Here is a 56,217-nt window from a genome sequence, read left to right as displayed (position 1 = left end):
CCGGCAGCTCCAGGACCTTGTCGACGATGGCCTGCGGCGACTGGCGCGTGATGGGCCGGCCGCACTCGGGACAGTGCGGCTTGCCGATGCGCGCGAAGAGCAGGCGCAGGTAGTCGTAGACCTCGGTGATGGTGCCGACCGTCGAGCGCGGGTTGCGCGAGGTCGACTTCTGGTCGATGGAAACCGCTGGGGAGAGGCCTTCGATGAAGTCCACATCCGGCTTGTCCATCTGCCCGAGGAACTGCCGGGCGTACGAGGACAGCGACTCGACGTACCGGCGCTGCCCCTCGGCGAAGATCGTGTCGAAGGCGAGGGAGGACTTGCCCGACCCCGACAGGCCCGTGAAGACGATGAGCGAGTCGCGCGGGAGGTCGAGCGAGACATTCTTCAGGTTGTGCTCGCGCGCTCCACGGACGATGAGACGGTCGGCCACGCCGGTCCGCACCTTTCTTGAGAGAAGTGACAGGGGCGGGGCCCCCGTCATTTTCAGACTAGGGGGAGCCACTGACAACGCCGGGTCGGTTTCCCTGGTTCACAACAATCCCGGGTCATCCAGCATGCCCGACGCCGCGCCCGAGCCTATAGCACGTGCATTCGATTTGAGGTGCTGGTCAACGGCCTTCACCCGAACGTGTGGCGGAGCTATCGTCGAGCCCATGAACGATCATGTGCGTGACCTGGCGTCTGTACGTGACGCAACCGAACGGCTGCTCACCGCAGCAGCCAAACTGGACAACGCTTCTGTGGCCGAGCCGACACGGCTTCCCGGCTGGACCCTCGGACATCTGCTCGCCCATGTCGCCCGCAACGCGGACGCGCTCGTGAACGTCCTCGCCGGACGTCCCATGTACGTCTCAGGGGAGGCCCGGGACGCCGATATCGAGCGAGACGCCCCGCGCCCGCTGAATGTGCAGCTCACAGACGTGCGGGAGAGCGCGGCGCGCTTTCAGAAGGTCGGGGCCACGCCCGCGGACTGGTCCCGCACGGTGGAGCTGCGCAACGGGGTCACGGACTCCGCGTCCCGGGTGCCGTTCCGGCGGTGGACCGAGGTCGAGCTGCACCACGTGGATCTGGGGATCGGATATGAGCTGGAGGACCTCTCCGAGGAGTTCACCCAGCGCGAGATCGACTTCCTTGCGGAACGTTTCCGGGGCCACCCCGACGTACCCGCTTTCCTGCTCAACCAGGACGACGGCCGCTTGATTCCTTCCGGCCGCCGCGAGGGGGAGCCGATCACCGTCACCGGCCGCCAGGCGGACCTGCTCGGCTGGCTCGCCGGGCGCCGGAACGGTGCGGCGCTGACCACCGACGGCGGCCCGCTCCCCGTCCTCCCGCCGCTATAGGCTGCCGCCATGACGTACAGCGGAGCGGTGAAGGTCGGCGGCCCTGCCGATGTGCACGAGTTGCAGGACCTGATGATCTCCAAGGTCGCGGTGGGCCCGTTCGACAACAACGCCTATCTGCTGCGCTGTCGGGCCACCGGCGAGCAGCTCCTGATCGACGCGGCCAGCGACGCCTCGACCCTGCTCACGCTGATCGGTGACGACGGCATCGCGTCCGTCGTCACCACTCATCAGCACGGCGACCACTGGCAGGCACTCGCGGAGGTCGTGGCGGCGACGGGCGCCCGCACGTACGCCGGCCGGGACGACGCCGACGGCATCCCGGTGCCGACCGATGTCCCGGTCCAGGACGGCGACACGATCCGGGTGGGGCGCGTGGAACTCACCGCGCGCCACCTCGTGGGGCACACGCCGGGCTCGATCGCGCTCGTCTACGACGATCCGCACGGGCATCCGCATGTGTTCACGGGGGACTGTCTCTTCCCGGGCGGTGTGGGCAACACACGTAAGGATCCAGTGGCGTTCGCCAGCCTTCTCCACGATGTCGAGACGAAGATCTTCGACGTGCTGCCGGACGAGACCTGGGTCTACCCGGGCCACGGCAACGACACGACGCTGGGCGCGGAACGGCCGCACCTGCCGGAGTGGCGCGCGCGGGGGTGGTAAACCCCGGTTCGGGGGGGAAGCGAAACGCTGAAGGGCGAAGTGCTTCCCCCTGCGCGCCCCGTGTGAACCAAGCGCACACGCCGGTGCCACGCGCGCGCTCCCGGCGCGCGCCCCGGCGCGGTCCACTGGAAGCAGCCCCGCGCAGGATGACGGCTCCTGCACGGATGGGCCGCCGGCCTATCGTTCCCCGCCCTCGGCCGGCGGCCCCGGCGAAGCGTCTCAACGGGATGCTCGACGGAGCCTTTGAGCATGTGTTCACAGGAATGCAACACCCGTTCCCAATATGCGGACAGTTGTCCTTGTGACCTGGACAAACAGGACGTCGCACTGTCACTCTCCCGCCATGCATCTCGTCCAGCGCGCCCTGCGCCGCACCGCGCCCGCCACCACCGTCGCCCTGCTCGCCGTCGTCGCCGTGGGCTGTGCCCCGCAGCCTGAGGACAACGCGGACGCCTCGCCCTCCGCGAACGCCTGCGACAAGGGCAAGTTGGCCACCCAGACGTCCGGCAAGCTGACGATCGCGACCGACGAGCCCGCGTACGAACCGTGGTTCAAGGACGACAAGCCCGCCAACGGCGAGGGCTACGAGTCGGCGGTCGCGTACGCCGTGGCGAAGCAGCTGGGCTACGCGACGAGTGACGTCGTCTGGCAGAGCGTCCCCTTCAACAAGGCCTTCGCGCCCGGTGAGAAGACCTTCGACTTCGACATCAACCAGGTGTCGATCAGCACCGAGCGCAAGAAGGCCGTGGACTTCTCGTCCGGCTACTACGACGTACGCCAGGCCGTCATCGCGCTGAAGGACTCCAAGGCGGCGAAGGCGACGAGCATCGCCGACCTCAAGAACGTGAAGCTGGGCGCCCAGGTCGGCACCACCAGCCTCGACTACATCAACGACGTCGTGAAGCCGACCGAGGCCCCGGCCGCGTACGCGAAGAACGACCAGGCCAAGTCCGCGCTGAAGAACGGCCAGGTCGACGCCATCGTGGTCGACCTGCCGACCGCCTTCTACATCACCGCGGCCGAGGTGACGGACGCGAAGATCGTCGGGCAGTTCGAGAACAGCGGTGGCACGCCCGAGCAGTTCGGGCTCGTCCTCGACAAGGGCAGCGCGCTGACCTCGTGCGTGACCGACGCGGTGGACACCCTGCGCGAGGACGGCACGCTGGCCTCGATCGAGAAACAGTGGCTCTCCGACGCCGTCGACGCTCCGGTACTCAAGTGACGGTCGTGAAGGACGCGCCCGGCAGTGACTCCGGCGAAGGAGACGTGCGTGAGGCGTACGTCCCGTCGCAGCGGCGGATCGAGCGGGAGCGCTACAAGCGCACCCGCTCCCGCCGTGCGACGGCGATCGCCGCGCTCTCCACCCTGATCACCGGCGTCGTCCTCTACTTCGTCGTCGCCAGCGCACCGGGCTGGCCGCGCACCAAGGAGACGTTCTTCAACGGGCAGTACGCGCGCGAGGCGTTCCCCAAAGTCCTCGAAGGGCTGTGGCTCAACGTCCGGCTGCTCCTGATCTGCGGCGTAGCGGTACTCGTCCTCGGCATGCTGATCGCCATCGCCCGCACCCTGCGCGGCCCGGTCTTCTTCCCGCTGCGAGCGCTGGCCGCCGCGTACACCGACTTCTTCCGCGGCCTCCCGCTGATCATCAACCTGATGATCGTGGTGCTGGGCGTCCCCGCGCTGCGGCTCCAGGGCGTCACGGTGGACCCGATTCTGCTGGGCGGCACCGCGCTGACGCTCACGTACTCGGCGTACGTCGCCGAGGTGTTCCGTGCCGGCATCGAGTCCGTCCACCCCTCGCAACGCGCCGCGGCCCGCTCGCTCGGCCTCACCAACCGGCAGTCCCTGCGGTACGTCGTACTCCCCCAGGCCGTACGCCGCCAGGTGCCGCCCCTCCTCAACGACCTGGTGTCCCTCCAGAAGGACACCGGGCTCGTCTCGATCGGCGGCGCGGTCGACGCGGTGCGCGCCGCTGACATCATTGTGGGCCGCAGCCTCAACTACACGCCGTACATCGTCGCGGGACTGGTCTTCGTCGCCCTGACCATCCCGATGACCCGCTTCACGGACTGGGTCACTGCCCGGATGGACCGTCAGCGGGCACAGGGAGGGACCATATGACCGCCACTCCGGTACTGCGCATGGAGTCCGTCCGCAAGGCCTTCGGCGAGTCCGTCGTGCTCCGGGACGTCGACCTGGATGTCGCCCCGCACACGGTGACCGCGCTGATCGGCGCCTCCGGTTCCGGCAAGTCCACCCTGCTGCGCTGCGCCAACCTCCTTGAGGACATCGACGACGGCGCCATCTGGCTGGACGACGAGGAGATCACCCACCCGCGGGCCGACCAGGACGCGGTACGCCGCCGGATCGGCGTGGTGTTCCAGGCGTACAACCTCTTTCCGCACATGACCGTCCTGGAGAACATCACCCTCGCTCCGCGTCGCGTGCACGGCGTGAACCGCGCGGAGGCGGAGGCGCACGCCCGTGAGCTGCTCGACCGGCTCGGGCTCGGCGCCAAGGCGGGCGAGTACCCGGACCGGCTGAGCGGTGGCCAGCAGCAACGGGCGGCGATCGTCCGCGCTTTGGCCGTACGTCCCCGGCTGCTGCTCCTGGACGAGATCACCGCCGCCCTCGACCCCGAGCTCGTGGGCGAAGTCCTCAGCGTCGTCCGGGACCTGAAGGACGACGGTATGACCATGGTCCTGGCCACACACGAGATGGGCTTCGCCCGCGAGGTCGCGGACCAGGTCTGTTTTCTGGACGGCGGCGTGGTCCTTGAACGCGGCACGGCCGAGGAGATCTTCGGGAACCCGCGAGAAGAGCGGACGCAGCGCTTTCTGCGGCGCATCGTGGAGGCGGGACGGCTCTGACACCGGCGACGGGGCCGCCGCGACCCGGCGCCTCACCAACCCGCGCGCGTCAGTTCGGCATCCCGGCCCCGCACCGTCAGGCCTCCGCGTGCCCCGTCCTCGCGAGGGCCGCGACCCGCTCCACCGCGAACGCGTACCCCTGCACCCCGCACCCCGCGATCACTCCGTCGGCGCGGAGGGAGACGTACGAGTGGTGCCGGAACTCCTCACGCTGGTGGATGTTGGAGATGTGGACCTCCACCACTGGAAGGCCGTCACAGGTGTTGAGCGCATCCAGGATCGCGACGGAGGTGTGCGAGTAGGCAGCCGGGTTGATCACGATCCCGGCGTGGTTCAGGCGCGCCTCGTGGATCCAGTCCACCAACTCACCCTCGTGGTTGGACTGACGGAAGTCGACCGCGCCGCCGTGCGCGGCCGCCGCCTTGGCGCACAGGGCCTCGACGTCGGCGAGCGTGTCCGAGCCGTAGATCTCCGGCTGACGCTGCCCGAGAAGGTTCAGATTGGGCCCGTTGAGGATCATGATCGGGGCGTTGGCGAGTGTGCGGGGCACAGTTCCTCCGGTCCTTCCAGGTACGCCGGCCCGTTGAGGACCGCTGCTCAGACCCGGTTTATCACGGTGCGCTCGGGCGGCACCGCCCCATAACCTCCCGTCATGACGACGCCCTCGTACCCTCCCAAGCTCTCACCGGGCGACCGGGTGGCGGTCCTCTCGCCCTCCTCCGGACTCCCCGGGCTCCTCCCGCTCCCGTACGAGCTGGGTCTGGAGAGGTTGCGCAAGGAGTACGGCCTCGAACCGGTCGAGTATCCGGCGACCCGGAAGATGGGCTCGACGCCGCAGGAACGGGCCGACGGCCTCCACGCGGCGTTCGCCGATCCGACGGTCAAGGCCGTCATCTCCTCCATCGGCGGCGACGACCAGATCACCGTGCTGCCGCTCCTTGACCGGGAGTTGATCCGCGCCAACCCGAAGCCGTTCTTCGGGTACAGCGACAACACGTGCTTCCTCGCGTACCTGTGGAACGCCGGAATCGTCGGCTACCACGGCGGATCGGTGATGTGCGAACTCGGCCGCCCCGGTGCCATGGACCCGCTGACCGCCGAGTCGCTGCGGGCCGCGCTGTTCACCTCCGGGCCGTACGATCTGCGCCCCGCCGACCGCTTCGGCGAGGTGAACAGCCCCTGGGACGACCCGGCGACCTTCGATTCCGAGCCGCCGACCGAACCGGGCGACGGCTGGACCTGGCACCGCCCGGACCGCGTGGTCGAGGGCCGCTCCTGGGGCGGCAATGTCGAGATCCTCGCCTGGCTGCTGATGGCCGACCGCGAGATCGCCCGCGATCCCTCCGTGTACGACGGCCATGTGCTGTTCCTGGAGACCTCGGAGGAGATGCCGAAGGCGAACGACGTCTTCTGGATTCTGCGCAGCATGGGCGAGCGCGGCCTGCTGCAACGTTTCCCCGCACTCCTGATGGCCCGCCCCAAGGCATGGTCCTTCGAGCAGCCCAACGATGCCGCTGCCAGAGCCCGTTATGTACGAGAGCAGCACGAAGCCGTTCTCCGAGCGGTCGACATGTATGCCCCGAACACATTGGTCGTCCTCGATGTGGACTTCGGTCACACCGATCCGCAGATCGTCATCCCCTATGGGGGCACGATCCGCGTGGACGGCCCCGCCCGGCGCATCACGGTCACCTACTGACGCCGGACAAGCCCCCGCACGCCCCCGTAACCGCCGATCACCGTGGGTAGTTGACGCGGCATGCACGACGTACAGACAGTTAAGAAGCCCTCCATGTTCCGGCTCGCGGCCGCTTCGCTCGCAGGGACAGCCATCGAGTTCTACGACTTCTTCGTCTACGGGACCGCGGCCGCGCTGGTTCTCGGGCCGCTGTTCTTCCCGACGTTCTCACCATTGGCGGGAACGCTGGCGGCCTTCGCGACGTTCGGCGTCGGCTTCGTCGCCCGCCCGCTCGGCTCGGTGCTCTTCGGGCACATCGGGGACCGGCGCGGGCGGCGGCCGGTGCTCGTCGCCTCACTGCTGCTGACCGGCGCCGCGACCGTGGCCGTCGGCTGCGTACCGACGTACGGCACGATCGGTGTGGCCGCCCCCGTGCTCCTTCTGGTGCTGCGTTTTCTGCAGGGGCTCGGGCTCGGCGGGGAGTGGGGCGGGGCGGTGCTGTTGACCGCCGAGCACGCGCCTGCCGAGCGGCGCGGGCTGTGGGCGAGTTTCCCGCAGATCGGCCCCTCTCTGGGGTTCGTGCTGGCCAACGGCGTGATGCTGGTGCTGTCGGCGACGCTGTCCGACGCTCAGTTCGCGGCATGGGGGTGGCGGGTGCCGTTCTGGGCGGCGGGGGTGCTCGCGGCGGCCGGGCTGTGGCTGCGCAGTTCGCTCGTGGAGAGCCCGCAGTTCCTGGAAATGGGGGACCACGCGCGCGTGCCGCTCGCCGAAGTGGTGCGCGACCACTGGCGGCTGGTGCTGCTGACAGCCGGCGGCCTCGCGGTCGGGTACGCGGTGTTCTACGCGGTGACGACCTGGGCGCTCGCCTACGGCGTCGAACGGCTCGGTGTGAGTCGTACCGTCATGCTGGCCTGCATCATGGCCGCCGTGGTGGTGAAGGGATCTCTGACGCCCCTGATGGCGCTGCTCGGCGACCGTTACGGGCGCCGGCCCCTGTGCCTGGTGGGCTGCGCGGTCGCCGCGCTGTGGATGTTCCCGATGATCGCGCTGCTGTCGACCGGCGAACCCCTGCTGATGTTCCTCGGCTTCCTGGTGGCGCTGATCGCGTTCATCACGATGTTCGCCGTGATCGCCGCGTATCTGCCGGAGCTGTACGAACCCCGGGTGCGCTGCACCGGCGCGGCGGTGGGCTACAACCTCGGCGGGGTCCTAGGCGGCGCGCTCACCCCGATCGTCGCGACGGCGGTGGCCCAGGGAGAAGGGGTCCCCTGGGGTGTGGCCACCTATCTGACGGCGATCGCACTGCTCAGCCTGGGCTGCTTCGCGCTGCTGCCCGAGACACGGCCGGTGCCGCGGCCGGCGGTCGTAGCCACCGCGGAGTGACCGCGCACTGGGGCACGCGATACCGAGCGACGCGCCCTAGGGATTGATCGCCAGCTCCAAGTAGGCGGCGAACAGCACCAGATGGACGCCTCCCTGCAGCGGCGTGGCGCGTCCGGGAACCACCGTCAGGGAGCTGACCACCACGGTCAGCGCGAGCAGCACCATGTGAGTGGATCCGAGGCCCAGCACGAGCGGTCCGGAGAGCCAGACGGACGCGAGCGCGACGGCGGGGATCGTGAGGCCGATGCTGGCCATCGCCGAGCCGAGAGCCAGGTTCAGACTCGTCTGCACGCGGTCGCGGCGGGCCGCCCGCAGTGCGGCGATGGTCTCGGGGAGCAGCACGAGCAGCGCGATGATCACACCGACCACGGCAGCCGGCATACCGGCCGCTTCGACCCCGGACTCGATGGTCGGTGACACACCCTTGGCCAGACCGACCACACCGACGAGGGCCACGGCGAGCAGGCCCAGGCTGATTCTGGTCGTACGGGCGGACGGGGCGTCGGCGTGGTCGTCCACGTCGATGACCTTGCCCTGCCGGGTGATCGGCAGGAAGTAATCGCGGTGGCGCACGGTCTGGGTCGTCACGAACAGGCCGTACAGGACCAGCGAGGCCAGCGCGGCGAAGGTGAGCTGGGCCGTGGAGAACTCCGGGCCCGGCTTGCTGGTGGTGAACGTCGGGAACACCAGGCTGAGCGTGGCCAGCGTCGCGACGGTCGCGAGGGCGGCCCCGGTACCCTCCGCGTTGAAGACCGCCAGTCCGTGGCGCAGTGAGGCGACGAGCAGGCACACGCCGACTATGCCGTTGACGGTGATCATCACAGCCGCGAACACGGTGTCACGGGCCAGCGTCGAGCTCTTGTCGCCGCCGTCCGCCATCAAGGTGACGATCAGGGCGACCTCGATGATCGTGACGGCGACGGCGAGGACGAGTGAGCCGAAGGGTTCGCCGACCCGGTGCGCGATCACTTCGGCATGGTGCACGGCGGCGAGCACGGCTCCGGCAAGAACCACCGTGACCAGCGCGACGACCGCGCCGGGCAGATCTCGCCCCCAGGTGAAGGCCAGTAGGACCAGCGCGATCACGGGCACGACGGACGTCCATTGCGTCACGAGTGACCGGAATCGAACGAGCATGCAGTGATCCTTTCAGGCGGATTGGGGCCCCGCATTCCGGTGACGCGGGGCCCGGGATCGAGCCACGACTTCAGCTCGGTCATTTCCCGTACGTCGCAGTCGGTGAGGGAGGGCGGCCTGGTACACAGCTCGGCCAGTTCCCGCGTCTCCTCGATGTGCTCGGTCACGAAGTCGATGATCTGCACGAACTTCATGGGCGCCTGTACCCGGCCGGGGCGTCTCCCTCCCGGCCGGGGAGCGCTCAGGACCCGAGCAAGCGTCTGGAGCGGCGCCCGGCGATTCGCCGCGCACCGCTCCAGGACTGCCTGTTCCTACGGCCGACGCGGTCAGACGTCGATGCTGTCCTTCGGCGCGCTCTCGACCGCTTCCCGCGCCGCCTGCTTCTTGGAGGCGATGAGGCTGGTGATCGTCGTGATGACCAGGACCCCACAGATCACGCCGAGGGAGACCGGAATGGAGATCTCGGGGACATGGACGCCCGACTCGTGCAGCGCGTGCAGCACCAGCTTGACGCCGATGAAGCCGAGGATGACCGACAGGCCGTAGCTGAGGTGGACCAGCTTCCTGAGCAGGCCGCCGATGAGGAAGTACAGCTGTCGTAGACCCATCAGCGCGAACGCGTTGGCCGTGAAGACGATGTACGGGTCCTGGGTCAGGCCGAAGATCGCCGGGATCGAGTCGAGCGCGAAGAGCACGTCGGTGGTGCCGATCGCGAGCATCACGACCAGCATCGGCGTCATGACGCGCTTGCCGTTCTGCTGGATCCACAGCTTGGTGCCGTGGTAGCGGTCGGCCACGCCGAAGCGTCGCTCGGCGGCCTTGAGCAGCCGGTTCTCCTCGAACTCGTCGTCCTCGTCGTCCGCCCGGGCCTCCTGGATCAGCTTCCAGGCGGTGTAGATGAGGAACGCGCCGAAGATGTAGAAGACCCACGCGAAGTTCGCGAGGACGGCGGCACCGGCGGCGATGAATATCGCGCGCAGCACGAGGGCTATGAGCACACCGACGAGGAGCACTCGCTGCTGGTACTGCGTGGGCACCGCGAACTTCGCCATGATCAGGACGAAGACGAAGAGGTTGTCGACGCTCAGCGACTTCTCGGTGATGAAGCCGGCGAAGAACTCTCCGGCGGGCTGGCCACCGGAGAAGACGAGCAGCCCGAGTCCGAACAGTCCGGCCAGAGCGATCCAGACGACCGTCCAGATTCCGGCTTCCTTGATCGATACGTCGTGCGGCTTGCGTCCGATGAAAAAGTCGACGGCGATGAGGGCGGCAAGGCCCGCGATCGTCAGGACCCATAGGGCCAGGGAAACATCCACTGCGCCTCCGGCAGTTCGTAACGGCAAATTTCAGCGTCGTCGCTGCTGGAGGTCTCTTCCACCCGAGGCGGCCGGGACGCGCGGTGCGTCCTGGTGCCTGCGGGCCGACGCCCCGGGATCTGGCCTGATCCGTATTGACGGGTACGCCGCAGTTGGTAGGGAGTACTCCCCTCCGTACGGAAAACAGTACCTGAATCACCAAGGAAAGGTAAAGCGATTGGCAAAAGAAGGTCCAAATTCGCTGGTCAGGAGACTTTACCTACACTTGATACAACCGCTGGAGGCGTCAGCGGTTCCAGGGACGGCGGGCCGCCGCAACCTGCGTGAGCACCTGCTGGAGCACCTGACTGCCCGGCGGGACAAGCCCCGGCTCGTAGGTCCAGGCATGCCCGACCCAGGGGTCGGCGAGGTGGTCGTCGGGCACCGGGGTGAGTCGCAGTAGCGATCGCCAGAGCGGGTCGAGCAACGGCCCGTACGCCTCGGCGTCCTCCCGGTCGGCCACCATCATCAGATGGACGCCGACGGCCGGCCCCTCGTCGGCGAGATAGCGCAGCTGGGTCACGGCGCGGTCGTCGAAGCCGTGCGGGAAGTCGTTGACGATCAACAGCTGTTCAGCGGTGTCGAGGTCCGGGGGCAGCGAGTCGGCCACTCCACCGCGCACCGCCATCTGCACCAGGTCGACGCGCTGAGTGAGGCGGGCCAGGACGTCGGCCACCCCCGCGGCGCCGACGGCGGGCGCGCCTTCGAGCACCCCCGACCGCACCAGCGGCGCGAGGGACGAGGCACCCGAACCGGCCGGATCTATGACGTGCACGGTGAACTCACCCGCCGGATAGACGGCGAGCAGGCGCCCGGCATGCGACACGGCCGTGTCCACGGCGAGGCGACGCAGTTCGTCGGAGTCGGCGAGTGAATCGCTGAGGCCGGCGCGCCCGCTGTCGATCCACAGACCGCGCTCCAGCGGCAGCCGGACCAGCATCGGAATGCTCAGCCTCTCGCTCTCGGGCAGCCGGAGATCGCCCAGACGCACGGCCATCGGGACCTCCATGGGCACCCGGTAGCCGTGCCAGACCGGATTGTCCCAGCCCGCGAACGCCGCGGGCAGCGCGGGCTCGACGACATCGGCCTCGGCACCGAGCTGCGCCAGGTCCCGGTCAAGGGCCGCCCGTGCCCGGTCGACCAGCTGGGCGTGCTTGGCGTGAGCCGCCTCGCGCGCGGCGTCGCCCTGCCCGCCGATCCGGCTGCGCGGGTCGGACAGGACCTTGTCGAGCTCCTGCTCCATGCGCGAGTCGGCGAAGTCGACGGCGCTGCGATAGGCGGCGGTGGTGCGGGCCAGGTCCTCGAACATGCCCCACACCTGGTTGTAGAGCCGCTCCTCCATGGACCAGCCGGTCGCGTCGCCCGCGACGGGCTGTGCGGGCTGTCCGGGCGGAGCCGGGGGTGAGGTCGGCGGGGGCGGGGGCGGGGCCGCGTTCTGCCGACCGGGGTGGCTGTAGTCGACCGGACCGCCGGCGACAGCCGCGGACGCCGGCGTGGCGGCGGAAGGGTCGGCCTGCGTGGGTCCCGCGGGGTAGTCCGCCTGCGCTGCTGTGGAGCCCTGTGTGCCGGACGCGTCGTACGGGGACTGCGGCGGCGATACGTTCCCGGAAGCTCCCTGGGGCGGAGCCGTGTACGGCTGGTCCCCTCCCGTCGCCGAGGTGGCCGCCTGTCGTGAGCGGTCCGCGTCGGGCGTACGGGACGGGGGTGCCGCGACCGAGCGGGCCAGGCCCTGGGCCACCGCCTCGTTGATGCTGCTCGCGAGCTGCTGTGCCTCGGGCAGGCCCTGGTCGGTGAGGAGTTCGGCGAGACCGCCCGCGTATCCCTGACCGACCGCGCGGACCTTCCACGCGTCCTGTCGGCGGTAGAGCTCCAGGGCGACGACGGCCGACTCCGCGTCCAGGCCGGTGACGGTGTAGCTGGCGACCTCGGAGCCGTCGAGACCGGTGACAGCGACGAAGGGGGCGGCGACGGCTCCGAACCGGACCGGGCCGCCGACCCCGGACGGCAGCGCGAGCAGCACACTCACCCGGTGCACGGACTTCGACAGGGCGTCCAGGTCGAACGCGAGGCGATGGTCGGCCGCGGCCTGCCTGGAGACCTCGAGTCCGGGCAGGGTGGGCGCGCCCGGGTGGGCCACCCACTCGACACCGCGGACCCTGCCCTGCTCGTCGCTGAGCGTGGCCCCGGCCACGATCGGCTTGCCGGCCGAAACGCGGACCTCAAGACGGACCTGGGAGAGCGGGTGGTTCTGCCCCCGGACCAGCTCGGCCGTCATCGCCTTGTCCCCCCTATGTCTGTCCCTGTGTCGCTTCGTGTGCCGCCCGCCGGACCGCCTACAGCTGCGGCAGGATCGCGGGCATCAGGTCCTGGAAGGTGCGCCCGTTGGCCGGCGTGCCGATGGCCGTCATCTGCCAGCCCGCGCCCGCCCGGTGCACCTTCGCCATGATCTGGGCCGTGTACTGCCCACCGCCTGCCAGTGTGTAGCGGGCGAGCTCCTGTCCGTTGGTCTCGTCGACCAGACGGCAGAACGCGTTCTGCACCTCCTGGAACGTCTGGCCCGTGAAAGAGTTCACGGTGAAGACGATCTGGTCGATGTGGACCGGGATGCGCTGCAGGTCGACAAGGATCGACTCGTCGTCGCCGCCCTGGCCCGCACCGCCGACGAGGTTGTCACCGGTGTGCCGCACGGAGCCGTCGTCGCTGACGAGGTGGCGGAAGAACACGACGTCGACAGGCTGCTTGTCGGCGAACAGCACGGCGGAGGCGTCGAGGTCGATCTCCCGGGTGCGCGAGCCGAACAGGCCGCGCCGGGGGGCCGCCTGCCAGCCGAGCCCCATCCGCACCGCGGTGAGGGTTCCCCCGTCCTTCTTCTGCAGACTGATGGCCTGACCCTTGGTCAGATTGACGCCAGGCCCACCGGGCGTACTGCCCTTGGATACGTCGACCACGCGCTGATCCCCTCTCAAAGTCCCCTGTTTCCGCGGTGTCCGCGGATGACCAGAACCCTACGCAGCAGCACTGACAGTGCCGAACCCTGGGGCGCACTTTGTGTCGGTCTTGCAACACAGTGCGTATAGGAGGAGATCGGCACCGGCAGAAGGGTGTCAGGCGAGTCCCCCCTCCTTCATCTGCCGCAGCTCCTTCTTCATCTCGGAGACCTCGTCCCGCAGCCGGGCCGCGATCTCGAACTGGAGGTCGGCAGCGGCGGCGCGCATCCGCGCCGTCATGTCCTCGATCTGCCCGGCGAGTTCGGCCGCGGGGCGGTCGGTCGGAACCGTCTCCTTGCTCTTGCCCTTGGCGGACCTGGCCGCCTTGCCGCCGAGCGCGGGCACCGGGGTCTTGCCGCCCTTGCCGTCGTTCCCCTTGCGGTAGCCCGAGCCGAGCAGCTGCTCCGTGTCGACGTCCTCGCGGGCGATCTGGGCCACGATGTCGTTGATCTTCTTGCGGAGAGGCTGCGGGTCGATGCCCCTCTCCTTGTTGTAGGCGACCTGCTTCTCCCGGCGGCGGTTGGTCTCGTCGATGGCTTTCTCCATCGCCGGGGTGATCTTGTCGGCGTACATATGGACCTGTCCGGACACGTTGCGCGCCGCGCGGCCGATGGTCTGGATGAGGGAGGTGCCCGATCGCAGGAACCCCTCCTTGTCGGCGTCGAGGATCGCCACCAGTGAGACCTCGGGCAGGTCGAGGCCCTCGCGGAGGAGGTTGATGCCGACCAGGACGTCGTACTCTCCCGCGCGCAGTTCCCGCAGCAGTTCGACGCGGCGCAGGGTGTCGACGTCGCTGTGCAGATAGCGCACCTGGATGCCGAGCTCCAAGAAGTAGTCGGTGAGGTCCTCGGCCATCTTCTTGGTGAGCGTGGTGACCAGGACGCGCTCGTCCTTCTCGGTGCGCTTGCGGATCTCATGCACCAGGTCGTCGATCTGGCCCTCGGTGGGCTTGACGACGACCTCGGGGTCGATGAGGCCGGTGGGGCGGATGATCTGCTCGACGAAGCCGTCACCCCGTGAGAGTTCGTACTTCCCCGGGGTCGCCGACAGATAGACGGTCTGCCCGATGCGCTGCTGGAACTCCTCCCACTTCAGGGGACGGTTGTCCAGCGCGGACGGCAGCCGGAAGCCGTGGTCCACCAGGGTGCGCTTGCGGGAGGCGTCTCCCTCGTACATGGCGCCGATCTGCGGGACCGTGACGTGCGACTCGTCGAGGACGAGCAGGAAGTCGTCCGGGAAGTAGTCGATCAGTGTGTTCGGTGCGGAGCCGGGCTCGCGGCCGTCGAAGTGCATCGAGTAGTTCTCGACGCCTGAGCAGGAGCCGATCTGGCGGAGCATCTCCAGGTCGTACGTCGTACGCATGCGCAGGCGCTGGGCCTCCAGGAGCTTGCTCTGTTTCTCCAGCTCGGCGAGGCGCTCCCCCAGCTCCTTCTCGATGTCGTTGGCGGCGCGCTCCAGGCGCTCGGGGCCGGCGATGTAGTGGGACGCCGGGAAGATGTGCAGCGAGGTGTCGTCGCTGATGACCTCGCCGGTGAGCGGGTGGAGCGTGGAGAGGGCCTCGATCTCGTCACCGAACATCTCGATGCGGACGGCCAGCTCCTCGTACACCGGGAAGATCTCGATGGTGTCGCCGCGGACCCGGAAGGTGCCGCGCGCGAAGGCCACGTCGTTGCGCGTGTACTGGATGTCCACGAAGCGGCGCAGCAGGTCGTCGCGGTCGATCTCGTCGCCGACCTTGAGCTGGACCATCCGGTCCACGTACTCCTGCGGAGTACCGAGGCCGTAGATGCAGGAGACCGAGGCGACCACGATGACGTCACGGCGGGTGAGCAGCGAGTTGGTCGCGGAGTGGCGCAGGCGCTCCACCTCCTCGTTGATCGAGGAGTCCTTCTCGATGTAGGTGTCCGACTGCGGGACGTAGGCCTCGGGCTGGTAGTAGTCGTAGTACGAGACGAAGTACTCGACGGCGTTGTTCGGCAGCAGCTCGCGGAACTCGTTGGCCAGCTGGGCGGCCAGGGTCTTGTTCGGCGCCATGACGAGCGTGGGGCGCTGGAGCTTCTCGATCATCCACGCGGTGGTGGCGGACTTGCCGGTGCCGGTCGCGCCCAGCAGGACAACATCCTTCTCACCTGCGAGGATGCGCTTTTCCAGCTCGGCGATGGCCGCAGGTTGGTCACCGCTCGGCTGGTAGGAGCTGACGACCTCGAAGGGCGCCACCGAACGTTCAATCTTGGATACGGGCCGCATGGAATCAACCGTACGACCCCGCACTGACAACGGGGCCGGATCACCAGCTCTGACGGGTGCGGGACCTACGCCTTCCCCGGTCGTGGCGGGGGCGCAGCGGCGGACGGCGTCCGGAAGGCGGGAGGGCCGGGTGGGCGGGGACTCCCGGCCTGTTCTCCGCGGGTGTCCAGTCCGGCTTCCCCATGACCATCAGCGGGTCGAACATCACGACGACACCCGCCAGACAGAGGAAGACCAGCGGGCCGATCATCATCGGCGCGAGCAGGGCGGCGGGCGAGTCCCCGCCGGGGGTGCCGGACGCGTTGTGCAGATGCACGCTGAGGGCAGCCATGCCCGTGTAGTGCATACCCGTGACAGCGAGCCCCATGACGAGGCTGGCGCCCACACTCCAGAGGAATCCGCGGACCTGTCCCGCGGCCCACAGGGCGGTGGTGGTGGCGGCGACGGCTATGACGACCGAAGCGGAGACGGTGAAGGTGTTGTACTCGAGCTTCCCGTTGAGCCGCATGCCGGCCATGCCCAGGTAGTGCATCGAGGCGACTCCCAGGCCGGTGATGGTGCCCCCGGTGAAGAGCGCCGTTCCGGTGGCTCCCCTGTAGCCGACGATGAAGATCCCGATGCCGACCATCACGATGCCCGCGCCCAGGCTCGCGAACGTCAGCGGCTTGTCGTAGCGGACCGGGGTCTCCTCGACCGTGAACCCCATCATCGCGATGAAGTGCATGGTCCATATGCCCGAGGCGATCGCGGCCGAGCCGAGTGCGAGCCAGCCCGCGCGCCAGGAGTGGGTGACAAGCATCGATCTGGTGGTGCAGCGCAGACCCAGCGCTCCGCCCAGGCAGGCCATGAGATATGCCACTACCGGTGTGACGAGTCCGTAGCTGAAGTCGTCGACCGTGCCCTGCATACGTGGCTGCCCTTCCCTCCCTGTTGCGCCCGGAAATCCTCGAATTGCCCCCCACCCTCGGGACCGCGAGAACGGTCAGGGTTGAGGCAGAGAGTATGACTCCCACCAGAACGGTCGAACGATTTTCCGGCAAAGAATTACGGCCTCGCCCCACTTGTGGGGCGCCGGTGTGCGGACTTGGGCAACTCCGCTCATTGTGTGGTCATCCCGTACCCCTTCGGGCCGCGGGCGTTGTCAGTGGCGCGCCGTACGGTGGATCGCATGAACAGCCACGGGCAGTACGAGCAGCAGGTCGTGTGGGCGGTCGTCGGCACGGACATCGGTCCGCTGCTGCTGGCGGCGACGCAAGACGGCCTGGTGAACGTGGTGTTCCACGCCACGGACGCGGTGCGCGACAAGGCGCTCGACCGGCTCGCGTCACGTCTGGGCAGCGAGCCCGTCGAGGCACCCGACTCCCCGCTCCTGGCCGAGCCGATACGTCAGATGACGGCGTACTTCGCCGGCGAGCGACGCGCCTTCGAGCTGCCGCTGGACTGGTCGCTGATCTCCGGGTTCAACCGCCAGGTGCTGCGTGAGCTGGCGTCCGGCGTTCCGTACGGCGCGGTCGTGGGCTACGGCGACCTGGCCGGGCGGGTCGGCCAGCCGCGCGCGGCACAGGCCGTGGGTGTGGCCATGGGCTCGAACCCGCTGCCGGTGGTCGTGCCGTGCCACCGGGTCGTCGAGAGCGACGGCGGCATAGGGGGCTTCGGCGGCGGGCTGGAGACCAAGCGGAAGCTTCTCGCGCTGGAAGGCGTGCTTCCGGAGCCGCTGTTCTGACCGGCCGCGTGGTGAGCCGCCGCGTGGCTCACCGTTGAGGCCCGCCCCAGTTCCCCGGTGAGTCGCCGGCAAATCGCAGCAGGCCGGGCCGGGCGTTCCTTCTGGCCGGCGTTCCGCTCGGCGCTCCTCACGGAATCTCCGTGCCCTGGGGCGAGGTCGCTGCGGGCCGCCGAGCAGGCCGTCAGAGGGCGATCTGGTACGCCTTGCGGAGCGTCTCGTGGACCGTCCAGGTCGTGCGGTCGCCCTCGCGCAGGATCGCCGCGTCGCCCGGACCCACGTCGATGACGTCGCCGCCCTCGACCTCGATCGTGGCGCGGCCGCTGACGACGACGAAGAGCTCGTTCGCCTCGGTGTCCGTCACGACTCCGGGCGTGATCTGCCAGATGCCACGCAACTGCTTGCCGTCCGCCGACTCCCACAGGACCTTGCCCGTCACGACCGGGGCGCCGGAGACGATCTGGCCCGGGTCCAGCGGCTCCGGTTCGAGCTCCACGTCGGGGATGTGCACGACGAAGGAGGGCGTGGCCTGGGAGTTCGTGGTCATGAGCGGTCACCTTAAGGGCATCCGGGCGCCCAGGGCGATGAGGGGGCACCTCTCCTCGAAAAGGCCCTGGCGCGGAGGGTGGCCGGAAGGCACGGCTGGTAGCAGACTCGGATGTGCGCACAGCCGCTGGCGTCCGAAGCAACGGGGCTGAAAGGACGGCGATCAGGCATGAGCGGAAACAGGGCAGTCGCGTATCTCAAGCCGGGTGCGGTGGAGGTCAGGACCATCGACCACCCGACGCTTGAACTGCAGGACGGGCCAGGAGTGGCACCCGACAACATCGGTCGCAAATGCCGGCACGGGGTCATCCTGAAGGTGCTCGCCAGCAACATCTGCGGAAGTGACCAGCACATGGTGCGGGGCCGCACGACCGCGCCCGAGGGGCTGGTCCTCGGACACGAAATCACCGGAGAGGTACTGGAACGCGGCCCGGACGTCGAGTTCATCGAGGTCGGGGACATCGTGTCGGTGCCGTTCAACATCGCCTGCGGGCGGTGTCGCAACTGCAAGGAGCAGAAAACCGGCATCTGTCTGAACGTCAACCCGGCCCGGCCGGGGGCCGCTTATGGGTATGTCGACATGGGCGGCTGGGTCGGCGGACAGGCCGAGTACGCCATGGTCCCGTACGCGGACTTCAACCTGCTGCGGTTCCCCGACCGTGACCAGGCACGGGAGAAGCTTCTCGATCTCACCATGCTGTCGGACATCTTCCCGACCGGCTTCCACGGCGCGGTCACCGCGGGCGCCGGGGTCGGTTCGACGGTGTACGTCGCCGGGGCGGGCCCGGTCGGTCTCGCCGCCGCGGCTTCGGCGCAGCTCCTTGGTGCCGCGGTCGTCATCGTCGGGGACCTCAACACCGAACGCCTCGCCCAGGCGCGGAGTTTCGGCTGCGAGACCATCGATGTGTCACGTGGCAGCGTGGAGGACCAGATCGCGCAGATCCTCGGAGAGCCCGAGGTCGACGCGGCCGTCGACGCGGTCGGCTTCGAGGCCAGGGCCCACGGCCCGAACGCCCAGGAGGCTCCCGCGACCGTCCTCAACTCGCTGATGGGCATCACGCGCGCGGGCGGCGCCCTCGGCATACCCGGGCTGTACGTCACGGACGACCCCGGAGGGATCGACCAGGACGCCCGGACAGGGACGCTGAAGGTACGGCTCGGCCTGGGTTGGGCGAAGAGTCACCAGTTCACCACGGGCCAGTGCCCGGTGATGCGGTACAACCGGGGGCTCATGCAGGCGATCCTGCACGAGCGGGTGCACATCGCCAAGGCGGTCAACGCCACGGTGATCAGCATGGAGGACGCGCCGCGCGGCTACGCCGAGTTCGACCAGGGTGCCAGCCGCAAGTACGTGATCAATCCACATGGGGCCCTGGACGGCGTACGACCCGTCTGAGGTACTGAAAGGCATACGCCCAGCCGGCTGACAGGGGTGCCCACGCGCGTGGGCACCCCATGTGCGCTACTTGTAGTGCCGTGCCTCGAAGACGTTTCCGTCCGGGTCACGGAAGTAGAAGCTGCGCCTGGCCATTCCGCGGGCGCCGAAGGAGTCGTACGAGAAGTCCGAGACGGGGACGGACCGCTCCACCAGACGTGCTCGCAGCGCCGCGAAATCGTCCTCCTGGAGAGACAGGCATACGTGGTTGACCGGGTGACCGGCGCTGTCGGCGCCTCCAGGGACCATGTTCATGTGCGGCGCCATGGGGAGCGGCGCAAGGTCGAAAATGGTCTCTTCATTGAGGCGTACGGAGGGGAACGACGCCTTACCCGCGGCGAATTCGGTGACCCTCAGGGGTTCCAGGCCGACCGCCTTCTCGTAGAAGTCGGCCGAGGCGACCGGATCGCGCACCCAGAGGACGACATGGTCGAGACGTGCCGAGTTGTCCGTCATGCCCCCAGGCTGAGGGCGCGTGACAGCGGTCGCAAGGGTTTGACCTGGTGTGCCGCTCGCCAGAGATGAGGAAAGACGACCGACAGGAGGCAGGCGCGTGATCGTGGTGTCCGAAGAGGTGCGAGAGGCGCTCGACGCGCGCCGGCCGGTGGTGGCCCTGGAGTCGACGATCATCGCGCACGGGCTGCCGCGCCCGCGCAATCTACAGGTCGCCCTGGAGCTGGAGGATGTCGTACGGCAGGAAGGCGCCGTGCCCGCGACGATCGCCGTGCTCGACGGGCAGCCCCTTGTCGGACTGGACAAGGACCAGCTGGAGCGGGTCGCGAACGAGGACGGGATCCGCAAGCTGGGGCACCGTGATCTGCCCCTCGCGGTGGCGTCGGGGGCGAGCGGGGCGACGACCGTGTCCGCGACGGCGCTGTTGGCCGCCCGCGCGGGCGTACGGGTCTTCGCGACGGGCGGGCTCGGTGGGGTGCACCGGGAGTGGACGGTGACCCAGGACGAGTCCGCCGATCTGGGTCTGCTGGCGCGTACCCGGATCACGGTGGTGTGCGCGGGCGTCAAGTCGATCCTGGACGTCCCCGCGACGCTGCAGCGCCTGGAGACGCTGGGCGTGGCGGTGGCCGGGTACGGCACGGAACAGTTTCCCGGCTTCTACCTGTCCGACTCGGGGCACCCGGTGGAGTGGACGCTGCGGTCGCCCGGGCAGGTGGCGGATGTCATGCGCGCGCAGGACACGCTGGACGGTCCGGAGTCGGCGCTCATCGTCGCGAATCCCGTCCCTGTAGAGGAGCAGCTCGATCCCGTACTCCACGCGCGCGTGCTCGCCGACGCGCTGCACGCGTGCGAGGCGGAGGGTGTGACCGGGCAGGCCGTGACTCCGTTCCTGCTCGACTTTCTGGTGCGGCACACGGACGGCGCCTCGCTGAGCGCCAACCTCGCGGCGGTACGCGGCAACGTACGTCTCGCGGGGCGGATCGCGGCCGCCTGGGCCGGGGCGGCGTGAGCGGGACGGATCACGCGGCTGCCGGGCGTAACGGAAGCTCGGCCACGGGGGCGCTGCTCGTCATCGGCGACGTGGTCACGGACGTCGTCGCCCAGCATCGGGGGCCGTTGGCGGCGGGTACCGACACGGCCGCCACGATCCGGACCCTGCCTGGTGGAGCAGGCGCCAACGTCGCCTGTTGGGCGGCGCACGGGGGCTGTAAAGACGTGCGGTTGCTCGGCCGGGTGGGTGCGGACGCGGCCGCGTGGCACGAGCGTGAGCTGATGGCATCCGGCGTACGCCCTCTGCTCGTCGTCGATCCGGAGGCCCCCACGGGGACGGTCATCTGCCTGGTGGACACCGGCGCTTCGGCCGAGCGCACCTTCCTCACGGACCTCGGGTCCTCCCCACAGCTCGAACCCGGCAACTGGTCTCCCGCGCTGCTCGACGGGGTCACGCGGCTACACCTGTCGGGTTATCTGTTCTTCTCCGAGTCGGGCCGGGCTCTCGTGTCGGTGGTACTGCGGTCGGCACGCGCACGTGGCGTACCGGTGAGCCTGGACCCGGCGTCGGCGGGATTCCTCACGCAACTGGGTGTGGACCGCTTCCTCGCACTCGCGGAGGGCGTCGACATCCTGCTGCCCAGCCGCGACGAGGCCTTCCTGCTGACGGGACTGCCCGATCCGTCGGACGCGGCGGCCAAGTTGAGCCGCCTCGTCCCTCTGGTCGTCGCCAAGCAGGGCGGCGATGGAGCCCTGGTGGCCCGTTCGGGCGCCGTCCAAGCCCGTGTTCCGGCGTCGCCCGCCACACCCCGCGACACCACGGGCGCTGGTGATGCCTTCACCGGAGCCTTTCTCGCCGCCCTGCTCGCAGGCGCGGAGCCCGAGGAGGCCGCGGTGAAGGGGTGCGGGGCGGGGGCGATGGCGGTGGAGCGGGTCGGGGGGAGGCCGCCGACGGGCACGTGACCCTGCTCGGAGGGTGCCTGCCGGCACCCGAGAAGGCACCCGAACTGGACGCGTCAACCCCCCTCCCGCGCCTACCCCTTGCGCCCCCAGGCCGAGATCATCGGCGCTGTCGCCAGGTCCATCGAACCGGAGGCGACATTGGCCAGGTGGCGGTCGATGTCCTGGTGGGTGGCGAGGCCCGCGGTGACGAGCTGTTCTCTGATCTGACGGATCGTCGCGGATTCGAGGGCGGCGCAGGCGGGCGAGGTGACGGGGAAGTACGCGTCGGCCTCCACACCGCGCAGCCCTGCCTCGCGGAGCAGACGCGGGAGTTTGCGGCCGTATCCGAGGTCGGCGCCGCGCTCCCCGAGCAGGCTGCGCAGACCTTGGCGCAGCCGGTTCGCGAGTTGTTGCTCGGGGCCGTACTCGTCGAGGCAGAGCAGGGGCTGCAAGGCGGGATCGGCGTCCTCGACGAGGAGCCGGCCGCCGGGCCGCAGGGCCTTGATCATCGACCGCAACGCCTGCTCCCGGTCCGACACATGGACCAGCACGAGCCTGGCGTGCACGAGGTCGAAGCCGTCCCCCGGCGGCTGCTCGACACCCACGTCGTGGACGCGCACCTGGATCGGCGGGCGGGCGGCGGAGGCCACCCACGACGTGTCGATGTCGGTCGCGATGACCCGTCCGGTGGGGCCGACCTTCTTGGCGAGCCAGGAGACCACAGACGTGCCACCCGCGCCGACCTCCCAGCAGCGCCAGCCGGAGCCGATACCGAAGCGTTCGAGGTGCCGGAACGTCGTGGGGTCGAAGAGAGTGGCGGAGGCGTCGAAACGCTGCTCCACCCCGGCCTGCCGGTTGTCGAGGAGATACCCGTCGGTTCGCATCATAGCGAGATCATCCCATTTGACCGCCTTGTCACGAATCGTCGACGCTCCCGTTGTCGGCACTCACCGCAGCCGACATACCGGAACTCAGCGCAGCCGACGTACCGGAGCGGAATGTTCCGTTCCCACAGGCTTGTCCGGCGGTCGAACCGGCCTGGCAAACTGGCACGCCAAGGCGCAAAGTGCGGCGCGAGGGGATCCACGCAAGGAGTCCAGATGTCCATGGCAGGGAATCTGCGGAAGGTCACGGGCCTCGACAAGGTCAGCGGCCTCCGCAAGGTGGCGCGGCTGGCACGGCGACGCACCCGGGTCGACCTGAGCCACCCCGCCCGGTCCCCGCTGGGTTCGGCGGTAGTGAACTGCGTGGCTTACCAGGACGGCGCCAGAGTCCCCGGCGGCCGCGATCTGGTCGACACCGTGGAGCGGGTCCGCAAGAAGGACAACGGGTTCGTCTGGCTCGGTCTGCACGAGCCGACGGACCAGGAGTTCGCGGGCATCGCCGATCTCTTCGACCTGCACCCCCTGGCCGTCGAGGACGCGGTGGAAGCCCATCAGCGCCCGAAGCTCGAGCGGTACGACGAGACGCTGTTCGCCGTGTTCAAGACGGTCTGCTACGTCGAGCACAAGGAACTGACGGCGACCAGCGAGGTGGTGAACACCGGCGAGATCATGGTCTTCGTCGGGACCGACTTCGTCATCACGGTGCGACACGGAAGGCACGGGTCGCTGGGCCCGCTGCGCGAGGAGCTGGAGGCCGATCCCCAGCAGCTCTCCAAGGGCCCGGCCGCGGTACTGCACGCGATCGCGGACCATGTGGTCGACGACTACGTGAGTGTCACGGACTCGGTCCAGGCGGATATCGACCAGGTCGAGGCCGACGTCTTCGCCGAGAACGGCGCTCGGGCGGACGCGGGCCGCATCTACCAGCTCAAGCGTGAACTCCTCGAACTGAAGCGGGCCGCGGTTCCGCTCGCCCGCCCGGTCCAGGAGCTCGCCACCCGCCCGATACGGGTGATCGACCCGGAGATACAGGCCTATTTCCGCGACGTCTCCGACCATCTGCTGCGGGCCACCGAGCAGATCGCCGCCTTCGACGAGCTGCTCAACTCCATCCTGCAGGCACACCTGGCGCAGGTCACGGTGTCGCAGAACGAGGACATGCGGAAGATCACGGCGTGGGCGGCCCTCATCGCCGTACCGACGATGGTCTGCGGGGTGTACGGCATGAACTTCGAGCACATGCCGGAACTGCGCTGGACGTTCGGCTACCCACTCGTCCTCGGCGTGATCGCCACGATCTGCCTCGTCCTGTATCGGGGGTTCCGGCGCAGCGGCTGGCTGTGAGACCTCAGGCGCCTCTCGCCCGGCGCGGCCGACCGGACGAGAGTGCGCACTGGGAAACGAACGAGCCCGCGGGAACGGGCAGATCGCTTGGAGGAGGACCGGCGCGGCGGAAACCTCGCCGGGACTTGTCGGATCGGGAGGATCGACGAGGTCAGCTCGTCGCGCTCCTCGCATAGACGCTCTCGACCCAGGCGGCGAGTTGTTCGTCCGTCAGGTGCTGGGCCAGGTCGGCCTCGCTGATCATGCCGACCAGGCGCTTGTTCTCGATCACGGGAAGCCGGCGGATCTGGTGCCCCTTCATCTCCTGGAGCACCTCGCCGACATCGGCGTTCGAGTCGATCCAGCGCGGGGTGCCGTGGGCCATCTCGGCCGCGGTGACCCGTGCCGGGTCGTGGCCCATGGCCACGCAGCCGACGACGATGTCGCGGTCCGTGAGGATGCCGCAGAGCCGTTCGTTCTGGTCGCTGATGGGCAGGGCTCCCACGTTGAGCTCGCGCATCAGCTGGGCGGCGCGGTCCAGGGTCTCGTGGGCGGGAATCCACTGGGCACCACGGTGCATGATGTCTCCGGCGGTGGTCATGAAGTACCTCCCGGTGCCGGGCGGCCGGCGCGGCGCGGAAAGCACCGCTAGTCCCGGCGCCCTACATTCTCGCCGCGCCCCCGGAGAAACGCACCCGGAAGTTCCCGTTTCGGGTCAGCGTTCCCGTTTTCGCATCAGAGCTCCCTGTTCCGGGTCGCAGTTCCCGGTTTCGGGTCGCAGTTCCCGGTTTCAGGTCAGGCGGAGAATCCGACGATCTTCTGGGGGACGACACGGATGATCACGCGGACCTCGTCGTCCTTCTCCGCCGGAGGGTCGATGCCGAGGTACTTGTGGGAGAGCTCGTACGGGAGGCGCTTGGCGTCGTCGGGGAGGATCTCGGCGGTGCCTCGGATCTCCACCGAGGTGTAGGGGTTGGCGAGGTCGAAGACCGAGAGGCTGATGCGGGGGTCCCGCTGGAGGTTGCGCACCTTCTGGCGTCCGGCGGTGGAGGAGAACAGCACGGTGTCGCCCTCACGTTTGATCCAGACCACCGAGTTCTGGGGAGCACCGCCGGGGCCGAGGGTGGCGACGCTGGCGAAGTTCTTGGCGTCGAGGAGGGTGCGGACCGATTCACCGAAGGAGAGCGTCATGACCATCAGCATAACTACATGCACGTGCATACAGAAGGGTTTTGGGTGACTGGTCGCGCTCAGCCGTTCCACGCGGGATGACGTGGATCGTCGGCGCGTACCAGGACGTCAGCCGCGGCGCCCGGGTCCGTCTCGGTCTCGTAGCGCGCGAAGGCGGGGAGGGTCCAGTGCTCGGCCTCGGGGGTGCGGCGACGGAGTGCGCCCGGAGAGAGGAGCACGTGGACGCTGAGGTCGAAGGGGAACCAGTGGCGAAGGAGAAAGGGGCCGTGCAGCAACAGAGGGCTGTTGGGCGGGAGTTGGACGTACGGGCTGCGGGTGGCCCGGTCGGTCGCCGGATCCCAGAGGTCGGGCAGGACGCGGCCGTCGCCGCCGGGTTCGAGGGGGCCGAAGACCTCACGCCACAGCGCACCGGTGTCGAACCAGCCGTCGTAATACGACTCCGCGTCCTCGCGGCCGTATTCGAGCCGCACCGACGACGGACGCAGGAAGCCCTCCGTACCGACTACGAGCGAGGACCGGCCCCGTATGCGGAGCGCCTCGGAGACGCGGTGCGCGAGTTCGCCGGGGCGGGCGGCCGGGGCTCCGTCGAAGGCGATGCGCGGCCAGGGGCTGCCGTCGTCCGGTTTCAGGTCGAGCAGCCGCTCGGCGAGGAGGTCGCCGAGCCGTTCCCAGGTGATCGCTTGGAGTCGCACATGCCCCATGATGCCGCGATCAGGAGGCGTTCTCGTGAGCGTCGCGGGCTGCGAGGAGTTGCGGGAGGTGCGTGGCACTCCAGGTGCGGGCGGCGTCGAGGAGGGGGATGAGGGTGCGGCCGAGGGAAGTGAGGGCGTATTCGACGCGGGGCGGGTTCTCGTCGTACGCGGTGCGGGTGACCAGTCCGTCGCGTTCCATGGCGCGGAGAGTCTGGCTGAGGACCTTGGGGGTGACAGCGCGGAGGGGTACGCGCAGTGCGGTGAAGCGGCGCGGGCCGCCTTCGAGGCAGCGGATCACCATGCCTGTCCACTTGTCCCCGATCCGGAAGGGCATCGCTCCGGACGGGCACACGGGGTCGAACAAATCGGAGGGGAGGCTCTCGGCAGGTACCAGTCGCTGCTCGGTTCGTGACGGCTCGGTCATCGTTCGAGGCTAGCGCCGATTTCGTTGAAGTAACCGGTATCCCGTGCATACCGTCCAGGTCAGGCAGTGAAATGCGCCGCCTGGCAAGGGGGTTGGGCATGGCTGGGATCGTCGTGTTCGGAGCGGGTGGGCGCGCGGGGCGGGCGGTGACGGACGAGGCGCGGCGGCGGGGGCACCGGGTGACGGCCGTGGTGCGGGAGCCGGGCCGGTATCCGGAGCTCGGGGCGGACGGTGTCTCGGTCGTACGGGGTGACGTCATCGATCCGGTGTCGGTTGCCGGGGTGGTCGGCGGGCATGCCGCGGCCGTGCACGCCGTATCGCCGTTCAGTGGTCCGGAGCGGGGATTCGACTCGCTCGACCCGGAGTTCTTCGTCAAGGCCGCGGACGCGCTGCTCGGCGGGCTCGCCGGGGCGGGAGTGCACCGGCTCGTCGCCGTCGGACTGTTCGCGAACCTCGTCGGGGCGGACGGGCGGGCGGTGATGGACGATTCGGAGGCCTTCCCGGCGGAGATCCGGCCGTTCGCGCTGGCGCACGCGGAGGGGCTGCGGCGACTGCGGGACGCCGCAGTCGAGGAGGCGGCGGACCGGGAGCAGGCGGAGAGGGAGGGAGGGTGCAAGGAGGGAGTGGGCAGGGAGAGGGCGGGCAGGGAGGGTGCGGCCGGCGTCGACTGGGTGATGCTCACGCCGCCCGCCCGGCTGGAGTACGGCGCCCCGCGCACCGGACGGTACCGGTTCGGGGGCGAGACCGCGCCGGACGGTACCGCGCACCTGTCGTACGCGGACCTCGCGGTGGCGGTGCTCGACGAGATCGAGGCGCCGACGCTGCACCGTACGCGGGTGTCGGTCTTCAACGAGGGCTCACCCCCGAGGTGACTCCGATGCCCCCTCGCAGGCGTCGGCTTGGGGATAGCCCGTCGGTGACGTAGGTCCCGGGCGGACGGGGGGAATGAACCGCGTATGACGCTGACCGCAACTCCCCCGCACCGCGCCGGACTTCTCGTCGTCCAGCCGCTCAAGAAGCGGCAGTGCGCCGAGTGCCGGACCGGGCCGCTCGCGTTGCTGGTGCTGGAGGAGGGGGCGCCGCGGTGTCTGGACTGCGCGGATCTCGGGCATCTGGTGTTCCTGCCGCGGGGCGACACCGCGCTGACACGGAGGTCGCGGGAGGAGAGTGCGTTGTCGGCGGTGGTGGTGAGGTTCAACCGGCGCAGAAGCCGGTACGAGCGGCAGGGAGTGCTCGTCGAGGAGGCGGCGCTGGCCCGGGCGGAGGAGCGGTGCCTGGCGGATGCGGAGGCGCGGCGGCGGCGCCGGGCTCGGGACGCGCGGCGGCGGGAGGCGGAGGATCTGCGGTTCACGGACGCCTTCGCGCGGGAGATCCGTCGGAGGTTTCCGGGCTGTCCCGCCGGGCGGGCGCGGGACATCGCCGTGCACGCCTCGGTGCGTGGGAGTGGGCGGGTGGGGCGCAGCGCTGCGGGGCGCGCGCTGTCGGAGGGCGCGGTGGCCTCCGCGGTGCGGGCGTCTGTGCGGCACGCGGACACGCCGTACGACCAGTTGCTGATGAGCGGAGTGCCTCGGTATGAGGCGCGGCGGCGGATCGCTGCCGTGGTGGAGGCCACGGTGCGCGGGTGGCATGCGGGGCAGGCGTCGCCGTGACGGACACGTGCGGCCGCTTCACCGCGCGGGCCGTCATTCCCCGGCCACCTCACCCGCGCCGGCGTAGAGGCGGTTTCTCGCCCCCTCCGCCCCTGCCCGTCCCGTATCCGGGGGCTCCGCCCCCAGACCCCCTTATCGCGCTGAACGCGCTCGTCCTCAAACGCCGGACGGGCTGAAAGCGCCGCCCCACGGGTGGGTGGGGGATCGGGATGGGTCACCTGGACGCTCACGCATGGCCTCGCGCCCCTCGGCCATGGTCACCGTCGACGTACGGGTTTTCACTAGTGGTGACAGTCAGTGGTGGCTGGTGATGTGCAGGATCTTGGGCTTCGGGTCGATGTGGGAGTGGACATGATCGATGGGCCGTACTTCGTGCTGACGTTGCTGGGTGTGCTCGGCTGTGGGCTGGTGGCCGGGGTGTTCTACGGGTTCTCGACGTTCGTGATGAGGGGGCTCGCCGAGCTGCCTCCCGCACAGGGGGTCGCGGCGATGAAGTCGATCAATGTGGTCGCCTTGCGCCCCGCGTTCATGCTGGCGTTCATCGGGTCGGCGCTGCTGTGCGCCACCGTCGCGATGGTCACGTTCGTGCTGTTGCCGGACGAGGGGACGGTGGAGCTGCTGCTGGGCAGCGCGTTGTATCTGTTCGGGTGCTTCGGGGTGACCATCGCCGCGAATGTCCCCCGCAACGACGCGCCGGCCAAGATGGACCCCGGCAGCCCGGAGGCCACGGCGTACTGGCCCACGTACGTACGCGAGTGGACGATGTGGAACCACATCCGCACGGCCGCCGCGGCCGCCGCGTCGATCGCCTACGTCCTCGCCCTCGCCTGAGCCACCACCAGCACGGGGAAGCGGAGCAGCAGGCGGAGGCCGCGAGCTGAGCGGCGGGGCCCACGGCGGCGACGTATCGTGGCGGGAAAGGAGTGCCGCCCGGAGGCCGTGGGCCGAAGACGTCCGACGGCCGCGCGGCCCCGTGCCCGCCGCGTACGTAAGGGAGACGGCCATGGCCGATCCCAAGGGATTCATGACCACACCGCGCGAGGAGTACCCGCGTCGGCCCGTCGAGGAACGGGTGCGGGACTGGAACGAGGTGTACGTCCCCGGAGCGCTGCTGCCGATCATCAGCAGGCAGGCCGACCGCTGTATGGACTGCGGTATCCCCTTCTGCCACGACGCCTGTCCGCTGGGCAATCTGATCCCCGAGTGGAACGACCTCGTCTCCCGGGAGGACTGGCGAGCGGCGAGCGACCGGCTGCACGCCACGAACAACTTCCCCGAGTTCACCGGGCGGTTGTGCCCCGCGCCGTGCGAGGCGGGCTGCGTGCTCGCGATCAACCAGCCCGCGGTCACCATCAAGAACGTCGAGGTGGCCATCGCCGACCGCGCCTGGGCGGACGGGCTCACGCCGCCGCGCCCGCCGGACCGGCTCTCCGGGCGGACGGTCGCGGTCATCGGTTCGGGGCCCACCGGGCTTGCCGCGGCACAGCAGTTGACGCGGGCCGGGCACACCGTCGCCGTGTACGAGCGGGCCGACCGGATCGGCGGGCTCATGCGGTACGGGATCCCGGCGTTCAAGATGGAGAAGCGGCATCTGGACCGGCGGCTGGGTCAAATGCGGGCGGAGGGAACCAAGTTCCGTACGTCGACGGTGGTCGGGCGGGACATCGGGGCGGCGGAGTTGCGGGCGCGATACGACGCCGTGATCCTTGCCGTGGGCGCGACGGCTTGGCGTGAACTCCCGGTACCAGGGCGGGAGTTGCAGGGTATCCACCAGGCGATGGAGTACCTCCCACTGGCCGACCGGGTCTGCGAGGGCGACCTTGAGACGTCGCCGCTGTCCGCCGCCGGCAAGCACGTCGTCATCGTCGGCGGCGGGGACACCGGCGCCGACTGTCTGGGCACCGCCGTGCGTGAGGGCGCGGCGTCCGTGACCCAGCTGGACATCTATCCGCTACCGGAGGCGGAGCGCGACCACGACGCCGAGCCCTGGCCGACGTACCCGAAGATCTACCGGCTCTCGGCCGCGCACGAGGAGGCCGACGCGCTGGAGACGGCGCCCACGGCGCACGCGGACGCGCGGCTCTTCGCGGCGTCCACGCTCCGCTTCACCGGGGACGCGGCGGGGCATGTCCGCTCGCTGCACCTCGTCGAGGTGGACGCCGGGCGCCGCCCGGTCGACGGTTCCGGGCGGACACTCCCCGCCGACCTGGTGCTGCTCGCGCTCGGCTTCTCCGGGCCCGACCGCAATGACGGCCTGATCGACCAGCTGGGCCTGGCTCTCGACCCGCGAGGCACGATCACCCGCGACGCGGAGTTCGCGACGAACGTCCCCGGGGTGTACGCCGCCGGGGACGCGGCCCGCGGCCAGTCCCTCATCGTGTGGGCCATCGCCGAGGGCCGCGCGGTGGCGGCCGCGGTGGACCGCCGTCTGACGGGCGGCGACTCGCGACTGCCGACGCCGATCGGGCCGTACGACCGCCCGATGACCGCGTAGCGGCACCCGTCGACCACGTCCGTCGGCCACGTCCGTCGGCCACGTCCGTCGGCCACGTCCGTCAGTCACGTCCGTCAGTCACGTCCGTCAGCCACACGCGCCGACCACACGCGTCAGCGACGCTCGTCCGTGCCCGCCACCTTCGCCGTCGACAGCGCCACCCGGTTCCAGGTGTTGATCGTGAAGATCAGGGCCAGGACGTGGGCCAGTTCCTGGTCGTCGAAGACGGCGGCGGCCTGCGCGTAGACGTCGTCCGGGACGCCTCCGTCGGCGACCAGGGTGACCGCCTCCGTGAGGGCGAGAGCGGCGCGCTCCTTCTCCGTGAAGAAGTGACGGGCCTCGCGCCACACCGCGACCAGGTGCAGCCGGTCCTCGCTCTCGCCGGCCTTGCGGGCGTCGTTGGTGTGCATGTGGAGGCAGTACGCGCAGTGGTTGATGTGCGAGGCGCGGATCTGGATGAGCTCGACGAGGGCGGGGTCGAGCCCGTCGCGGGCCGCCGCGTCGAAGCCGATGAGCGCCCGGAAGACCTTCGGGGCGGACTTGGCGAAGTCGAGGCGGGCGTGGCCGGTCACGGCCGCCTGAGCGGCCTCCGCAGTGTTCGTGTTCGTCGTCATGACCATGAATCTACGGTGCGGAAAGACCCGCTGTAGGGTGCATTTCCGTGGAAAAAACATGGGTCAATTCTGCGGAGCGGATCGGTGCTGACCTGCACCTGCAGCTGGATGTGGCCGGGTCCGGCGGGCGCCGGGCAGCGCTGATCGGTGCCCTGCGCGAGGCCGTACGCGGCGGCAGGCTCGTGCCGGGCACCCGGCTGCCGCCGTACCGCTCGCTCGCCGCCGACCTGGGCGTCGCGCGCAACACGGTCGCCGACGCGTACGCGGAGCTTGTCGCGGAGGGCTGGCTGACCGCCCGGCAGGGTTCGGGCACGCGGGTCGCCGAGCGCGCCGAACCGCTGGGCGCCCCCTCGCGCGTACCGAAAAGGGCACCTTCACGCGCGCGTGGACCCCGGCACGACCTGCGGCAGGGCACACCGGACGCGTCGTCCTTCCCGCGTACAGCCTGGCTCGCGTCCTACCGGCGGGCCCTCCAGCAGGCGCCCAACGAGGCCTTCGGGCCCGGTGATCCCGCGGGCCGCGTCGAGCTGCGGCACGCCCTCGCCGAGTACCTGGCACGCGTGCGTGGCGTGCGCACGGAGCCGGGGCGGATCGTGATCTGCTCCGGTTTCGCGCATGCCCTGCGGCTGCTCTTTCCCGCGGTTCTACGGGGCCCACTCGCCGTCGAGTCGTACGGCCTCGGCTTCCACCGCGAGCTGTTGGCCGCCGCGTCCGTCCGGACCGTGCCGCTGCCCCTGGACGAAGACGGCGCCCAGGTGGGCGAGTTGGGCCGGGAACGGGCCGTACTGCTCACGCCCGCGCACCAGTTCCCGACCGGCGGTCCGCTGCACCCCGAGCGGCGTGCCGCCGTGATCGACTGGGCACGCGCGCGTGGCGGAGTGATCCTGGAGGACGACTACGACGGGGAGTTCCGCTACGACCGCAAGCCGGTCGGTGCCGTGCAGGGCCTGGACCCGGAGCGGGTCATCCACATCGGCTCGGTCAGCAAGAGCCTGTCGCCCGCGTTGCGGCTCGGCTGGATGGTCCTTCCGGAGCGGTACGTCGATGCCGTGCTCGCGGTCAAAGGTGAGCGGGAGGCGTGGGTGGGCGTACCCGATCAGCTCGCGCTCGCCGACTTCATCGTCTCCGGGTCGTACGACCGCCATGTGCGGCGTATGCGGCAGCGGTACCGCGGGCGCCGTGACCGTCTGGTCGCCGCGCTCGCCGCGCGGGCCCCGCACATCGAGGTCACCGGCGTCGCGGCCGGCCTGCACGCGGTGCTGCGGCTGCCGCCGGGGACCGAGCAGTCGGCCGTCAAGGCCGCGGTCTGGCAGGGCGTGGCGCTCGACGGGCTGGGCGAGTTCCGGCACCCGGAGGCGGTGATGCCGGCGCCGGACGGGCTCGTCGTGGGGTACGCGACGCCTGCCGAGCATGCCTACGGGGCGGCAGTTGAGGCGTTGTGCGGGGTGTTGCCACCAGGGTGACCCCGTCGGCCGCCAGGCAGACGGGGCCGGCTCAAGCCCGAGTCACGCGCCGCACAGGGCCGGCTCAACCCGGAGTCACGGCTTGCGCCCCACCGCCGAGTACCCCGGCACCGGCTCGTCGCCCTCCGTCACGATGACCACGCCCAGTTCCGGCTTCCAGTCGGCGAGCAACACGACACCGGGCTCGACCAGTTCGAGGCCGTCGAAGAAGCGGGCGATCTCCGCGCGGCCCCGCAGCGCCATGGTCAGGCCACGCCTGCGGTACAGCTCGGCCGCCGTGGCCGCCTTCTCCTCGTCGAACTCGCCCGAGGCGTGGGACAGCATCAGGTAGCTGCCGGAGGGAAGTTCGGCCATCAGGCGGTCGACGAGTTCGTAGGCACCGTCCTCGTCGGGGATGAAGTGCAGCAGTGCGACGAGCGAGAGGGCGACCGGCTGGGTGAGGTCCAGGACTTTCCGGGCCTGTTCGAGAATCATGTCCGGATCCCGCACATCGGCCTGGACGTACTCGGTGACGCCCGCGTCCGTGCCGCGCAGCAGGGCCGCCGCGTGGGCCAGCACGATGGGATCGTTGTCGCAGTAGACGACGCGTGCGTCGGGTGCGACCCGCTGGGCGATCTGGTGGAGGTTGGGCTCGGTGGGTATGCCCGTGCCGATGTCCAGGAACTGCCGGACACCGCTCTGGGCCAGCCAGCGGGTGGCGCGGTGCATGAACGCGCGGTTGACCTGCGCCATGACCGGCACCCGGGGATCAACGGCGAGGAGCTGCTTGGCCATCTCCTCGTCCACGGGGTAGTTGTCCTTGCCGCCGAGGAACCAGTCGTACATCCGCGCGGGATGCGGCTTGCTCGTGTCGATCTCGATGGGGCCCTGCCCGGTCATGACGGTCTCCGTAGGTCCATACCGTATTGAGTGCCGTGGTGAATGCCGTGGTAAGTGCCGTGGCAAGTGATCAAGTCAGCACAAAGACGGCGATCAAGTCGGCACCAAGATTAAGGAGTTGAGACAGAAGTAAGCAGAGGAGCACAGCCCGATCAGGACAGCAGGAAGTCCGCCTCACCGGCCTTGGCGCCCTGGATGAACGCGGTCATCTCGCCGGGCGTATAGATGAGTGCGGGCCCGTCCGGGTCCGCCGACTGGCGGACCGCGATGCGCCCGTCCGCGAGCTTCATTGCCTCCAGGCAGTTGCCACCGTTGCCGCCGCTCCACGGCTTGTGCCAGCCCTCGCTGCCCAGTTCACGGGCGGGCATTCCGTTGTAGATGCGCGCGTTGCGTATCCGCGACCTCATGCGTTCCATTCACAGCTCCTTGCGGAGATCCCGGAGGATCTCCTTCGTGCGATGTGCAGTAGCGGCCTGAGCCGCCATGCGGTCCATGACCTCGAGGTGGGTCGCCACCTCAGAGCGCGCGTCCAGGTAGACGGCGCCGGTCAGGTACTCGCTGTAGACCATGTCCGGGAGTTCCGGCACGGCGAAGCGGAAGAGCACGAAGGGCCCGTACGTGCCGGGGTGCGGTCCCGAGGAGAACGGGAGCACCTGCAGGGTCACGTTGGGCAGCTCCATGGCCTCGAGCAGCTTGTCGATCTGGGCGCCCATCACCTCGGGGCCGCCGATGGGGCGGCGCAGGGCCGTCTCGTCCATCACGGCCCAGATCCGGGGGGCGTCCGCGCGGGTGAGCAGATCCTGGCGTTGCATGCGCAGCGCCACATGCCGCTCGATGTCCTCGGGTCTGGTCTGGCCGATGGCGCCCGACTTCAGGACACCACGCGCGTACTCCTCGGTCTGCATGATTCCGGGCACGAAATGGGGTTCGTACTGCCTGATGAGGGCGGCCGCGCCCTCCAGGCTGACGTACATCGAGAACCAGCCCGGCAGGATGTCGTGGAACCGCTGCCACCAGCCGGGTTTGTTGGCGTCCTCGGCCAGCAGAACGAAGGCCTCGGCCTCCTCGTCACAGACGCCGTACGACTTCAGCAGGAGCTGGAGGTAGGGGATCTTGAGGGAGACCTCGGCCATCTCCATCCGACGAACCGTGGCGGGTGCGACCCGCAGGACGCGCGCGGCCTCCTCACGCTTGAGACCCGCGCGTTCCCGCAGGTCAAGCAGGCGCCGGCCCAGAACGACCTGGCCGACCGTCGGCGCGGACCGCGGTTCGCTCACGTCCCACCTCCATAAAGAGTCTGACAGCCGGTTCACAGTGTCCTGACAGCCCGGACGGCGCCGTTCGGGGTCCTTTTCGACGATCCCAACTGGCGCCGCTCGGCGTGCTGTTGCGAGCAGTGTGCCACGGGCCTCCACAGAGTCATACGGCACTCTGCATTTTTCATAGTGACTCTTGCCAAGTGTTCACGGCGGGGCGATAGTGGCAAGCGTGACTCCGTCCGTGCCCTTAGGAACAGACGCCGCCGAGGACTGCTTCGGTCCCGGCGCCGCCACCCAGGACCGGCTTGGTCCCGGTGCCGCCGAGGACCGATCCGGTCTCCGTGCCGCTGCGGGGCCCCGGCCCGGCGTGGCCGCCGAGCGCCGGTTCCGCTTCGAGCTGGCCGCACACCCGGGCTCCGTGGCCCGGGCCAGACGCCTGACCGACGCCTGGCTGTCCGGCTGGGCGGTGTGCGCGGACACCTGCGACACGGCGACTCTCGTCATATCCGAGCTGGTCACCAACGCCATCGTGCACACCGCCGGTGAGCGCGTCGTCTGTGAGCTGCATCACGACGACGACCTGGTGCGGATAGCCGTACGTGACGAGGGATGCGCTCCTGGTCAGCCGCGCCCCTGGCCTCAGCGGCCCGAGGAGGAGCACGGGAGGGGATTGCTCCTCGTCGATGCTGTCTGCAGAGCCTGGGGAGCTCAGGAGACCGGGCCCGGGCTGCTGGTGTGGGCGGAGCTGGAGCACTCGACCGACCGCCCTTCGCCCGACCGGTACGACGCGGACACCGAGGCCCGGTCCGACCTGGGGTGGAGCGCGAAGAAGCCGACGGCCGACGGCCGGGGCACCGGGACGGAAGCGTCCTGGGGAACGGGGGCCGAATGAGTGCCAGGGGTACGTCGGCCGCGGGAGCCGGAGCGCGGGTTCTGAGCCTGGACACCATGGTCCGCCTCAAGCGCGCCCAGCGGGCGCCCGGCCCGATCAGACGTCTCCCGGTGCCCGAGGACATGACCGTGCCGCTGGGCTGCGACGCGGTGTCCGTGCCCGCCCGGTTCGGACCGCTGCTGCTGCCGCGGCTGCCCCGCGTGGGCTGTGTCTACGCCGACCGGGCGAACTGGTGGTGGATCGTCCCCTCGGACTCCGACGTCGCCCTGGACTGGCCGGCCCCCGCGCACTACGCCACGGGCGCGGTCATACCGGACGCGCCCGACACTCCCGGGCTCATCCACAAGCCCGCCGGCACCGTTCCGTACACCCCGCCGATCCCGCTCTATCTGGCCGTGTGCCGGGTCATCGGCACGACACCCGTTTGGTCGCGTCCGATCAGCGCGTAGGGCCTGGCTCAGCGCCGTAAGCCCTGGCTCGGCACATAGGAGCTGGCTCCGCGCGTAGAGCCTGGCTCAGCGCGTGGGCCACGCCCAGAGACACCACCGCGCACTCCGGATGCCCGGACGTGACCGAAGTGCATCGGTTGCCGTGAAACTCCTTGGCCGCCCCGGGTGGAGCGCCCCGTTCCTGGGGAATGCACCGTGCGTCCACTCTCGGGGGAGGCCAACGGTGCGGAAATGGGCGAAGAAGCGGCGCGGCGACGACGAACCGGCCCCCTCCGAATCGGAGCATCTGCTCTTCGGCGGCCCGCTCCGCTACGACATGGGCTGGTCCCAGCACGCCGACGCGTTCCTGGAGCTGAACTTCCGCGCCATGGTGACGCGGCTGCCGTCCCTGCTCGCGTCCAGTTTCCGGCTCGCCTGGAAGGCGGACCGCCGCGCCGCCCGTATCGTGCTGGCCGCCGAGCTGTCCCGCGGCGCGGCGCAGGCGGTGAGTCTGCTGGCCGTCAACAGCGTGCTGGGGCGGCTGATGGCGAGCGGCCCGGTCGAGGACCGGCTGAGCGGCGCGCTCCCGGCGCTGGTCACGGTCGCCGCCGTGATGCTGATCGCCGCGCTGTTGCGGGCCGCGTCGACTTACGCGACGGGCCGGCTCGAACCGAAGGTCGAGCGGGTGGCGACCGAGCTGTATCTGGAGCGGGCGGCGGCCGTGGAACTGGCCGCGATCGAGGACGACGCCTTCCACAAGCTGCTGGACACCGCGCAGTACGGCGCCCAGTCCGCCCGGCGCATGATCACGATCGCCACCCGGGTCGTGAACGCGATGATCTCCCTGTGCGCGGCGGCGGGCGTCCTGACCGTGCTGCACCCCGCGCTGCTGCCGCTGCTCGTCACGATGACGCTGCCGAGCGCCTGGAGCGCGCTGACGATCGCCCGGCGCCGCTACGAGTCGTTCCACACCTGGGTGCAGCACGCCCGCGCCGGACACCTGATCAGCAGCCTGCTCACCGAGCCCGCCGCGGCTCCGGAGATTCGCGTGCACGGCGTCGGGCCGTTCCTGCTGCACCACTTCCGTTCGATGTCGGAGGCCGCCGAGGCGGAACAGTCGCGCCTGGCCAGACTCTCGGCGCGCACCGGCCTGATAGCGGCGGCCTGGACCGGCCTCGCCACCGTGGCGACGTACGCGACCCTCGGCGGACTGCTGCTGGGCGGCGCGATGGCACTCTCCGTCGCGGGTACGGCGGTGATCGCGATCCGCACGGGTTCGGGGAGCCTCCAGACACTGGTCCTTGAGGTCAATTCCCTCCACGAGGACGCCCTGTTCGTCGGCGACCTGCAGCGCATGTACGTCGAGGCGGCCGAGCGCGCGATCCCGGAGGGCGGTGAACCGCTCCCCGACGATCCGCGCGAAATCCGCTTCGAGAACGTCACGTTCACCTATCCGGGCACCTCGGTCAGACCCGCACTGGCGGACGTGACCCTCAGTCTCCCGCTCGGCAGGATCGTGGCGCTCGTCGGCGAGAACGGCTCGGGCAAGACGACCCTGGTGAAATTGCTCGCCGGGCTGTACGCGCCCCAGCACGGCCGGATTCTGTGGGACGACGTCGACACGGCGACCGCGGACCGGCACCAGCTCGCCGAGCGCATCGCGATGGTGGCGCAGGACTTCAAACGGTGGCCGTTCACGGCCCGCGTCAACGTCGCGGTCGGCCGCGCCTCGGCGCCGCTCACGGACGAACGACTCGCTTCATCGGTCGCCGAGGCCGGGGCGGAGGACGTCGTGGCCGATCTGCCCCGCGGTCTCGACACGCTGCTTGGCCGCGGCTTCAGCGGCGGGCACGAGCTGTCGGGCGGGCAGTGGCAGCGGCTCGGCATCGCGCGGGCCGCGTACCGGCGCGGCCGCATCCTGATCGTGGACGAACCGACGGCGGCACTCGACGCCCGGGCCGAGCTGGAGGTGTTCGAGAAGATCAGGGCGCTGGCGGGCACCGGCCAGACCGTCATCCTCATCACGCACCGGCTGGCGTCCGTGCGCCACGCCGATCTCGTACACGTCCTCGACCAGGGCCGCCTCGTGGAGTCCGGCAGTCCGGCGGAACTCCTGGCCACCGGGGGCGTCTACGCGGAGCTGTACTCGCTCCAGGCGGAGCAGTTCACGTCGAAGGTCGCCGGCAGGGAGGCCGGCTGATCGCCGGGCTACCAGGGAGCCGGTTGGCTCGTCATCGCCACCAGGGAGCCCGGTGACTTGCCGTCGCCACCAACGAGCCCGTTGATCCCCCGGGAAGGAAGCCCGGGACGGCCTCCGGCATCCCGCATCCCCCGCCTCACTCGACGAGCTCAGCGGCCCACACGACCACCAGGAACGCGTCCGTCGACAGATCCATGACCACCTCGGCGGCCTGACCTTCCAGACGGCGCGCCTGCGCGAACTCCTCCGCGGGCCACGACCCGCGCGGCCCACCTGCGGGAAAGCGCTTCAGCACCGTTCGCCCGTTCACCCTGCACCTCCATGTAGCGCTGCTCTCGTAGAGTTAAACGCCCCTCATGGGGTGAACGGCTCGTAAAGTAACAGTACTGAGACGTAGTCGACACTTCGTCTCGGGTTCGGTGTGACGGAACTCTCGCTCCATCACGCCTCGGGTGAGCCGTCGTATCAGTCCGCGTACTCGTCGTGATATCGGATCCGTTCACTGCCTGCGGGCGCTCCCAGCGCAGATGAGCGCCCCCTGGGCTCCTCCCACTCCTCCTGCCTTCCCAGTGCGGTCAGGTCCAGCAGGCTGGTCGTGGAACCGATCCCGTCGAGTCCTCGCTCGTACGTCGAGTACGTGTGGAAGACACGGTCACGGTCCCGCAGGAAGCAGCTGATTCCTGGCCTCTCGTAGGGTTCTTCGCCGCCGAAGGATGCCTGGAAGTCGTAGTTGAACTCGTTGTCGTAAGACGAGTACCACGGCACCGTCCACCCCATGCGTGCCTTGAAGGGGAGGATTTTCGTGTGCGGTGCACGGGACACGGCGGCGAACTCGGTGCTCCGGGCCCGCAGATGCGCGAGGTGTCCGATCTGGTCGAGGAATCCCGAGCAGCTGCGGCAGCCGGCGGCCCACTCCGGCGCGAACATGAAGTGGTAGACGACGAGTTGGTGCCGCCCGTCGAAGAGGTCGAGCAGCGTCGCCTTCCCGTCGCCGCCCTCGAACACGTACTCCTTGCCGACCTCGACCATCGGCAGCCCGCGGCGCTCCGCGTTGAGCGCGTCCCGAGCACGCGTGGCGGCCTTCTCCTTGGCCAGCAGTTCTTCGCGCGCGGCGCGCCACTCGTCGCCCGAGACGATCTGCGGAAGCGTCATGTGCCCCTCCTACAAAACGGTGCTTTCGTGGGGTGGACCGGAGAGAGGAGCAGAACTCATCGGCGGTAAGGAGAATTTCTGAAATCGGTCGGTCCTGAACGTCCTGAACGCACCGTATTACCGGCAGCCAGCACGATCAGGCGTCGTACTCCTGGATTCGCTTCCCGTGACTCCGGTCGATCAGGGCGGGCAACCGCTCCCCCAACTCCCGTACGGTGGATGGCAGATCAAGCGTGAGTAGCTCGCGATCCCGCATCACCACACGGCCGTCGACGATCGTCGTACGTACGTCCCCGGCGCGGGCGCTGTGCACGAGCGTGGCCGCGAGGTCGTGCACGGGCTGGGTGTGCGGCCCGGTGAGGTCGACGAGGATGATGTCGGCCCGCCGCCCGGGCGCAAGGCTGCCGATCCGCTCGCCGAGTCCGACGGCCCGCGCGCTCTGAAGCGTTGCGTGGTGCAGGGCTTGACGGGATGTCAGCCACTTCGGATCGCCCTCAGCCGACTTCTGGACGAGCGAGGTGAGCGCCATGGACTCCCACACGTCCAGGGAGTTGTTCGAGGCGGCCCCGTCCGTGGCGAGCCCGACAGGAACACCGATCTCGCGCAGGGCCCGCACCGGTGTCGGGCCCCAAGCGAACTTCAGGTACCCACGGGGCGCGGTCGCGACAGCGACGGTTCCCGCTTCCGCCGCGCGCTCCAGCACCGGCAGGTCGCGCTCGACGATGCCGGTGCCGTGCGCGATGAGCACGCTGGTTCCGGTGGAGAGGATCCCGGTCCGCTCCAGAATCTCGATCGGTGTACGACCATGCCGGGCAAGGCTGTTGTCGGTCTGGTCGCGGCTCTCGGAGGCGTGGAGGTGCACGGGAAGTCCGTGGGCGCGGGCGAGTTCGGCGGTCGCGGCGAGGTCGGCGTCGTCCACGGTGTACGGGGCGTGCGGGGCGAGTGCGGTGGTGATGCGGCCGTCTGCCGATCCCCGGTGCCGCAGCGCGAACTCCACTGACTTCTCCCGGCCTTCGGGCCCCTGCGAGGAGAAGAACGCCTCCCCCAGATGCGCGCGCAGCCCGCTCTCCGCCACCACGGCGGCGACGGTGTCCATCGAGAAGTAGTGGTCGGCGAAGCAGGTGACCCCACCGCGGATCATCTCGGCGCAGGCGAGCCGCGCACCCAACTCCACATCTCTTTCGGTGAGGTTGGACTCGATCGGCCAGACGAAGTCGTTGAACCACTCCTCGGCGGGCAGATCCTCGGCGATGCCGCGCAGCGCGACCATCGGCGAGTGCGTATGACAGTTGATGAGGCCGGGCATCGCCACCTGGCCGCGGGCATCGATGCGCTGGACGGCGTCCACACCGGGACCGCCGCCGGTGACGGCCTCGATGACCCCTCCTCGTACGACGATCGAGGCGTCCTCGACGAAGGCGATCCCTTCGTGATCGTCGTGGACGAGGGCGGTGCAGCCGGTGATGAGGAGGTCGGCGGGGCCCTGGGCATGGGCATGGGCGGACGGGGTCACGGGAGACGGCGTCATGGCGTCACCGTACGACGGTGGCGTGGCGCCGGATCACATGAACCGGGGAACCGGAGAACCGGGAAACCGCGGAACTGGGGAACCGCTTGTCTCATGCCGGACGGAGACAGCAGGGCGTCCCGGCATCCCAGCACCCCAGCACCCCAGCACCCCAGCACCCCAACCGTCACACGGCGATCGGGATTTCGGACCCGCGGCCGTGCTTCACGCGAAGCCCCGCCCGTACCCGCCCCTCGGCCAGTTCGTCCAGGAGTTCGGCGATCCGCTCGGTGTGGCGGGGCGTGAGGCGCCCGGTGTCGTCGAGTTGCACGGCGCACGCCGTCGTCGTGTCGACGATCCGTTCGAGGGTGGCCGCCACCTCGTCCGTACCCTCCGCGTGCCGTGCGAGGGCGGGGAGTTCGGCGGCGGCGAGGTCGATCGCGGCCTTGGCCTCGGCGAGTGCGCGATAGGCCTCGCGTCGCAGGGCCCAGCGGCCGGCCCGGTCGTCCGTCGTGTCGTCGCTCAGCACATGCGCGAGATAGGCGTCGGCCGCCTCCATGGCACGGGCGAGCCGGGCCCGTACCGTCCCTCCGCGCTGCCCGAGCGCCGGCAGATGCCCTACGAGCAGCACGATCGCGCAGGCCAACAGCGTCTCGCTGATGCGGCTCCAGGCGGCCGGCGGCTCCCCCGCCACCATGACGAGGGCGAGTACGAGAACGGTGACGACAGCGGTCTGTGCGGCGAAGTGCCGCGTGGCGACGGGGATCAGGGCCCCGCAGAGGGCCACGACGGCGATGAGCCCGGCGGGCCTGGGCAGCAGCGCGGCGAGCCCGGCGAAAAGGAGGGCGCCCAGCACGGTTCCCGCCGCCCGGCACAGCACGCGCGAGGCGAGCGGCCCGAGATCGGGCTTGACCAGGAAGACGGCGGTCGCGGGGAGCCAGTACCAGTGGGAGTGGTTCCCCGACCACGGGGCGTGATGCAGCGCCTGTGCCACGCCCGCGCTGGCGCCGAAGCAGAGGGCGACGCGGAGCCCGTACTCACGCCCTCCCGCGCCGAAGGCGGTGCGCGCGAGGGACCGGGCGCTACGACGCCGGGTGTGCAGGTTCCTTCCCGTGCCGCCTCCGTCGAAGGCGTCGGCGGCGTGGAGCAGCGCGTCGTCGAGGGCGCGCAGCGCGGGCGCTGATCGGGAGGGTGCGGGCAGCGGTCCCGTGTGCGTGCCGGTCCGTACGGCGGCTGCGAGCCTCCGGGGTCCTTCCGCGGCCCGCCCGGGCACGGCCTCTCCCGCCCAGGCGAGCGCGGTCGCGGCCTCGGCGAGCGGCAGCGCGGCGGCGTACTGCGCGTGCAGCCGCCGCTCGGCCCCGGAACTGGCGTACCGCCGCAGCCGTGGCCCGGCGAGCGCGTCCTGCGCGTGGTCGAGCGCGGCGGTCAGCGCGACCCGGCGGGCGGTCGCGTCCGTCCCCCCGGCCGCGACCAGCAGCTCGGCGATCGCGTCGTACACCGCACCGACGGCGTCCCGCTCACCGTCGAACCGGTAGTCACCGGCATTGGCCCCGGTTGTCGGAAGCGCGAGCCGCAGGGTGAGCAGCCAGCCGGCTCCGGCGAGGTAGAACAGCGCGCGCTGCCAGCCGGGTTCGGGGAGCGGCATCCCGGCCCCGATGGCCGCGGCCACGAGCAGCTGCGTCCCGGCCCCCGAGGCGACCGGCCCGACGGCGCTCATACCGCCCGCGACGAGCCCGAGCCCGGTGAGGAGGAGGGTGAGCGTCAGGGCCCCGACATGCTCTCCGGCGTACGACCCGACGAGCAGCCCACCTGCCCCCGCGAGGGCAGGCGCCCCAAGCCTCTTGACGGCCGTCCGCCGACTCCCCCGCCGGTCGTTGAACCCGGCGAGCATGGCCCCTAGCGCGGCGACCACTCCGACGGACGGCCGCCCGGCGACCACCGCCGCGAGCAACAGTGGCCCGGCCGCCAGCGCACCCCGGATGACCGCGTTCCACGGAACCGGCCCCCGCTGGGCGCGCAGGGCATGGGCGAGCCAGGGCGGAACGGCGATGCTGGGGAGTGGCACGGGGCTCCTGTCGGGCGAGGGCGAGGGTTGCCTTCGGGCGACGTCGGCCGGGCTGGCGTGGTGTCCACGGTAGATCGGGTTGCTGGAGGGAAGGGAACTAAACCATTTCGGCGATGTGACACTTCGCGGGGATGCCGCGAACTTTATGAACGCAATCGGGGGCGGGCCGTCGACGCGCAGACCCGGGAACGGGCAAGGTGACCCGCGGAAACGAGAGCGGCCGACGACACGCGGGAACGGACAAGGCGACGCGCGGGAACGGCAACGGCCGTCGACGCGCAGACCCGGGAGCGGACGAGGCGACCCGCGGAAACGGGAGCGGGCCCGAGGGCGTAGCCGACCCCCGGACCCTGTGATGCCACCCAATTCACACGCCGGCACGCTTGAGGACCCAGGTCAGTCATCATGTCGCCGCGCCCTGCCGCGCGGTGAGTTGACCGACCTCAAGGCGTTCCGGTCGGCAGACATCCAGCTCCTCCCGGTCACCCTGAGGGAATGTCAGGCACACCAGGAGCAAGGCAGGCCCGTCCCTCACGTGGGTTCGTGCGGGTGGGGCTCAGGCGGATTCGTACCGCGGAACTCCAGCTCGACATCCTCCGATTCCCGCCGGGCGTCGAAGACCAGTTGAGCGCTCCGCTCCACACTCACCTCCACCAGATGATCGTTGACCTCTTCCAGCAGCCGCACCTCGCGCATGGCGAGGGCATAGTCGTTCTTGTCCATGAACCCTTCGAGGACGAGCTGGACGTCCACCGTCACCTGCCCGAGAACCAAACCGTCTTCGTACTCCTCCACGGTGTCCCAGACGATCGACTGGGTAACGGGGGTGACGTCCTGGATGGTCACGTCCGTGAGACCGGACGGCAGGGCCACCCCGTTCAGTGTCCAGACGACGTCCATGACGTCGTCGTCAGCGGACTCGTCCCCGACGGCTTCACCGAGCAGTTGCTCACAGGCCGACTCCACCGCGTCGGACAGGGCGTTCCGCGTGAACCACCTCAGACCCCAGGAAGGATCCATCGCCTCACGTTCAGCCACATCGACAGTTACGTCAGGGACTTGGATGTTGTCCTGTGGGACCGGCAGGCGCATGATCACAAGACAGGATTTCTCACCGCCGGTGAATGCCTCCGAGGTAACCGTGGAGACGCAGTCGACGAGATCGGACATCTCGGCCTCCACCTCTCGGTCCAGCACGAGTTCGAAGCTGACCGAAGAGTCGGCGTTCCAACTGCGAGCAGCTCCGTCACGCGCTAGGTGGACATCGAACAGGCCTGCTTCTGAAGACCAGACGACATCCACGCGTCGATCGTCGCGAGACACCTCGCGTTCGGTAGTGATCCCCCGATCGGCGAGAAAGTCCTGAGCGGCGGCGCCCAGTGCCACCTCGCTGTCGGCCTGCTCGGCTCCGTCGACGAAGCCCGCCGCGAAGTCGAGCAGCGCGCGCAGAAGACGGTTCGCCGCTCTCCGGTACACGCCTTGATAGGTATGAGGGAGAGCCGACTGAAGACGTCGCTGGACCGACTCGTACACCGCGTCGGTCAGATCGACCGGATCGGTGACGCCGACACCTTTCTCTTCATGGGTGCCAGTCGGTCGAACCTGCGGTTTCCAAGCCCGATTGCGCGCGAAGGCGGGGGCTGAAGGGGTTCTGGCGATGACGACGTCATGGACGTGCGACCAGAAGACGACGCTGCTCAGGGGCCTGCCGATGGCGGACAGGTCCAGGAACTCGGGACCGCCTGGCACGCCCTGGCTCGCGATCCTCAGGAGCTCTTGCGTCAATGGCCCCCGGCTCGAGGTGCCCCGTGCCTTTTCGACGGACAGCACCTGCACTCGAGGGGCTACTCGCCCGGCCCGTCCATTCAGGTCCCGGCGCAGGGCCCGGGTAGCCTCCGCACCCCCGTCGTGGTCGAGGATCAGCATGGCGTGACGAGCCCTCGACTCGTCGAGAACCTGCGCGACGCGGAGGAACTCCAGCCTCCCGGAGGTCCGCCACTCATCGTCTCCTTCTCCCGAGAGCCGCCACATGGCCTGGCCCCTGAGGTCGACCGACCCGTGCCCGTCGAAGTAGAGCAGCACGGTGTCGGCCGTGTCGCACGCCCGCGTGATCGCTTCGAGGACCTCGCTCGCCCCGCGGGGGTTGACGAGCGAGACGCAGCGGTCGACCGGCAGGTTCCAGCCTTCCGGCGAGGTGAGATAGGACCGCATCTCCTCGAGATCGGCGTCCACGCCGGGCAATGAGTGGCCTCTCGCGTAACGAGACACGCCGATGAGCAGCGCGGTGCTGTGTGCCGGGTCGGGCAGGCGCTGACCCGGGACCGGGTCGGGCGGTGGCACGGGGGTCTCCGAGATGCCCGGCAACGGTGCGGGCCGCACCGGTCCGCTTTCGCGCAGCAGTGCCAGCAACTCGTTGGACGCGCGGGCGAAGGGGTACAGCTCGGGCGGAACCGAGCCCTGTTCGAACGTCGCGGTCGCCTGGATGTCCTGCGCACCGCCCGGGCCCCTGGCGGCGATGTGACGGCTGAGAGCCTCGTATGTGCGCCAGGCGTCCCGACGGCTGAGGCGGGACGCGAGCCGCTCGCGTGTCGCGTCGTCGAAAAGGACGACCGCCGGCCCGTCCTCGTGCGCCTGGATGGTCACGACGGGGCTCGTCAACAGCTCGGCCAAGTCGCCGACGCCCGCCTCGGGAAGGATCTGCTGGCGGATCAGGTGCATAAGAGGCAGGCTCAGACTGCCGAACGGGCTGCACAGAGCGGCCAGCCGTACAGCCGAGGGAGAACCTGTGCGCAGGAACGCCTCCGTGGGGTCGGGACCGGTCCGTTGCGCGGCGTTCGGTGTGGGGAAGAGGCTGGGCACGATGCCTGTGCGGGGTACCAGGACCGCGTCGTACCCGTGGGGCGACCCGCGCATGAAGGTCTCCGCCCAGCGCGCCAGGGAGTGGGGGGAGAACGTGAGCGTGGGCAACGCCTGCCAGTCCGCGTCCTCGGCGCCGCGCAGCGTGCGGAGCAGCAGGGGGACGTGAAAGGTGAGATCGGCGTTCCTGAGTGCGGGCCGGCGCTGTCCGACACGGATCGCGGGGAGGCCCAGGCCGGTGCGGTGCCACAGGCGGCCCGGCAGCGGGTTGAGCAGCGCGACGGGGCCTTTCGCTCCCCAACGGCGCAGCAACTGCCATGTCTCCGGTCGCCTCCAGCCGGGCGCCACACAGTCGGAGAGCACCAGCACCAGGCGTCTACCGTCCGAAGAGACGGCCTGCCCTGGGGCGACTCGCCTGTCCTGGTGGTCGGTGACCTCGGGGGCGGAGCCTGGCCGCAGGCTCCACGTCCGGACGCGTCGGAACGCGCCCAGTCCGGCCAGGAGGGTGGCGAACTCCGCGTTGGTGTTCCTCCAGACGGCCATGGAGGGCGATGCGTCGATGACCAGCAGCAGTTCGAACCATGGCTCGGGGGCGAGGGCGAACACAGGGGTGAGTTCGCCGGTGCGGCGGTAGTCGCGGACGGTCGCGTCCAGATTCAGTTCCGAGCGCCGGCCCTGCGGGTAGCGGCGTTTGAAGGGCCGCAGCGCTCTGCGCAACTCCAGGGCCCGGGGCAGATCCCGGCCACCCGGAACCGTCACCGCCGCGCCCGACGCCGGTGGGGTGTGCGGCAGGCTCTCGTAGAGAGCGGTCGCGCCCGCGTCCTCTACAGGATGCGGCGAGACAGGTGCGTCGAGGGCTGGGGCCTGCGAGGGCTCCGGGCCGGCGTCGTCGGAAGGCGCCGGTTCGGGCAGGCTGCCCCGCTGCGCGGCAAGGGTGGCCACGGGGGCCGCTGCCAGCCACAGGGCATCGGCGATCGCTGTGGCGTCCGCGTCTTCGCTCAGGGCCCCTGCCAGCGCGCGGACCAACGATTCGATGGCCTCAGCCACCGGAGAGTTCGCGCAGGAGCAGGTCGAGAATCCGGTCGCGCCGCGCGCCGCTGGGCGCTTGTTCGTCGCTGATCAGCCGTACGGCGTTGAGGAGCTGGTCGACCGCCAGGGCGTCGCCCCTGGCGACACGTGCGGCGAAGTCCTCGATGAGCTTCGGCACCTGCCCGGTTTCGGGCACCTCGCATTGCAGGTGAGCGGCCACCGCGTCGCGGAGCGTGTCCACCGTCGGCGCCGGCATGGAGTAGCGGATGCAACGGCGCAAGAAGGGTGCGGGGAAGTCGCGTTCGCCGTTGCTGGTCATCACGATGAACGGGAACCGCGTGCACTGCACGTGGCCGTCCCGCACCAGACAGGTCCGTTTCCTCTCGTTCTTCTCGCCCCACTCGCGGATCTGCACCTGACGCAGACGGTGGCGTACGAGTTCGGGGATCTCGAACTCCCCGCGCTCCAGCACGTCGAGAAGATCGCTGGGCAGGTCGAGATCGCTCTTGTCGATCTCGTCGATGAGCAGCGCCCGGGGCCGCTCGCCGGGAAGCAACGCGGTTCCCAGGGGCCCGAGTTTGAGGAACGGTGCGATGTCGTCGGCGGGCTGATTGCCCTTGGTCCGGTCACGGCCGCGGCCACGCCCTCCGCTCCGCCCCATGAGCCGTCCCTCGTAGGCCGTCTGGTGCAGGCGCAGGGAGTGAATGTGGCCGAGCGCGTCGTACTGGTACAGCGCGTCCGGGAGCGTACTCCGCGAGGTGATGTGCCAGCGCAGCACGGGCCCGAGTTTCAGTTCCGCAGCGACCTGCTCGATGACAGTGGACTTGCCCGTACCCGCGGAGCCGGTGATCAGCAGGGGGCGGTGGAGATAGAGAGCGGCGTTGACGGCATCGGTCAGGCCTTCGGGCGGCTGGAAGGCGTGCTGGTCGGAGACCCGGGGGAAGGTGCGCCACGGGGGAGGGTCGGCAAGGGTGACATCACGGGGTTCGCCGTTTCCGACGTAGTACGTGTTCCAGGACATCACGCGCTCCACTGGTGGGTCGGAGGTTGCTGCTCGAACCAGCGGCAGAAGTCGAGCCATTCGAGGTCGTGCCAGGCGGCCCGGATTCCAGCCAGGTTCGCGAGGTGCTCGTCTCCCGGCCGCGCCGGGCGGGCGGGCCCACCCGCCTCGGCATGCCAACGACGCCGGTACGCCTCGATGAACTGGTCGGGCAACCGCTCCCAGTACTCATCCAGGCAACCGCGTCCCCGGCCGTCCGCGTCGGCGTCCGTGCGCGGCCACAGCAGGATAGGGGTATGGGCCAACAGGGTCTCCACCAGCTCCGCGACGTGCGGCGGACGATGGTCGAGGCCGATGGCCCGGTCGTAGGCCCCCATGCTCAAGCGCTCGACCAGCGCTCCCGTGTCACGGGTGTCGTTGTCGGCGAGCCAGTCGACGGGAGCACCACGGTCGCCGAAGTGGATTGCTTCCAGGCTCTTCAGCCGGTCCCGGTCCTCCTCGTTCATCCCCGCGAGGTGGTTCGGAACCGCGAGGCGTCCCGCCCAGCGCAGCACCACCGAGTGATGCGCTCCCAGCTTGGACCGTCCGGCGGACGCCATCTCGGGCTCCCAGGTCAGCAGGAGCGGAGCGGGAACCACGAGGTCGACGTGCCTGATCCGCGCACCTCCCGGAACCTTCCTCTGCGCCCAGCCGACGATCTCCGGAAGCCGCCGCTCGACCTCGGCGCGGGTGGGTTCGCAGGGGAACTCCTCGTGGTGCTCGCCGCTCGCGCCGTCGCGCAGCCACACCGACAGCGATTCCGGCCAGTCGACTCGGGCGGCGTGGAGGCTGATGACCAGTCGCCACGCCCGGTCCTGACGCAGTGCGGCCTGCCGTGCCACGGCATCACTGAGTTCGACGAGTCCGCCGACACGCCGCGCCCAGGCCTCGACCCGCGCGTCGTCGGAGTCGAGGCCGCACCGGTCGGAGATGGCGGCCACGGCCTGCGCCAGGCGTCCGACGGGATCCCCCCTGACGGACATCCGGAGTGCCGCGTGTTCGAGTATGTACTGCAACAGGGCCGTGCCCTCGACCCACTTCGGCGGTCGCAGTGGATCGAGCGGCGGATCGGCCGCCTCGTAGACGGAGTTCAGGTCGGAGGCCACACTCCGCAGAGCCGGAGTGGTGAGCGCCCGGCCGGCCCAGTCGTGGACCATGTCTCCGGTGACACCCGCGTGCAGCAATCCGTCGGCCACCTGCCGGATCCTCAGTGCTCCGGGCGAGTCGGAGGCCGCCGCCTGCTCGCGGAGGTGACGCAGCGCCGAACGGTTCCAGCCGCCGACCGTGGCCGGGTGTCCGGGCCACCCGGCCAGTGCCTCGTCGAGGTCATGGCTCCCGATGTGGCCGACCTGCCGACTGGGGGTCCAGGTCGGCCGCTGCACGTTCAGCGCCACCCACAACTCCTCGACCGCGTCCTGGTCCCCATCCCGACCGGAGGTCTCGCAATTCTGCCGCTGTATGCCCTTCGTCAGCTTCAGTTTGAGGGTGGCCGCCCTCAGGAGCTCACCGCCGTCCGGGACACCGCATCGCAGCAGAGAAGCCAGTTTGCGGCTGAAGTCGAGGTCGTACGCCTTCTGATGCGCCGCCGCCGCCATGAGCAGCGAATATCTGTTGTTCCCCAGGCCGAAGCCGCCTGCCAGTGCCTTCGCGTCGGGGGTGCCGGCGCCGGCGTGGCAGGTGTCGATGAGGGCGATCACACCTTTGACGAAGGGCTTGTCGCCGACGTCGGCGAGGAGGTTGCCGACGTGGACGGAACTGCCTGCGTCCGCAACCTCGGTGTCGTGTGCCATGTAGTAGAGCGTCGAGTTGCCCATCGGCGTCTGACCGTGGCCGAGGAAGGCGACGACCAGTTCGGCGCCCGCGTCGTTCGCCCGGCGAGCCGCGGCCTTGACCCCGTCCTCGATCTGCCGGGCGGACACCTGGCCGGACCGCAGTGCGAGGCTGTCATCCTGTTCGCTGGGCAGGCAGGCACCGATCTCCGGATCGGTGAGGACTCGGTGCAGTTCCTCTGCGCTGGTCACGAGACCGCTGAGGTGTTGGTTCGCGGCCGGGCACTGGGTGGCGATGACCAGGGCGTGCCGGACTGTTGTCGTCGGCCGGGCTGCGTTCATGAACCGGCCGAAGGGGCCGGTTCGGCAGACGGATCTGTGTCGGCGGAGGCGACGGACGCGGCGGAGAGTGTTCGCATCACCGGCTCCGCGACCTCGGCGCGCCCGAGATATGTCGTCGCCCCGTGGGCCCACCACATACGGGAATCGAATCGCAGCGGCGTCGGTCTGACCCCTCGTTCGTTCGGCCGGACGAGATCGGCGAGCTTGCGCCGCGGCACGACCACGTCGTCGCCGTCCCAGAAATCCAGCCAGCGATCGACACAGTCGGGGGTGGCGGGCGGCTGCGGCTTGAGCCGCGGCCAGACGAGTCCGCTGGTCGCGATCGGCGAACCGATGGTGACCAGAAGCGGTACGGGGCCGTTGTACGACGCCAGCGCCTCGAACGCCACGACGCTGCCCAGGGAGTGCCCGACCACGACGGTGGGCCGTGCGGGGTCCAGGCACTCCAGGACCCGGGCCCTGATCCGCTCGTCGAGCGTCGTGTCCTGGGCGTCCTTGTTCTTGCGCCGCAGGTATCGAGCCGGCTGGGACCACGTGCCGAGTACGTCCCTGGCACTCGACCAGCGGGCCACCTGGGCCACTCCAGGCACCGCGACCACCGCGGTCGCCATGGCCCAAAGGTGACGGCCGGCCCCGCCGGCACCCTGCGGCTGGCCGTCGGGGCTCAGCTGTGCGCGTACACGTCCCAGTGCCCTGTCGCCCTGGTTCGCCGGCCGCGCCGCCTCCTCTTCGAGGAACTCGGCGAGCAGGCCGAGAACAATGGCCGCTTCCTCCTCGTCGAGGTCGTCCGCGCCGCCGGCGCTCTGGGGCTCGCCGTCGACGAACAGGTCGCCGTAGTGGGCGAAGGAGCAGTCCGCCATCCAGTCCGTGGTCAGTGCGGAGATGTCGGAGGCGAGTTTCGCGGCCCGCGCGCCGCCGGCCAATGCCCGCTTCCACTCCACGAGTTCTTCGCGCGGGTCACGTGGCCCGCCGATGCCATGTACGAAGACCAGCTTCGGTTTCGGCATGTTGTTCATTTGTGTCCCCCGACCCCAACCGGCGCGTGACCGGTCGCCCTCTCGCACAGGGGACGAAGCTACCAAAGGGGCGTCTGTCTGCCTGCCGAATCGGACGATCCCGTGCCCAGAGCTTGAAGATTGGCGGCTCAGCCGGATCAAGTCCCACTCATGGCCAACCCTCGCGTCAGCGGTGGACCGGACGGCGGCCGACGCGGCGGCAGTTGTCACGGCGGGGCGACAGTGATGTGCAGAGAAGCTCACCGACCTTCGGTGTGGCCGAACCCCTGGTATTGGTCTGTCCGCACCCTCACCACCGAGGAGCAGCTACTCGGACTCGTCGAGTACGCACCCCACCTGACCGGCGAAATCCTACTCTCGCTCTTGGACGGCAAGTCCTACGAAGACGTCACCGCCCGTCAGCCACCGCCTCCCGCAGCGCCGCGAGCTCCCCGTACATCGTCCCGCCCGGGCAGTCCGTCTCCATCCAGTCGCGGTGGCCGCTGATTTCGGGGACGTCCTTCTTGGTGCCGTTGATCGGGTTGGTGTACGTGACCTGGGACTTGGGGTCGACGCCGTGGAGGCGGGTCAGGACGCGGGCCAGGCTGGTGAGGGCCGTACGGGCGGCGGCGGTCGGGCCCTGGTCCACGAGGGTGCCGAGGAGGGCGATGCCGAGGTTGCCCGAGTTGTAGCCGCCCACGTGGAAGGCGGTGACGAGCTTGCCGTCGGCGTCGTGCGCGGGGATGCCGTCGTCGCCCGAGTAACGGCCCTCGTAGATGTGGCCCTTCTCGTCGATGAGGAAGTGGTAACCGATGTCGCCCCAGTCGTTGGTGATCGCGTGGAACTGGTAGATCGCGCGCACCGTGGCGGCCGGGTCCGGGTCGCCGTTGGGGGTGTCGGTGTGGTGGACCGTGATCGTCTGGAACGGGTAGTACGCCGTCGGCGAGTTCTCCGTGCCGTCCGCCTTGAAGCGCAGTGCTTCGTCCGCGCCCCAGGCCGCACGCGACAGATAGGCGACGCCCCGCACCCGGGTCGTGTCCTTCGGTACAGCCACCTCGCGCTGTGGGCCCTGCGTGGTGTCGAGGGCCAGCGAGCGCAGACCGGTGGCGCCGTCCGGTGCCTTCAGCTCGTAACCGGAAGCCTGGTCGGCGGGGATGAGCAGCGCGCCGCCGTTGCTGCCCGAACAGCCGCTGTCACTCAGGGACTTCCAGGCGCCCTTGCCTCCGTCGGCGTCGGTCAGCCGGATGCCGCCGCCCGCGGTCCCGCTCGTGCCGGCCCAGCGCACACCCACGTAACCGATGGGGAAGGCCGCCTCGACGGGCTCCTCGCCGGTGGCCTCCTTCGCCCGGGTCGTGGGGAAGGTCTCGGAGGTCGTACCGGCCGTACCGGCTTCGCCGTCGGGGGTGCCTGAATCCGCGGTGCCGGACGTGGTGTTCGCCATCACGACGGGCGTGAGCGCGGCGCCTGCCGCGACCGCGCCCGCGGCGCCGATCAGCCCGCGCCGCGTGACGCGGGACCGGGCGCGGTGGGAGGTGGGGGGAACAGTCATGGGGGGGTCCTTACGCGTTCCGTGGTCGTTCCTGACGGCTTGCGGGGCGTACCTGCACGACGTACCTGCACGACGTACTTGCAGGACGTCCTCGCGGGACGGACGAGACCCACACGCCAGCCAAGTCTGAAGACTGAACGGAGCCTACGGGTCCGGGTCACCACCCCGGCCCGCACCCCCGGCAAAAGCACCGGATGCACCCTTCTCCCGCTCGCCTCGTCCGCGAATTCCACCTGCCCGTCGACTCGGCGCCGCAAGGCCCGGGTATTCACGCGCCGCGCGAATACCGGCACGCGGCCCGGAAACCCGGTCCGACCCGACCCGATATTCGGGTGCGGCTCCTCCCCCACGGCCCACATCATCGGCAGGTTGCCCACCGACAGCGGCGAGGGCCCGCGCCGGGCCTGACCCGAAGCCGAACATCCACTCCCAGGAGCCCCCAGTGGTCCAACGCGTCACCGTCCCCAGCCTCTTCACTCCTCCCCGCTACTCACACGCATCCATAGTCGAAGCGGCGACGAGGCTGGCGTTTCTCGCCGGGTCCGTTCCCCTCGACGCCGAGGGGAACATCGTCGGCGAGGGCGATCCCGTACGGCAGGCCGAGCAGGTGCTGGCCAATCTCGACGAGCAACTGCGCGCGGTCGGCAGCGACATGGCGCATGTCGTGACAACCGACGTGTACGTCGTCGGCAGTGAGCCGGCGGTGCTGTCCGCGGTCTGGGACGTCGTCGAGGCATCCGGCCTCAGCGTCGGCCCGCACTCGTCGACGCTGATCGGAGTGGCCTGCCTCGGCTACACCGGCCAACTGGTGGAGATCACGGCGACCGCCGTCGTGCCCGAGCCCGAGCCCAAGCCCGAAACCGAAACCGAAACCGAGCCCGAACCGGAGCCGCAGCCGTAGGCATCGCCGCACCTAGGACCTACGCCGACCATCCGCGTTCCGCGCCAGCTCCAGCGCGTACGACTCCCACCACTGCCCGGCCGCCGGCCCGCCCCGGCACGTCCCGTCCGACTCGCCCGGCCGTTTGATCCACAGATACGCGTCGATCAGCGGGGCCCCAGTCCGGACGGTCGGCGGCGTGCCCAGGGCCCTGCCCGGCGGATTGCACCAGGAATCCGTACCGGCGTAGGGCCCATTGCCGTTCCTGCTCGTGTCGACGACGAAGTGCGTGCCGCCGAGGTCCTTCGACAGCAATTTCCCGTACGCCGAACTGGCCGCGTCGGTCTGGAAGTTGGAGACGTTGAGCGCGACGCCGTCGGCGCTCGCGACTCCCGACTCCGTCAGGGCGTCGACCATGCGCCACGCCTCGGGAATCCAGGCGGAGTTGCCCGCGTCGAGGTAGACGCGGGTGCCCGGCTGCCGCGCGAAGCGGTCGACGGCGTACGCGAGCAGCGCGTACCGCTCCTTCGCCACGACCCGGGTGCAGCCCGCCACCACCTGGGCCACGGCGTCCGGTTCGACGATCACGTATGCGCCCCGGTCGCCGAGGCCCGCCGCGAACTCGTCGACCCAGATGCGGTAGGCCGCCGCGGTCGGGGCTCCTCCGCCCGAGTAGGACCCGCAGTCACGGTTCGGGATGTAGTACGCGACCAGTACGGCCGTACGTCCTTGGGCCTTCGCGGCGGTCGTACGGGACCGTACGACCGCCTCGGGGCCGGGTCCGTTGAGCCACTCGGCCTGGGCGCGGGTGGCGATGCGGTCCATGAGCAGGGCGTCCGCGGTACGTCCGGAGGCCCGCCACTCGACGGCCTGTCGAGCGGCGCGGGAGTCGGGGTCCACCCAGAAGGGGTCATCGGCGGCACCAGTGACATCAGATGCACCGGAGGCACCCGAGGCACCGGCGCAGCAGAGACCGACGAGCGCGGCGGCCAGGAGTGCTCTCAGCGATGGCACGGGCGGCTCCGTTCACGCGGGGTGGGTCAGCTGCCCGATCCTCCCCAGGGAGTGCGGTCGCTGCCCGCCTTCCACGCCCGGCTCGCCCCAGCGTCACTCCGACGGAGGCGAGCCCACACCCCCGGAGGAACCCCAGGTCCGCCGCTTCGGCAACGGCCTCGCATAGCTCCCCGCCCGGCTCGTGGTCAGCCCCAGCGACACGAGCGACTCGGCTAGCTTCACCGCGGCCGCCACCCCGTCGACGACAGGCAGCCCCAGCTTCTCCCCCACCACCCGCTGGAGCCCGGTCATCCCGGCGCAGCCGAGGACCAGTACCTCGGCCCCGGCCGCCCGGGCGCGTTCGGCGGCGGCTACGAAGGCCTCCTCGGTGCGTTGGGCGTCGCCGAGGTCGAGGACGCCGAGCCCGGTGCCGACGACGGCGGCGCAATGGGCGGCGACCCCGGCGGCGTACAGGCTGTCCTCGATCTGGCCGCGGGACCGCTCCAGGGTGGTGACGACGCCGTAGCGCCGCCCGAGCAGGCATGCGAGGTGGGCGGCGGCCTCGGTGATGTCGACGACGGGTACGTCGACCAGTTCGCGGGCGCCCTCACGGCCGTGTTCACCGAAGCCGGCCATGACGACGGCGTCGTAGGAACCCTCGTACGTCCGCAGTGTGTCGAGGACGGCCGCCGCCGAGAGATAGCTGTCGAGCCAGCCCTCCGCGGACTCGGGTCCCCAGGCGGGGGTCAGTCCGGTCACCGTGGTGCCCGGGCCTGCGGCGGCCCGGGCACCTCGTACGATCTCCTCGGTCATCGCCTGCGTCGTGTTGCAGTTGGTGACGACGATCCGCACGCTCAGCCCGCCGCGGGCGCGGGGACGGCGGCAGTCTCAGCAGCCGCACGCTCGGAGCGGCACAACACCGCGTACAGTCCGGCCGCCAGCGCCGTGCCGATGAACCACGAATACGGGGCCACGTCGCTGAAGTCCTTCACCAGTGCGAGTACCGCCGCGACGGCCGCGGAGGGCAGGAAAGCCCACAGGGCCCTGGGGTTGACGCCCTTGCGGTAGTAATAGGGCGATCCCGGCCGGGCGTTGAAGAGCTGGTCGATGTCGACGCGGCCGCGCTTGACCCAGTAGTAGTCGAGCATGATCACGCCGAACAGCGGTCCCAGGAAGGCTCCGAGGCCGCCGAGGAAGTAGTTGACGACCGTGGGATTGGAGAAGAGGTTCCACGGGGTCACCAGCAGCGCGGCGACCGTACTGATCATGCCGCCGATCCTGAAGGTGATCTTCTGCGGCCAGACGTTGGCGAGGTCGTACGCCGGTGAGACGAAGTTGGCGACGATATTGACGCCCATGGTGGCGATGGCAAAGGTCAGTGCGCCGAGGACCAGCACCCAGGTGTTGCCGACCTTGGCGACGAGCAGTGCCGGGTCGGTGATGGCCTCGCCGAACACCTCGATGGAGCCGGCCGTGACGATGACCGAGACGATCACGAAGGCCGTCGAGTTGATGGGCAGGCCCCAGAAGTTGCCTCGTCGGACGGTCTTGTAGCTGGGCGCGAACCGTGAGAAGTCGCAGAAGTTGAGCATCAGCGTGCCGTAGGTGGCGAGGATGAGCCCGATCGCGCCGAACCACTGGCGCCACTGCTCGCCGACCGGGACCGGGTGCGGGGTCGAGGTCAGGGAGATCGTCCAACCCGCCTTGGACAGAACCCAGACGGCGAGCGCGATCATCACCAGCCAGATGGCCGGCCCGCAGAAGTCCTGGAACTTGCGGACCGACTCCATGCCCTGGCTGATGATCATCGCCTGGACGAGCCACAGCGCGACGAACGACGTCCAGCCGAGCGCGTCCAGGCCGAGGAAGGAGTGGTGGGTCCACGACTCCAGGCCCG

General features: G+C 69.9%; 53 protein-coding genes (2 of these 53 only partly in view). 21 read left to right on the top strand and 32 right to left on the bottom strand.

All coding sequences use genetic code 11. From position 1 onward, the window contains the following. Nucleotides 1-433, bottom strand: partial view of an excinuclease ABC subunit UvrA gene (gene uvrA / locus AB0N66_RS03605; RefSeq protein WP_365428036.1) — the 5' end (the start) only. 2,609 nt of this gene lie to the left of the window's left edge; the window shows 433 of its 3,042 coding nt (coding positions 1-433); the start codon lies at nt 431-433; its stop codon lies beyond the left edge, outside the window. 223 nt (nt 434-656) lie between these two features. Here uvrA and AB0N66_RS03600 point away from each other — a divergent pair, with 223 nt between their 5' ends. The 5 genes from AB0N66_RS03600 to AB0N66_RS03580 all read left to right on the top strand — a co-directional run bounded on the left by AB0N66_RS03600 (nt 657) and on the right by AB0N66_RS03580 (nt 4,879). After that, the gene (locus tag AB0N66_RS03600; RefSeq protein WP_365428033.1) at nt 657-1,343 is read left to right on the top strand and encodes a maleylpyruvate isomerase family mycothiol-dependent enzyme; all 687 of its coding nucleotides are present in this window, start codon (nt 657-659) and stop codon (nt 1,341-1,343) included. Between the two features lie 9 nt (nt 1,344-1,352). Continuing rightward, nucleotides 1,353-2,009, top strand: coding sequence for an MBL fold metallo-hydrolase (locus AB0N66_RS03595; RefSeq protein ID WP_365428030.1), 657 nt, complete (start codon nt 1,353-1,355; stop codon nt 2,007-2,009). A gap of 343 nt (nt 2,010-2,352) precedes the next feature. Then, nucleotides 2,353-3,231 carry an ABC transporter substrate-binding protein gene (locus AB0N66_RS03590; RefSeq protein ID WP_365428027.1) on the top strand — a complete coding sequence of 293 codons (879 nt, stop codon included), beginning with the start codon at nt 2,353-2,355 and terminating at the stop codon, nt 3,229-3,231. Continuing rightward, a complete protein-coding gene (locus AB0N66_RS03585) occupies nt 3,228-4,130 on the top strand; it encodes an amino acid ABC transporter permease (RefSeq protein ID WP_365428024.1) in 903 nt (300 codons plus the stop codon). The genes AB0N66_RS03590 and AB0N66_RS03585 overlap by 4 nt, the downstream gene beginning before the upstream one ends. Further along, nucleotides 4,127-4,879 (top strand): amino acid ABC transporter ATP-binding protein, encoded by a 753-nt coding sequence (locus tag AB0N66_RS03580; protein ID WP_365428022.1) that lies wholly within the window; start codon nt 4,127-4,129, stop codon nt 4,877-4,879. Before AB0N66_RS03585 ends, AB0N66_RS03580 begins: the two co-directional genes overlap by 4 nt. 76 nt (nt 4,880-4,955) lie before the next feature. Here the strand turns inward: AB0N66_RS03580 and aroQ are convergent, their stop codons facing one another. Beyond that, the gene (gene aroQ, locus AB0N66_RS03575; protein ID WP_365428019.1) at nt 4,956-5,429 is read right to left on the bottom strand and encodes a type II 3-dehydroquinate dehydratase; all 474 of its coding nucleotides are present in this window, start codon (nt 5,427-5,429) and stop codon (nt 4,956-4,958) included. Nucleotides 5,430-5,531: 102 nt separating this feature from the next. Between aroQ and AB0N66_RS03570 the strand changes: the two genes are divergently transcribed. Then, nucleotides 5,532-6,578, top strand: coding sequence for a S66 peptidase family protein (locus tag AB0N66_RS03570; protein WP_365428016.1), 1,047 nt, complete (start codon nt 5,532-5,534; stop codon nt 6,576-6,578). Between the two features lie 60 nt (nt 6,579-6,638). Continuing rightward, nucleotides 6,639-7,940, top strand: coding sequence for an MFS transporter (locus tag AB0N66_RS03565; protein ID WP_365428013.1), 1,302 nt, complete (start codon nt 6,639-6,641; stop codon nt 7,938-7,940). A 36-nt stretch (nt 7,941-7,976) separates the two neighbouring features. Here the strand turns inward: AB0N66_RS03565 and AB0N66_RS03560 are convergent, their stop codons facing one another. The 7 genes from AB0N66_RS03560 to AB0N66_RS03530 form a co-directional block, all read right to left on the bottom strand. Next, nucleotides 7,977-9,077, bottom strand: coding sequence for an ionic transporter y4hA (locus AB0N66_RS03560; RefSeq protein WP_365428010.1), 1,101 nt, complete (start codon nt 9,075-9,077; stop codon nt 7,977-7,979). Next, entirely contained in the window at nt 9,050-9,271 is a 222-nt protein-coding gene (locus tag AB0N66_RS03555; protein ID WP_365428007.1) for a hypothetical protein, read from the bottom strand. The genes AB0N66_RS03560 and AB0N66_RS03555 overlap by 28 nt, the downstream gene beginning before the upstream one ends. A gap of 132 nt (nt 9,272-9,403) precedes the next feature. Further along, nucleotides 9,404-10,393, bottom strand: coding sequence for a TerC family protein (locus tag AB0N66_RS03550; RefSeq protein ID WP_365428004.1), 990 nt, complete (start codon nt 10,391-10,393; stop codon nt 9,404-9,406). A gap of 286 nt (nt 10,394-10,679) precedes the next feature. Beyond that, the gene (locus AB0N66_RS03545) at nt 10,680-12,707 is read right to left on the bottom strand and encodes a TerD family protein (RefSeq protein WP_365428002.1); all 2,028 of its coding nucleotides are present in this window, start codon (nt 12,705-12,707) and stop codon (nt 10,680-10,682) included. A 58-nt stretch (nt 12,708-12,765) separates the two neighbouring features. Beyond that, the gene (locus tag AB0N66_RS03540; RefSeq protein ID WP_365428467.1) at nt 12,766-13,332 is read right to left on the bottom strand and encodes a TerD family protein; all 567 of its coding nucleotides are present in this window, start codon (nt 13,330-13,332) and stop codon (nt 12,766-12,768) included. Between the two features lie 204 nt (nt 13,333-13,536). Beyond that, nucleotides 13,537-15,666, bottom strand: coding sequence for an excinuclease ABC subunit UvrB (gene uvrB, locus AB0N66_RS03535; RefSeq protein WP_365427999.1), 2,130 nt, complete (start codon nt 15,664-15,666; stop codon nt 13,537-13,539). Between the two features lie 40 nt (nt 15,667-15,706). After that, on the bottom strand, nt 15,707-16,573 hold the full coding sequence (locus AB0N66_RS03530; protein WP_365427996.1) for an MHYT domain-containing protein: 867 nt from the start codon (nt 16,571-16,573) through the stop codon (nt 15,707-15,709). A gap of 261 nt (nt 16,574-16,834) precedes the next feature. Between AB0N66_RS03530 and AB0N66_RS03525 the strand changes: the two genes are divergently transcribed. Further along, complete coding sequence (locus AB0N66_RS03525) at nt 16,835-17,389, top strand: methylated-DNA--[protein]-cysteine S-methyltransferase (RefSeq protein ID WP_365427993.1); 555 nt, start codon at nt 16,835-16,837, stop codon at nt 17,387-17,389. Between the two features lie 181 nt (nt 17,390-17,570). Here AB0N66_RS03525 and AB0N66_RS03520 read toward each other — a convergent pair whose 3' ends face one another. Continuing rightward, entirely contained in the window at nt 17,571-17,933 is a 363-nt protein-coding gene (locus AB0N66_RS03520; RefSeq protein ID WP_365427991.1) for a cupin domain-containing protein, read from the bottom strand. A 168-nt stretch (nt 17,934-18,101) separates the two neighbouring features. Here AB0N66_RS03520 and fdhA point away from each other — a divergent pair, with 168 nt between their 5' ends. Further along, complete coding sequence (gene fdhA / locus AB0N66_RS03515) at nt 18,102-19,328, top strand: formaldehyde dehydrogenase, glutathione-independent (RefSeq protein ID WP_365427988.1); 1,227 nt, start codon at nt 18,102-18,104, stop codon at nt 19,326-19,328. Between the two features lie 66 nt (nt 19,329-19,394). Here fdhA and AB0N66_RS03510 read toward each other — a convergent pair whose 3' ends face one another. After that, nucleotides 19,395-19,823: a VOC family protein gene (locus AB0N66_RS03510; RefSeq protein WP_365427985.1), complete on the bottom strand. Its 429-nt coding sequence runs from the start codon at nt 19,821-19,823 to the stop codon at nt 19,395-19,397. Between the two features lie 97 nt (nt 19,824-19,920). On the opposite strand from AB0N66_RS03510, the gene AB0N66_RS03505 reads away from it, so the two are divergent. Both AB0N66_RS03505 and AB0N66_RS03500 read left to right on the top strand, forming a co-directional pair. Continuing rightward, nucleotides 19,921-20,829 carry a pseudouridine-5'-phosphate glycosidase gene (locus tag AB0N66_RS03505; protein ID WP_365427982.1) on the top strand — a complete coding sequence of 303 codons (909 nt, stop codon included), beginning with the start codon at nt 19,921-19,923 and terminating at the stop codon, nt 20,827-20,829. Continuing rightward, entirely contained in the window at nt 20,826-21,773 is a 948-nt protein-coding gene (locus tag AB0N66_RS03500) for a sugar kinase (RefSeq protein ID WP_365427979.1), read from the top strand. The genes AB0N66_RS03505 and AB0N66_RS03500 overlap by 4 nt, the downstream gene beginning before the upstream one ends. Nucleotides 21,774-21,844: 71 nt before the next feature. On the opposite strand, the gene AB0N66_RS03495 is transcribed toward AB0N66_RS03500, so the two are convergent. Then, nucleotides 21,845-22,639, bottom strand: coding sequence for a methyltransferase domain-containing protein (locus AB0N66_RS03495; RefSeq protein WP_365427976.1), 795 nt, complete (start codon nt 22,637-22,639; stop codon nt 21,845-21,847). Between the two features lie 213 nt (nt 22,640-22,852). Between AB0N66_RS03495 and corA the strand changes: the two genes are divergently transcribed. Beyond that, nucleotides 22,853-23,980: a magnesium/cobalt transporter CorA gene (corA, locus tag AB0N66_RS03490; protein WP_365427973.1), complete on the top strand. Its 1,128-nt coding sequence runs from the start codon at nt 22,853-22,855 to the stop codon at nt 23,978-23,980. 151 nt (nt 23,981-24,131) lie between these two features. Here corA and AB0N66_RS03485 read toward each other — a convergent pair whose 3' ends face one another. The 4 genes from AB0N66_RS03485 to AB0N66_RS03470 form a co-directional block, all read right to left on the bottom strand. Next, complete coding sequence (locus AB0N66_RS03485) at nt 24,132-24,560, bottom strand: CBS domain-containing protein (RefSeq protein ID WP_365427970.1); 429 nt, start codon at nt 24,558-24,560, stop codon at nt 24,132-24,134. A gap of 194 nt (nt 24,561-24,754) precedes the next feature. Then, nucleotides 24,755-25,150, bottom strand: coding sequence for a PPOX class F420-dependent oxidoreductase (locus AB0N66_RS03480; protein ID WP_365427967.1), 396 nt, complete (start codon nt 25,148-25,150; stop codon nt 24,755-24,757). 59 nt (nt 25,151-25,209) lie between these two features. Next, nucleotides 25,210-25,851, bottom strand: a complete 642-nt coding sequence (locus tag AB0N66_RS03475) for a uridine kinase (RefSeq protein WP_365427965.1) — start codon at nt 25,849-25,851, stop codon at nt 25,210-25,212. A gap of 10 nt (nt 25,852-25,861) precedes the next feature. Continuing rightward, a complete protein-coding gene (locus AB0N66_RS03470; RefSeq protein ID WP_365427962.1) occupies nt 25,862-26,266 on the bottom strand; it encodes a helix-turn-helix domain-containing protein in 405 nt (134 codons plus the stop codon). Nucleotides 26,267-26,364: 98 nt separating this feature from the next. Here AB0N66_RS03470 and AB0N66_RS03465 point away from each other — a divergent pair, with 98 nt between their 5' ends. The 4 genes from AB0N66_RS03465 to AB0N66_RS03450 all read left to right on the top strand — a co-directional run bounded on the left by AB0N66_RS03465 (nt 26,365) and on the right by AB0N66_RS03450 (nt 30,409). Beyond that, a complete protein-coding gene (locus tag AB0N66_RS03465; RefSeq protein ID WP_365427959.1) occupies nt 26,365-27,138 on the top strand; it encodes an NAD(P)H-binding protein in 774 nt (257 codons plus the stop codon). An 84-nt stretch (nt 27,139-27,222) separates the two neighbouring features. Next, on the top strand, nt 27,223-27,915 hold the full coding sequence (locus tag AB0N66_RS03460) for a DUF2293 domain-containing protein (RefSeq protein WP_365427956.1): 693 nt from the start codon (nt 27,223-27,225) through the stop codon (nt 27,913-27,915). Nucleotides 27,916-28,266: 351 nt separating this feature from the next. Next, nucleotides 28,267-28,746, top strand: a complete 480-nt coding sequence (locus AB0N66_RS03455) for an anthrone oxygenase family protein (RefSeq protein WP_365427953.1) — start codon at nt 28,267-28,269, stop codon at nt 28,744-28,746. Nucleotides 28,747-28,918: 172 nt separating this feature from the next. After that, the gene (locus AB0N66_RS03450) at nt 28,919-30,409 is read left to right on the top strand and encodes a glutamate synthase subunit beta (RefSeq protein WP_365427950.1); all 1,491 of its coding nucleotides are present in this window, start codon (nt 28,919-28,921) and stop codon (nt 30,407-30,409) included. Between the two features lie 113 nt (nt 30,410-30,522). On the opposite strand, the gene AB0N66_RS03445 is transcribed toward AB0N66_RS03450, so the two are convergent. Beyond that, nucleotides 30,523-31,023 (bottom strand): carboxymuconolactone decarboxylase family protein, encoded by a 501-nt coding sequence (locus tag AB0N66_RS03445; RefSeq protein ID WP_365427947.1) that lies wholly within the window; start codon nt 31,021-31,023, stop codon nt 30,523-30,525. Nucleotides 31,024-31,070: 47 nt separating this feature from the next. On the opposite strand from AB0N66_RS03445, the gene AB0N66_RS03440 reads away from it, so the two are divergent. Beyond that, nucleotides 31,071-32,486: a PLP-dependent aminotransferase family protein gene (locus tag AB0N66_RS03440; RefSeq protein WP_365427944.1), complete on the top strand. Its 1,416-nt coding sequence runs from the start codon at nt 31,071-31,073 to the stop codon at nt 32,484-32,486. A 75-nt stretch (nt 32,487-32,561) separates the two neighbouring features. On the opposite strand, the gene AB0N66_RS03435 is transcribed toward AB0N66_RS03440, so the two are convergent. The 3 genes from AB0N66_RS03435 to AB0N66_RS03425 all read right to left on the bottom strand — a co-directional run bounded on the left by AB0N66_RS03435 (nt 32,562) and on the right by AB0N66_RS03425 (nt 34,642). Continuing rightward, nucleotides 32,562-33,365, bottom strand: coding sequence for an SAM-dependent methyltransferase (locus tag AB0N66_RS03435; RefSeq protein ID WP_365427941.1), 804 nt, complete (start codon nt 33,363-33,365; stop codon nt 32,562-32,564). A gap of 152 nt (nt 33,366-33,517) precedes the next feature. Continuing rightward, nucleotides 33,518-33,781 carry a DUF397 domain-containing protein gene (locus AB0N66_RS03430; RefSeq protein ID WP_365427938.1) on the bottom strand — a complete coding sequence of 88 codons (264 nt, stop codon included), beginning with the start codon at nt 33,779-33,781 and terminating at the stop codon, nt 33,518-33,520. Next, nucleotides 33,782-34,642 (bottom strand): helix-turn-helix transcriptional regulator, encoded by an 861-nt coding sequence (locus AB0N66_RS03425; protein WP_365427936.1) that lies wholly within the window; start codon nt 34,640-34,642, stop codon nt 33,782-33,784. Between the two features lie 202 nt (nt 34,643-34,844). On the opposite strand from AB0N66_RS03425, the gene AB0N66_RS03420 reads away from it, so the two are divergent. From AB0N66_RS03420 to AB0N66_RS03410, 3 genes are all read left to right on the top strand, one after another. Then, a complete protein-coding gene (locus tag AB0N66_RS03420) occupies nt 34,845-35,516 on the top strand; it encodes an ATP-binding protein (RefSeq protein WP_365427933.1) in 672 nt (223 codons plus the stop codon). Beyond that, complete coding sequence (locus tag AB0N66_RS03415) at nt 35,513-35,965, top strand: hypothetical protein (RefSeq protein WP_365427930.1); 453 nt, start codon at nt 35,513-35,515, stop codon at nt 35,963-35,965. Before AB0N66_RS03420 ends, AB0N66_RS03415 begins: the two co-directional genes overlap by 4 nt. Nucleotides 35,966-36,281: 316 nt before the next feature. Further along, complete coding sequence (locus AB0N66_RS03410; RefSeq protein WP_365428464.1) at nt 36,282-38,144, top strand: ABC transporter ATP-binding protein; 1,863 nt, start codon at nt 36,282-36,284, stop codon at nt 38,142-38,144. A gap of 136 nt (nt 38,145-38,280) precedes the next feature. Here the strand turns inward: AB0N66_RS03410 and AB0N66_RS03405 are convergent, their stop codons facing one another. The 9 genes from AB0N66_RS03405 to AB0N66_RS03365 form a co-directional block, all read right to left on the bottom strand. Then, complete coding sequence (locus tag AB0N66_RS03405; protein WP_365427928.1) at nt 38,281-38,454, bottom strand: hypothetical protein; 174 nt, start codon at nt 38,452-38,454, stop codon at nt 38,281-38,283. Nucleotides 38,455-38,609: 155 nt separating this feature from the next. After that, nucleotides 38,610-39,296, bottom strand: a complete 687-nt coding sequence (locus AB0N66_RS03400; RefSeq protein WP_365427925.1) for a DUF899 domain-containing protein — start codon at nt 39,294-39,296, stop codon at nt 38,610-38,612. 136 nt (nt 39,297-39,432) lie between these two features. After that, nucleotides 39,433-40,824 (bottom strand): amidohydrolase, encoded by a 1,392-nt coding sequence (locus AB0N66_RS03395; protein WP_365427922.1) that lies wholly within the window; start codon nt 40,822-40,824, stop codon nt 39,433-39,435. Between the two features lie 166 nt (nt 40,825-40,990). Beyond that, the gene (locus AB0N66_RS03390; protein WP_365427919.1) at nt 40,991-42,868 is read right to left on the bottom strand and encodes an FUSC family protein; all 1,878 of its coding nucleotides are present in this window, start codon (nt 42,866-42,868) and stop codon (nt 40,991-40,993) included. Between the two features lie 531 nt (nt 42,869-43,399). Next, nucleotides 43,400-46,771 (bottom strand): SAV_2336 N-terminal domain-related protein, encoded by a 3,372-nt coding sequence (locus AB0N66_RS03385; RefSeq protein ID WP_365427916.1) that lies wholly within the window; start codon nt 46,769-46,771, stop codon nt 43,400-43,402. Further along, nucleotides 46,764-47,774, bottom strand: a complete 1,011-nt coding sequence (locus tag AB0N66_RS03380) for an AAA family ATPase (protein ID WP_365427913.1) — start codon at nt 47,772-47,774, stop codon at nt 46,764-46,766. Before AB0N66_RS03380 ends, AB0N66_RS03385 begins: the two co-directional genes overlap by 8 nt. Continuing rightward, entirely contained in the window at nt 47,774-49,903 is a 2,130-nt protein-coding gene (locus AB0N66_RS03375) for a caspase family protein (protein ID WP_365427910.1), read from the bottom strand. The genes AB0N66_RS03380 and AB0N66_RS03375 overlap by 1 nt, the downstream gene beginning before the upstream one ends. Then, nucleotides 49,900-50,910, bottom strand: a complete 1,011-nt coding sequence (locus AB0N66_RS03370) for an alpha/beta fold hydrolase (protein WP_365427908.1) — start codon at nt 50,908-50,910, stop codon at nt 49,900-49,902. Before AB0N66_RS03370 ends, AB0N66_RS03375 begins: the two co-directional genes overlap by 4 nt. Nucleotides 50,911-51,307: 397 nt before the next feature. Beyond that, nucleotides 51,308-52,447, bottom strand: a complete 1,140-nt coding sequence (locus AB0N66_RS03365; RefSeq protein ID WP_365427906.1) for a peptidoglycan recognition family protein — start codon at nt 52,445-52,447, stop codon at nt 51,308-51,310. Nucleotides 52,448-52,889: 442 nt separating this feature from the next. Between AB0N66_RS03365 and AB0N66_RS03360 the strand changes: the two genes are divergently transcribed. Then, nucleotides 52,890-53,348: a RidA family protein gene (locus AB0N66_RS03360; RefSeq protein ID WP_365427903.1), complete on the top strand. Its 459-nt coding sequence runs from the start codon at nt 52,890-52,892 to the stop codon at nt 53,346-53,348. A 12-nt stretch (nt 53,349-53,360) separates the two neighbouring features. Here AB0N66_RS03360 and AB0N66_RS03355 read toward each other — a convergent pair whose 3' ends face one another. The 3 genes from AB0N66_RS03355 to AB0N66_RS03345 form a co-directional block, all read right to left on the bottom strand. Further along, nucleotides 53,361-54,341, bottom strand: coding sequence for a glycoside hydrolase family 6 protein (locus AB0N66_RS03355; RefSeq protein ID WP_365427900.1), 981 nt, complete (start codon nt 54,339-54,341; stop codon nt 53,361-53,363). Between the two features lie 93 nt (nt 54,342-54,434). Continuing rightward, entirely contained in the window at nt 54,435-55,172 is a 738-nt protein-coding gene (locus AB0N66_RS03350; RefSeq protein ID WP_365427897.1) for an aspartate/glutamate racemase family protein, read from the bottom strand. A 2-nt stretch (nt 55,173-55,174) separates the two neighbouring features. After that, nucleotides 55,175-56,217 carry the 3' portion of an NCS1 family nucleobase:cation symporter-1 gene (locus tag AB0N66_RS03345; RefSeq protein WP_365427894.1) on the bottom strand. Its footprint extends 436 nt past the window's final position, so the window shows 1,043 of its 1,479 coding nt (coding positions 437-1,479); the start codon falls outside the window, past its right edge; its stop codon occupies nt 55,175-55,177.

Origin of the sequence: Streptomyces sp. NPDC093544, assembly GCF_040683495.1 — a bacterium.
GTDB lineage: Bacteria > Actinomycetota > Actinomycetes > Streptomycetales > Streptomycetaceae > Streptomyces.
This window is presented reverse-complemented; position numbering and strand designations above follow the sequence as displayed.

Coding starts and splice junctions, on each gene's coding strand:
- AB0N66_RS03600 (WP_365428033.1), top strand. CDS start 657: ATGAACGATCATGTGCGTGACCTGGCGTCTGTACGTGACGCAACCGAA.
- AB0N66_RS03595 (WP_365428030.1), top strand. CDS start 1,353: ATGACGTACAGCGGAGCGGTGAAGGTCGGCGGCCCTGCCGATGTGCAC.
- AB0N66_RS03590 (WP_365428027.1), top strand. CDS start 2,353: ATGCATCTCGTCCAGCGCGCCCTGCGCCGCACCGCGCCCGCCACCACC.
- AB0N66_RS03580 (WP_365428022.1), top strand. CDS start 4,127: ATGACCGCCACTCCGGTACTGCGCATGGAGTCCGTCCGCAAGGCCTTC.
- AB0N66_RS03570 (WP_365428016.1), top strand. CDS start 5,532: ATGACGACGCCCTCGTACCCTCCCAAGCTCTCACCGGGCGACCGGGTG.
- AB0N66_RS03565 (WP_365428013.1), top strand. CDS start 6,639: ATGCACGACGTACAGACAGTTAAGAAGCCCTCCATGTTCCGGCTCGCG.
- AB0N66_RS03560 (WP_365428010.1), bottom strand. CDS start 9,077: ATGCTCGTTCGATTCCGGTCACTCGTGACGCAATGGACGTCCGTCGTG.
- AB0N66_RS03555 (WP_365428007.1), bottom strand. CDS start 9,271: ATGAAGTTCGTGCAGATCATCGACTTCGTGACCGAGCACATCGAGGAG.
- AB0N66_RS03545 (WP_365428002.1), bottom strand. CDS start 12,707: ATGACGGCCGAGCTGGTCCGGGGGCAGAACCACCCGCTCTCCCAGGTC.
- uvrB (WP_365427999.1), bottom strand. CDS start 15,666: ATGCGGCCCGTATCCAAGATTGAACGTTCGGTGGCGCCCTTCGAGGTC.
- AB0N66_RS03530 (WP_365427996.1), bottom strand. CDS start 16,573: ATGCAGGGCACGGTCGACGACTTCAGCTACGGACTCGTCACACCGGTA.
- AB0N66_RS03525 (WP_365427993.1), top strand. CDS start 16,835: ATGAACAGCCACGGGCAGTACGAGCAGCAGGTCGTGTGGGCGGTCGTC.
- AB0N66_RS03520 (WP_365427991.1), bottom strand. CDS start 17,933: ATGACCACGAACTCCCAGGCCACGCCCTCCTTCGTCGTGCACATCCCC.
- fdhA (WP_365427988.1), top strand. CDS start 18,102: ATGAGCGGAAACAGGGCAGTCGCGTATCTCAAGCCGGGTGCGGTGGAG.
- AB0N66_RS03510 (WP_365427985.1), bottom strand. CDS start 19,823: ATGACGGACAACTCGGCACGTCTCGACCATGTCGTCCTCTGGGTGCGC.
- AB0N66_RS03495 (WP_365427976.1), bottom strand. CDS start 22,639: ATGATGCGAACCGACGGGTATCTCCTCGACAACCGGCAGGCCGGGGTG.
- corA (WP_365427973.1), top strand. CDS start 22,853: ATGTCCATGGCAGGGAATCTGCGGAAGGTCACGGGCCTCGACAAGGTC.
- AB0N66_RS03485 (WP_365427970.1), bottom strand. CDS start 24,560: ATGACCACCGCCGGAGACATCATGCACCGTGGTGCCCAGTGGATTCCC.
- AB0N66_RS03480 (WP_365427967.1), bottom strand. CDS start 25,150: ATGACGCTCTCCTTCGGTGAATCGGTCCGCACCCTCCTCGACGCCAAG.
- AB0N66_RS03475 (WP_365427965.1), bottom strand. CDS start 25,851: ATGGGGCATGTGCGACTCCAAGCGATCACCTGGGAACGGCTCGGCGAC.
- AB0N66_RS03470 (WP_365427962.1), bottom strand. CDS start 26,266: ATGACCGAGCCGTCACGAACCGAGCAGCGACTGGTACCTGCCGAGAGC.
- AB0N66_RS03465 (WP_365427959.1), top strand. CDS start 26,365: ATGGCTGGGATCGTCGTGTTCGGAGCGGGTGGGCGCGCGGGGCGGGCG.
- AB0N66_RS03460 (WP_365427956.1), top strand. CDS start 27,223: ATGACGCTGACCGCAACTCCCCCGCACCGCGCCGGACTTCTCGTCGTC.
- AB0N66_RS03455 (WP_365427953.1), top strand. CDS start 28,267: ATGATCGATGGGCCGTACTTCGTGCTGACGTTGCTGGGTGTGCTCGGC.
- AB0N66_RS03450 (WP_365427950.1), top strand. CDS start 28,919: ATGGCCGATCCCAAGGGATTCATGACCACACCGCGCGAGGAGTACCCG.
- AB0N66_RS03445 (WP_365427947.1), bottom strand. CDS start 31,023: ATGACGACGAACACGAACACTGCGGAGGCCGCTCAGGCGGCCGTGACC.
- AB0N66_RS03435 (WP_365427941.1), bottom strand. CDS start 33,365: ATGACCGGGCAGGGCCCCATCGAGATCGACACGAGCAAGCCGCATCCC.
- AB0N66_RS03430 (WP_365427938.1), bottom strand. CDS start 33,781: ATGGAACGCATGAGGTCGCGGATACGCAACGCGCGCATCTACAACGGA.
- AB0N66_RS03415 (WP_365427930.1), top strand. CDS start 35,513: ATGAGTGCCAGGGGTACGTCGGCCGCGGGAGCCGGAGCGCGGGTTCTG.
- AB0N66_RS03410 (WP_365428464.1), top strand. CDS start 36,282: ATGGGCTGGTCCCAGCACGCCGACGCGTTCCTGGAGCTGAACTTCCGC.
- AB0N66_RS03400 (WP_365427925.1), bottom strand. CDS start 39,296: ATGACGCTTCCGCAGATCGTCTCGGGCGACGAGTGGCGCGCCGCGCGC.
- AB0N66_RS03395 (WP_365427922.1), bottom strand. CDS start 40,824: ATGACGCCGTCTCCCGTGACCCCGTCCGCCCATGCCCATGCCCAGGGC.
- AB0N66_RS03380 (WP_365427913.1), bottom strand. CDS start 47,774: ATGTCCTGGAACACGTACTACGTCGGAAACGGCGAACCCCGTGATGTC.
- AB0N66_RS03375 (WP_365427910.1), bottom strand. CDS start 49,903: ATGAACGCAGCCCGGCCGACGACAACAGTCCGGCACGCCCTGGTCATC.
- AB0N66_RS03370 (WP_365427908.1), bottom strand. CDS start 50,910: ATGCCGAAACCGAAGCTGGTCTTCGTACATGGCATCGGCGGGCCACGT.
- AB0N66_RS03365 (WP_365427906.1), bottom strand. CDS start 52,447: ATGACTGTTCCCCCCACCTCCCACCGCGCCCGGTCCCGCGTCACGCGG.